Origin of the sequence: Pseudomonas sp. PDM26 (genome assembly GCF_019219185.1) — a bacterium.
GTDB lineage: Bacteria > Pseudomonadota > Gammaproteobacteria > Pseudomonadales > Pseudomonadaceae > Aquipseudomonas.
Genome location: NZ_JAHUWC010000005.1, coordinates 114,377 through 170,623, shown reverse-complemented (window position 1 = coordinate 170,623; position 56,247 = coordinate 114,377). Strand labels below are relative to the sequence as shown.

Here is a 56,247-nt window from a genome sequence, read left to right as displayed (position 1 = left end):
GCGGCGAAATCGACACCGTAGTGACCGCCACCCACCACCTGCCGCGCGTTGGCGGCAGCGATGTAGTAGCTGTGCACGAAGTAGAACCGCGCCATGTCCGGAATGTCGTGCCACAGCGGGTGACTGACCTTCTGCTTCACTTCGTTCCAGCCCATGTGCGGGACTTTCAGGTGTTCGCCGTCTTCGACCAGATCCTTGCCGAAGAACTTCACCTGGCCCGGGAACAGGCCGATGCAGTCGACGCCGTCGTTCTCTTCGCTGGTGTCGAGCAAGGCTTGCATGCCCACGCAGATGCCGAGGAACGGACGGTCCTGGCTGACTTCACGCACCAGCGAATCGAAGCCGAGGCGACGGATCTCCGCCATGCAATCGCGAATCGCGCCGACGCCAGGGAAAACCACCCGGTCGGCTTCGCGAATCACGTTCGCATCGCTGGTGATCAGCACCTTGCCGGCACCGACGTGCTCAAGGGCCTTGGCCACCGAATGCAGGTTGCCCATGCCGTAATCGATAACCGCGACTGTCTGCATTACAGGACGCCCTTGGTCGATGGCATTTGCCCGGCCATGCGGTCATCGAGCTCCACGGCCATGCGCAGGGCGCGGCCGAAAGCCTTGAACACGGTTTCGATCTGGTGGTGGGTGTTGGTGCCACGCAGGTTATCGATGTGCAGGCTGACCAATGCATGGTTGACGAAGCCCTGGAAGAATTCCTGGAACAGGTCAACGTCGAAGCCGCCCACGGTGGCGCGGGTGTACGGCACGTGCATCTGCAGGCCTGGGCGACCGGAGAAGTCGATCACCACGCGCGACAGCGCTTCATCGAGCGGCACGTAGGCGTGGCCGTAGCGACGGATGCCTTTCTTGTCGCCGATGGCTTTGGCAAACGCCTGGCCGAGGGTGATACCGACGTCTTCCACCGTGTGGTGATCATCGATATGCAGGTCGCCCTTGCTGACAATATCCAGGTCGATCAGCCCGTGACGGGCGATCTGGTCCAGCATGTGCTCAAGAAAAGGAACACCGATATCGAATCGGGCCTTTCCGGTGCCATCGAGGTTGATCGAGGCTTTGATCTGGGTTTCCAGAGTGTCGCGCTCGACAGACGCCTTACGTTCGGCCATCACCAGCTCCGCAAAATCATTGGGCGAAAAAGGCAGTCATTATAGGGGCGCGGGCGCCAAACAGAAACACGTGAGGTGATATCCCTGACGGAGTGAATTCTGGGGTGCCGACGATAGACATGTCCATACAAGCCATTTCAGCCCCCCCAAAACAACTGTAGGAGCAGCCGGTCGACGCTCGACTGCTCGCGATGAGGCCCTCACATTCAACATCATTGTCGACTGTCGGACCGCTATCGCGAGCAGGCTCGCTCCTACAAGGGTGATGCGTTTACTTAGTGAAACAGCACCGCGGTTTTTTGCAAGGTCACCCACACACCCCACGCCAGCGGAATGCCCACCACCAGCCACGCCGCAATCGCCAGCGGCTTCGTACCCGGAGCGGCTTTCCACTCCAGCACGGTGCTGCTGTCGGCACCTTTGTCATGGCCCAGCGCCTGTTCGGCAGCCAGTTCGGCGTCGGTCATGAAGTACTTGTCCGCCACCGGACGCACCAGCAGGTTGCACAGGAAACCCAGCACCAGCAGGCCGGCGAGGATGTACAGGGTGATGTCGTACGCCGCTGCGCGCTCGACGCCGATGCTCAGCTGATACTCACGCAGATAGTTCACCAGCACTGGACCGAGCACGCCGGCAGCCGCCCACGCCGTCAGCAGGCGACCATGGATCGCACCGACCATTTGCGTACCGAACAGGTCCGCCAGATACGCCGGAACAGTCGCGAAACCACCGCCATACATCGACAGGATGATGCAGAACGCCGCCACGAACAGCGCGACATTGCCCAGGTGGCCGAGGTTCGGAATCAGTGCGTACAGGGCAAATCCCAGGGCGAAGAACACGAAGTAGGTGTTTTTGCGGCCCAGGTAATCCGAGAACGAAGCCCAGAAGAAACGCCCGCCGATGTTGAACAGACTCAGCAAACCGGTGAAACCGGCAGCAATGGCGGCAATCGAAGCCAGTTGTGAAGCATCGAGTTGACCGAATGCCAGGTCATTGCCCAGCAACTTGCCACCGAACACTTCCTGCAACAGCGGCGACGCCATGCCGAGGATGCCGATACCGGCCGATACGTTCAGGCACAGCACCAGCCACACCAGACGGAACTGCGGCGTCTTCCAGGCCACATTCACGTGAACATGACGATGAGTGATCATTGCGTTCGAGGCTTTTTTCGCCGGGGCGGTCCAGCCTTCAGGCTTCCAGCCGGTTGGCGGGACGCGGTAGGACAATGCGCCACCGATCATGAACACGAAGTAGATGGCGGCCATCACCAGGAAGCTCTGCCACACGCCGACGCTGGTTGGCGAAGCGAAATGCCCCATCAACGCCGCCGCCAGTGGAGCACCGACCATTGCGCCGCCGCCGAAGCCCATGATCGCCATGCCGGTCGCCATGCCGCGCTTGTCCGGGAACCACTTGATCAGGGTCGACACCGGCGAAATGTAGCCCAGGCCCAGGCCGATACCGCCAATGACCCCGGAGCCGATCCACATCAGCCAGATCTGGTGGGTATACACCCCCAGCGCCGAGATCAGCAGACCACCACACCAGCACAGCGCCGATACAACACCGGCCTTGCGCGGCCCGGCATGTTCCAGCCAGCCACCCCAGATGGCGGCCGAGCAACCCAGGAAGATGAAGAACAGGGTGTAGATCCAGCCGAGCATCGAGATCGGCCAGTCACACTGGGACGAAAAGACTTGCGCGATAAAACTCATGTCTGGCGCGCAGGCCACTGGAGCGGTGATGCCCAGTGCCTTGGACAGCGGCAACCAGAACACCGAAAAGCCGTAGGCCATGCCGATGCACAAGTGGATGGCCAACGCGGCCGGTGGTACCAGCCAGCGGTTGAAACCGGGCTTGGCGATGATCCGTTCCTTGGACAGGAACGCTGACTGGTCGGCGCTGAAGCCGTCCGCCGTGATGCTCGTGGTCATTGTGTATCCCCCAATTATCAGTAGGGTTCGCCAGCCACGGTTCACTCCCGGCCTTGATACACGCAGGCATGACCGTTTTTTGGTGGAGCACCTTGTTGTGCGACAACAGGTCGCAGAAGGACGGACGAACGGGCAAAGGTTACCATCTGCAAGTGACAGAAAAACCAAACTGACATCACCTTTTGTACGTCATCCGATCTCCATCGCCTCATAACCTCACGGGAGTCACCATGCCGATCATTGTCGAGCCGCTGAACCAAGCCACTGCCCAGGATCGGCAGGATCTGCACAAGATCTACCACGACGCCCCGGACTGGCTGTTCGCGCCGTTTTCCGGGGAAGCGCAGTTGATCGAAGACTGTTTGCGCGACGGCACACTGATTGCCGGACGCTTCAATGATCGCCTGCTGGGCGCGGCCCGCTTGCAAAGGCACCAAGACGCCTGGCACTTGTCCCAAATATGTGTGCGAAAAATTACCCGTCGCCGTGGGGTTGCCGAGCGACTGGTCGCCGAAGCCCGGAAAATGGCCGAGCAATCGGGCATGACGCTGCGCTTGCTGGCGCCTGCCGGGCATCTGGAGGCGCAAGCACTGGCGGCCAAGTTGAAACTGCCGCTGGATGTACTGCCGACGTGATCGCTGACCGGCCGTCTGTTCGGGGGCGCTATACTCCTCGGCTAAATTTTGAATTCGACTAATTACAAGGACTCGCCCATGAAAGCGTTCGGCAAAATCCTGGGTCTGGTACTTCTCGGGCTGTTGCTGATCATTGTGGCGCTGGGCTTTGCCCTGACCCACCTCTTCGATCCCAACGACTACAAAGACGAGATCCGCCAGATAGCCCGCGACAAGGCCCACATCGAGCTGACGCTCAATGGCGATATCGGCTGGAGCCTGTTCCCGTGGCTGGGCCTGGAGTTGCACGACGCCAGCGTCGCGACCATGGTCAAACCGACCGAACCGTACGCCGACTTGCAGATGCTCGGCCTGTCGGTGCGCGTACTGCCGCTGCTGCGCCGCGAAGTGCAGATGAGCGACGTGCGCGTCGAAGGCCTGAACCTGCGCCTGAACCGCGACAAGGACGGTCACGGCAATTGGCAAGACATCGGCAAGCTGCCGGCACCGACCAACACCGACGCGACCAGCACCCCGCCGGCCGCTGGCGAACCTGCGCCCGAAGCCAACGTCGCGGCGGAAAAACCGCCGCAACCGATTCGCCTGGACATCGACAGCCTGACCGTGAACAACGCACGGGTTGAATACACCGACGAACGAACCGGCAAGAGCTTCAGCGCCGAAAGCATTCAGTTGAGCACCGGTGCGGTTCATGACTCCGTCAACATTCCGCTCAAGCTCACGGCTTTCCTGTCAGCCAACCAGCCGGCATTGCGAGTGCGTACCGAGCTCAACGGTGAGGTGCGCATCGCACGTGCACTGCAGCGCTATCAGCTCGAAGACATGAGGTTGTCCGGCGAAGTGACCGGCGACCCATTGCAAGGCAAGACCATGACGTTCGCCGCCCAGGGCCAGCTGGTGCTGGACAAGGCCGCCAACATTGCCGAATGGACCGGTATCAAGATCTCCGCCAACCAACTGCGGGCACTGGGTGAACTGAAGGTCAACGACCTCGACAAGACCCCACAGGTCAGCGGCGGCATCTCGATTGCCCAGTTCGACCTGGCGAAATTCGTCGACAGCGTCGGTCAGAAGCTCCCGGCCATGGCCGAAGGCAGCCTGAGCAAAGTCGAGCTGGTCAGCCGATTGGCAGCGACACCGACCAGCCTGTCGCTTGACGATCTCAACCTGAAAGTCGACGACAGCACCTTCAGCGGCCGTATCGCCGTCGAAGACTTCGCAAAGCAATCGTTGCGCGCAGCACTCAAGGCCGACACTTTCAACGTCGACCGTTACCTGCCGCCGAAATCCGCCGAGGCCAATAGCGCGACACAAGTGCGTCAGGCCGAAGTCGCCAGCACCGAAGCCGATGCCATGGCCGGCGCCGGCAGTACTCCGTTGCCACCTGCGCCGACCAAGGACGCTTGGAGCAGCGAGCGCCTGTTGCCAGTGGAACGCTTGAGCAAGCTCGATGTGGACGCCGATCTGAGTTTCGGCCAGTTGACCCTGCAAAAACTGCCGATCCATAACGCTGCGCTCAAGGCCACCGGCCAGGGCGGCCTGCTGACACTGGCCAACCTGCGCGGCGACCTGTACGAGGGCAGCTTCGAAACCACCGGCACGCTCGATGTACGCCAGCCAGTGCCGGCGCTGAACCTGCAGACGAAGATCAGCCGGGTACCGGCAGAAAAAATCCTCGAAAGCCAGGGCAAGAATCCGCCGGTCAAAGGCCTGGTCACGCTCAACAGCAGCCTGACCGGTAGCGGCAACAGCCAGAAAGCGTTGATCGAAACCCTCAACGGCAACGCCAGTTTCGTCATCAACAATGGCGTGCTGCTCAACGCCAACCTTGAGCAACAGCTGTGCAAAGGCATCGCCATGCTCAACCGCAAAACCCTCAACGGTGAGTCGCGCGGCAAGGACACACCGTTCCAGGAGCTCAAGGGCAACCTGACCTTGCGTAACGGCGTGGCCAGCAACCCGGACCTGAAAGTGCGCATCCCGGGCATGACCGTCAACGGTGACGGTGACATCGATCTGCGAGTGCTGGGCATGGACTACCGCGTCGGCATCATCGTCGAAGGCGATACCAGCGCCATGCCGGACCCGGCCTGTCAGGTCGGCGACAAGTTTGTCGGCATCGAGTGGCCACTGCGCTGTCGCGGCCCGCTGGAGCTGGGCGCCAAGGCTTGCCGCCTGGATAACGACCGCATGAGCCAGGTCGCGGGCAAACTGGCAGGCGACAGGATCAGCGAAAAAATCGACGAAAAATGGGGCGACAAGGTCGACCCGAAACTGAAAGACGCGCTCAAGGAGCTGTTCAAGCGATGAGAGCCGAGCAGTTTTCAACGGCGGTGCTGGACTGGTTCGACCGCCACGGACGTCACGATTTACCCTGGCAGCAGGACATCAACCCGTATCGGGTATGGGTCTCGGAAATCATGTTGCAGCAGACCCAGGTCAGCACCGTACTGAACTACTTCGACCGTTTCATGGCTTCGTTGCCAACGGTCGAAGCCCTGGCGGCGGCACCGGAAGACGAAGTGCTGCACCTGTGGACAGGCCTGGGTTACTACACCCGCGCGCGCAATTTGCAGAAGACCGCGAAGATAGTCGTCGAGCAGTACGGCGGCGAATTCCCCCGGGACGTGGAAAAGCTCACTGATCTGCCGGGAATCGGCCTGTCCACCGCCGGTGCCATTGCCAGCATCAGCATGGGCCTGCGCGCGCCGATCCTCGACGGCAACGTCAAACGGGTGCTGGCGCGCTTTACCGCACAAGAGGGCTACCCCGGCGAGCCGAAGGTTGCCAAACAGCTCTGGGCCAACGCTGAGCGCTTTACACCGCACGACCGGGTTAACGCCTACACCCAGGCGATGATGGACCTGGGTGCCACGCTCTGCACCCGCAGCAAACCGAGCTGCCTGCTGTGCCCGCTGGAAAAGGGCTGCGAGGCGCACATGCTCGGCCTGGAAACCCGCTACCCGATCCCCAAGCCGCGCAAAGCCATCCCGCAGAAACGCACGCTGATGCCGATGCTCGCCAACGGCGAGGGCGCGATCCTGCTTTACCGTCGCCCGTCCACGGGCCTGTGGGGCGGTTTGTGGAGCCTGCCGGAACTCGACGACCTCGACGACCTGCCGCATCTGGCATCGCAGCACTCGCTGGAATTGGGCACCCAACAGGCATTGCCGAGCCTGGTGCACACCTTCAGCCATTTTCAGTTATCCATCGAACCCTGGCTGGTTCAGGTCCAGGAGTCCGGCCATCACGTGGCCGAGGCTGACTGGCTCTGGTATAACCTCGCCACCCCGCCGCGCCTGGGCCTTGCCGCCCCGGTCAAAACCTTGCTCGAACGCGCGGCCGCCGTATTGAACGCAGGAGAGTCGTCATGACCCGCACCATCATGTGCCGCAAGTACAAAGAAGAATTACCAGGCCTGGAACGCGCTCCCTTCCCGGGCGCCAAAGGCCAGGACATTTTTGACCACGTCTCGGCCAAGGCCTGGGCCGACTGGCAAAAACACCAGACCCTGCTGATCAACGAAAAACGCCTGAACATGATGAACGCCGAAGATCGCAAATATCTTCAGGGCGAGATGGACAAGTACTTCTCCGGCGAGGATTACGCCAAGGCCGAAGGCTACGTGCCGCCGTCGGAATAACCCCGATTTATCGGGGGTCGGAACGTAAGCGACGGTAATAATTAAAATTTTTTTGAAAACTTGCTTGACGCCCCCCTGAAAAACCCGTTTAATGCGCCCCGTTGCCCAGATAGCTCAGTCGGTAGAGCAGGGGATTGAAAATCCCCGTGTCGGCGGTTCGATTCCGTCTCTGGGCACCAAATACCGAAAACCCTGAATCGCAAGATTCAGGGTTTTTTTATGCCTGCGATTTGTCCAACCCTATCGCCACAGAAAATTCCTACATCCGCTACGCCTGGTCCTACCAATCGTCCCCCCCTCTTCTTACGTCACTTTGGGACACGCCTGATCGAGCGCCCTCCCTTACAAGGTGAAACTTATGCAGCAGCAAATCTGCCTGCATTCAACGTTTCAAAGTAAGGAAGCATTTCTTGAATACGCTTTTGAAGTTTCTCGCCCTGTCGACAATCATCGCCACAGCAAGCGGCTGTGTCAGCTACAACAACAGCCAGCCTTCTTCGCCGATCGACAGCACCGTCAAAGCCGACCTGAAAGCGGACATCGCTGTCGGCGACACCATCTCCGGCCAGTCTTCGGTCAACGTCCTGTTCGGCGTCCTCAAGTTTGGTGGCGACTCCCAGTTTGCGGACGGCGTCAGCTACGGTGGTCAGAGTGGCGGCCTGGGCAGTCTGGGCCTGGATCCCGTCAGCGCAGTCAAATCGGCAGCAGCCTATAAAGCGGTCAAGTCTTCCGGCGCCGACCTGATCGTCGCCCCTCGCTACGAAGTGAACGAAGAAAACTACTTCATCTTCAAAAAAGTTTCCGTCACGGTAAAAGGTAACAAAGGCAACATCCGTAGCATCCGCTAACTCCTCCCCCCAGGTGATTGTTCAGCAAACCATCCACCGCGCTTTGGCAAACCGAAAAACCTAGCGCAGTGCGCTCCGCAAGCAACCATTGAAAAACGGCTGCTTGCGGACTTGAGGACTGACTGAATTACCCCTTCTACATACCGGCTTACGGCCAAATCTCCAGCCTCGTCGATACCACCGGACAGTCGGGCAACCCCGTCTGGCATTGATGATCGCCCCCTCTTGGCAGACTCTCAGGTCTGTCGGAACGCTCCGTATACTTTCACGGAAATGGATGACATACGCTGATCATGGAATTCAGCAGAACCCAATCGTTACATCCTTTGGATTCCCTGCTGGAGGGAGGGGCCCTGGATTGATTTGGCCTGAGTACGAAACGTACTACGCCATTTGTTCCTCAGCCCTCAGCCGGATTCAGACCCGTCCTGCCGCAGAAGCTGGTATTTCCTGCCTGTTTCTCAGTAACTCCCGGCATCTTCGAAGGGTGCTCATTTGTCATTCTCTTTCGCTGTTCAACCTGCTGCGGAAGACCTCATGACGGCCCTCACACCCAACGACACTCACGACCCACATCTGGCATCACTGCTTGGCAACCTTGGCAAATTGATCCATCAGGCACGTCAGAAGGTGCTTCGGGCGGTCGATACCGTTCAAGTGCAGACCTGTTGGCAGATTGGTCGACACATCATTGAGTTCGAACAGAACGGCGCGCGACGGGCGAGGTATGGCAAAGAGTTACTGTCGACCTTGGCCAAAGCGCTAACTGCTGAATTCGGAAAGGGATTTGATGCTTCCAACCTTCGGTATATGCGCCTGTTCTATCAAGCCTTTCCAATTCGTGACGCACTGCGTCACGAATTGAGCTGGACCCACTACCGCCGCCTGCTTCGGGTCGACAACGACAGCGCTCGTCTCTGGTACATGAACGAATCGGCCACCCAAAACTGGTCAAGCCGCGCCCTGGAACGCCAGATCAATACCTTGTATTACGAACGCCTGCTGGCGAGCCGCGATCGCGGCAGCGTCAAGCAGGAGGCCGCCACCCACATTCAAAACATGAAGGCCAGCCCTCGGGATTTCATCCGTGATCCGGTAGTACTGGAGTTTCTTGGCTTACCCAATGCCGGCAAGCTTCAGGAAAGCGAGATCGAACAAGCGCTGATCGAACAATTGCAGGGCTTCCTGCTGGAGCTGGGAAAGGGCTTTGCGTTCATTGCCCGCCAGCAACGCATCAGTACCGACAGCAAAGACTTCTACATCGATCTGGTGTTCTACAACTACCTGCTCAAGTGCTTCGTCATCTTCGATATCAAGCGCGGTGAACTGACCCATCAGGATGTGGGGCAGATGGACATGTACGTGCGCATGTACGACGACTTGAAACGCGGCGTGGAAGACGGCCCCACTGTCGGCATCATTCTCTGTGCGCAAAAGGATGAATCCGTGGTGCGTTACTCAGTACTTGAAGGAAACGAGCAACTGTTCGCCAGCAAGTACAAGCCTGTCCTGCCGAGTGAGGAGGAACTGCGTAACGAGCTGGATCGGGAACGGGCGGCACTTGAAGAGCGACTGCTCGATCAACAACTGCGTTGAGGCGAATGGATTGTTCATCAACGGTATCAGGACTATCGTTGGCAGCTACCCGCAAAGGACTGACGCCGATGAATTTGCAGGAAACGCCTTCACTCGTCCCAACTCAAATCGAGTTGCCATTGCAACGCATCGCGTCCGGTGAACCGTTCAAGGAAACCGCTGCAGACGGCTTTGTCCTCGGCGGCTTCACCTGGCGCCACGCTACCCGGGACACCACTCGTCCAGTTGTCATTATCAACGCCGCCACGTCCGTCCGTTGCCGCCACTACTCGCGCTTCGCCGACTACCTGTTCGCCCACGGCTTCGATGTCATCACCTATGACTACCGTGGCATCGGCGAGTCGCGGCCGGCATCGCTCAAGGGGTTTCAAGCCTCGTGGACCGATTGGGGAGCGCTGGATTTCGAGGCGATGCTCAAGCGCGCACAGCGCGAGTTCCCAAGGCAGCCTATCGATGTGGTCGGCCACAGCTTTGGCGGCTGTGCAGCGGGCCTGGGGGCGTCCGGGCACCTGATCCGGCGCCTGGTGACGGTCGGGGCGCAATTCGCCTACTGGCGCGACTATGCGCCCGCCCATCGCTGGCGCATGTTCGGCAAGTGGCATGTGCTGATGCCATTGGTAACGATGATCTACGGCTACTTTCCGGGCAAACGCCTCGGATGGCTGGAAGACACACCCGCCGGCGTGGTCCGAGACTGGAGCCTCTCCACCGCCCGTTTCGAGAAGCGCTCCAGCAGCCGCGCGATCAGCAAAACCACCGGACAGCTACCCTTTGCCGGCGTCACCGCGCAAACCCGGGCCATCAGCATCAGCGACGATCCCTACGGCACGATCCCGGCCATCGAACGCCTGCTCAGCTACTTCACCGGCAGCACAAACTCCCACTTGCGTATCCACCCCGAAGACATCGGCGAAGAAGAAGTCGGACATTTCGCCTTTTTTCGCAGCGCATACCAAGCCACACTATGGCCCATTGCATTGACCTGGCTGAAAAACGGCGAACTGGCCCCCGATACCCTCGGGCGGCGAGTGCCACGCAGCTAGGCCTTTTGCCCTTTCAACGAATACGGAACGATGCCCATGGCCTCCGCCAACAAGCAGCAAAAACGCGCCACCCGCGCCAAGGCCAAAGCCAAGCAGAACCGCACCCAGCGGGCTGCCGCGCCGGTGGAACTGGACCCGAACGACGATCGCATCGACTTCGAATCGGTGGACCTGACCGACATGTTCAAGGAGATGATCGACGCACAAAAGATCAGCCAGCAGGCCATGTGCGCGGCCTTTCTGGAACATCCGCTTATCGCACTGGTACTGGAGCAGGAAGGTGAGGAAACAGCGACAGACTTCATCCTCGCTGCTCTGATCGAATATCGCCAATGGTCCGCTGAAACCGACGAGGCTGGCGCCCTGGCGTGGATCGAATCACCGGCCTTCCAGGCTGACTACGTGGCGGCGTCCGACGCCATTGCCGCGCAAACCCAACAGAAACCGAACTGAGTTCCCATGGCCTCCCTGAACAAGCAACAGAAACGCGCCAAGCGCGCAAAAGCCAAAGCCAAGCAGATCAATATCCACGGCCGCAAACCCGCCGCGCTGGACGATGACCTTGGCCACCTCGCCGAGCCGATTCCGGAATACACCCTGTCGATGTTCAGCAAAATGCGTGACGCCGAAGCGGTCAGCCGCGGCGAAATGCTCTCGGTTTTGCTGACGAACCTCGCCTTTATCATCATCGACCATCCAGAACTGCTGGACATGGAACACGCCGACGACGAAGGCATGGCTGCCACCCACCTGGCCGCCGACATGCTGATCGACTATCGCATGTGGGCCGACGGCATGGACCGCGACGCCGCCCAAGCCTGGCTGAGCGAGCCGCAATTCATCGCTGATTTCGGCGCTGCACTGGATGTCTACCGCGAGTCGCTGGAAGCACCGGAAGAAAAAGCCGAGTAAAGATTACGATTCAAACAAAAACGGCCGCTTGTCATCTATGACAGCGGCCGTTTTGCATTACGCGGTATGGATCAGTTCAGCACTACCGCGCCACGTTTTTCCAGCTTGCGGCGGCGAGCCACCAGCAAGCCGGTCGCCACCACCAGAGCACTGAGCAAGCCGGTCGCGAGAATTTCCACACGGTGGGCGTCCTGGAACAGCATGATGGTCAGGGCCGCAACGATGAAGACGATCACCGCGTAGGTCAGGCCCGGGAACAGCCACATGCTGAAGGCGATTTTCTCCCCGCGCGCTATACGCTGCTTACGCATGCGCAGTTGCGAAATCGCGATCACCAGGTACACCAGCAATGCGATGGCGCCGGAGCTGGCCAGCAGGAACTCGAACACTGCAGCCGGGGCCACGTAGTTGGCGAATGTTGCCAGGAACGCTGCGCCAGTGGACAACATCACGGCCCAGTAAGGCGTGCCACTTTTGTTGGTGCGGGTGGACATCGCCGGCGCATCGCCGCGTTTGCCCAGGGAAAACATCATGCGCGACGACGTGTAGAGCGCCGAGTTCAGGCAGCTGGTCACAGCAACCAATACCACAATGTCGACGATGATCTTGGCGTTCGGGATGCCCATGCGCTCAAGCACGGTCTGGTAGGAACCGAGGCTGGCCAGAATCGGGTCGTTCCATGGCACCAGGGCCACAACGATGAAGATCGATACGAGGTAGAACAAGCCGATCCGCCAGATCACCGAGTTGGTGGCCTTGGAGATTTGCTTGCCTGGATCTTTCGATTCCGCAGCCGCAATGGTCACGATCTCCGTGCCCATGAAGGAGAACATGGTGGTCAGGATCGCACCCAGCACTGCGCCCATGCCGTTTGGCAGGAAGCCCTGGGTGTCGAACAGGTGCGAAACGCCGCTGACCTGGCTGCCCGGCAGGAGGCCGAAGATCGCCATGAGGCCCAGAACAATGAAACCGATGATGGCCAACACTTTGATCAGGGCAAACCAGAACTCGAATTCACCGTAGTTCTTCACGCTGAACAGGTTGGTCACGGTCAGCAGCATCGTGATGACCAGGGCGAAGGCCCAGATGTCCACACCAGGGAACCAGGCATGCAGGATGGTCGCGGCGGCGTTGGCCTCCAGCGGAATCACCAGCACCCAGAACCACCAGTACAACCAGCCGATGGTGAAACCGGCCCAGTGACCGATCGCACGGTCGGCGTAAGTCGAAAACGAACCAGTGTCCGGCGAGGCAACGGCCATTTCGCCGAGCATGCGCATCACCAACACCACCAACATGCCAGCGGCAGCGTAAGCCAACAGAACAGCCGGACCTGCAGCGGCGATGGCGTGACCCGAGCCAACGAACAAGCCGGCGCCGATAACCCCGGCAATCGACAGCATGGTCACGTGGCGCGGTTTGAGCCCCTGTTCGAGGCCATTAGAGCTTTGGGTACTGCTCATTAAAACTACCTTTGTAAGGAGAAGCGAATGCGTGCATCCCGTTCGGCGAACCTTCTCGTAAAAAGAAGCCAACAGGGCGTTCTGTATTCTGCACGCAATAATTGCGCCAAAATATTTCAAATCCTTCTAACCCGGTGATTCCAACCAGACCGGACGATCATCGCAACCCATTGAATTTAATGGCACTTCGCCAGAACGTTACCCTGCGACCCACATTGTGTGGCGAATCAGTGCACCGGAAACACACCTGAAAATGGCCGTGTGCACATTAAAAGTGCGCAAGCAGTGCATTTGGCCGGATAGCGCTTCCAACACCCTGTCAAAGCTGGCAACATCGCGCCTTTTTTTGCAGCAGCCACCGCGCTTTTTATCGACAGGCAAGGTTCAAACGGCTGTTCGGTTGTTGATGGGGCGACAGTCTGCTGCGCCGATGCGACAACCTGCCACACGCCAGCCGTTTACCGTCCGTAGCGCTGTTGGCTGCCATTGAAACGCTATGCTAGGTTGGCCGCCTCGTCAGGAAGGCCACCAACAGCAGGAGCGCAACATATATGAGGAACGCACATGGCTGAGGCCACGCCCGCGCTTGAAATCCGCAACTTGCACAAACGCTACGGTTCGCTGGAGGTGCTCAAAGGCATCTCGCTGACCGCCCGCGACGGCGATGTGATCTCGATCCTGGGTTCCTCCGGCTCTGGCAAGTCCACGTTCCTGCGGTGCATCAACCTGCTGGAAAACCCGCACCAGGGCCAGATCCTGGTCGCCGGCGAAGAACTCAAGCTCAAGGCCGCGAAGAACGGCGAACTGGTGGCCGCCGACGGCAAGCAGATCAACCGCCTGCGCAGCGAAATCGGTTTTGTGTTTCAAAACTTTAACCTGTGGCCGCACATGAGCGTGCTCGACAACATCATCGAAGCCCCGCGCCGAGTGCTCGGCCAGAGCAAGGCCGAAGCCATCGAAGTGGCCGAAGCCCTGCTGGCCAAGGTTGGCATCGCCGACAAGCGCCATGCCTATCCCGCGCAACTGTCCGGTGGTCAGCAACAACGGGCGGCCATCGCCCGTACCCTGGCCATGCAGCCCAAGGTCATCCTGTTCGACGAGCCCACCTCGGCGCTTGACCCGGAAATGGTCCAGGAAGTACTTAATGTCATCCGCGCGCTGGCCGAAGAAGGCCGCACCATGCTGCTCGTGACCCACGAAATGGGCTTCGCACGTCAAGTCTCCAGTGAAGTGGTGTTCCTCCACCAGGGCCTGGTAGAAGAGCAAGGATCGCCACAGCAGGTGTTTGAAAACCCGCTTTCGGCGCGCTGCAAACAATTCATGTCCAGCAACCGCTAACGGAGCTACCCACATGCAGAACTACAAAAAGGTCTTCCTGGCTGCCGCCGCCACCCTGGCGTTCAGCGCCGGTGCCATGGCCGAAACCCTGAAGATGGGCATCGAAGCGGCTTACCCGCCGTTCAACAATAAAGATGCCAGTGGCAATGTCGTCGGCTTCGATAAAGAGATCGGCGACGCCCTGTGTGCCAAGATGAAAGTCGAGTGCACCGTCGTGACCTCCGACTGGGACGGCATCATCCCGGCCCTGAACGCCAAGAAGTTCGACTTCCTGATCTCCTCGATGTCGATCACCGACGAGCGCAAGCAGGCGGTGGACTTCACCGATCCGTACTACTCCAACAAGCTGCAGTTCGTCGCCAAGAAAGACATCGACTTCAAAACCGACAAGGACTCCTTGAAAGGCAAGGTGATCGGCGCCCAGCGTTCGACCCTGGCAGGCACCTTCATGGAAGACAACATGCCGGGCGTTGAAGTCAAACTCTACGACACCCAGGAAAACGCCTATCTCGACCTGACTTCCGGCCGCCTGGACGCCATCCTGGCCGACAAGTACGTCAACTACGAGTGGCTGAAAAGCGATGCGGGCCGTAGCTACGAGTTCAAGGGCGATCCAGTGGAAGAAAGCGACAAGATCGGTATTGCCGTGCGCAAGAAAGACCCGATCCGCGAGAAGCTGAACGCCGCCCTGAAAGAAATCGTCGCTGACGGCACCTACAAGAAGATCAACGACAAGTACTTCCCGTTCAGCATCTATTGATACTGACCTGCCTGACCGGCGCCCGATGGCGCCGGTTCTCGGCCTTGCCTGCCGCGATTTGAAAAGAAATCCATGATTATCGACCTCTACGGATTCGGCCCGGCGCTCGCCGCTGGCGCGCTGATGACTGTGAAACTGGCACTCTCGGCCCTGTGCCTGGGGCTGGTACTCGGTCTGCTCGGCGCCTTGGCCAAGACTTCCCCGTACAAGCCGCTGCAATGGCTTGGGGGCACTTATTCGACCCTGGTTCGCGGCATCCCTGAATTGCTCTGGGTGCTGTTGATCTACTTCGGCACGGTCAACCTGATGCGAGCCATGGGCGAGTTCTTCGGCAACCCCGACCTCGAACTCAACGCCTTCGCTGCCGGCGTGATTGCACTGGGCCTGTGCTTCGGCGCCTACGCCACGGAAGTGTTTCGCGGCGCGATCCTCGCCATCCCCAAAGGCCATCGCGAAGCCGGCGTGGCCCTGGGCCTGTCGAAGTGGCGCATCTTCACCAGGTTGATCATGCCGCAAATGTGGCGCATCGCCCTGCCGGGCCTTGGCAACCTGTTCATGATCCTGATGAAAGACACCGCGCTGGTGTCGGTGATCGGCCTGGAAGAAATCATGCGTCATGCGCAAATCGGCGTGACCGTCTCCAAACAGCCGTTCACCTTCTTTATGGTGGCCGCGTTCATGTACCTGGGCCTGACGGTTCTGGCGATGACCGGCATGCACTTCCTGGAAAAACGCGCCGCTCGCGGCTTCGCGAGGAGCACCCAATGAACTGGGAAGTCATCATCAAGTGGCTGCCGAGACTGGCCCAGGGCGCGACCCTGACCCTGGAACTGGTGGCCATCGCCGTGATCGCCGGTTTGCTGCTGGCCATTCCACTGGGCATCGCCCGCTCGTCGCGCTTGTGGTGGGTGCGGGCATTTCCCTACGGCTACATCTTCTTTTTCCGTGGCACGCCGTTGCTGGTTCAACTGTTCCTGGTCTACTACGGCCTGGCGCAGTTCGACGCAGTTCGAAACAGCTCGATGTGGCCGTACCTGCGCGATCCGTTCTGGTGCGCCACAGCGACCATGACCCTGCACACAGCGGCCTACATCGCCGAGATCCTGCGCGGCGCCATTCAGGCCATTCCACCGGGCGAGATCGAAGCGGCGCGGGCGCTGGGCATGTCCAAGCCCAAAGCACTGCTCTACATCATCCTGCCGCGTGCCGCGCGCATCGGCCTGCCGGCCTACAGCAACGAAGTGATCCTGATGCTCAAGGCCAGCGCCCTGGCCAGCACCGTGACCTTGCTGGAACTGACTGGCATGGCCCGCACCATCATTGCCCGGACCTACCTGCCGGTGGAGATCTTCTTCGCCGCCGGCATGTTCTACCTGGTGATGGCCTATGTGCTGGTGCGCGGCTTCAAGCTGCTGGAGCGCTGGCTGCGCGTCGATGCCTGCCAAGGGCGTTGATACCGGCGTGTTGACGGGCGAGGCCCTGCTCGCCCGTTTCACCGCGCTCGATGCTTTTCTGACAGCGCATCAGGGTCTGTGGAAACCTCGCCCGTTCACTCATCTACAGCTACCCTGGGAAGCGTCCTGCCCGGAGCTGGCCGCATGGTTACGTGAGCGAACGCTGAAAGACGCGGAAAACGCTCACAATCAACCTGCCCTTCTGGATGCACCGGAACCCTTTGCTTGCCTGGCAACGACGTCCGTTGCCTTGAGTGCGGTGGATGAATTGCCTGCGCGCACACTCGAAGCGGCCGGCCATCGGTTGAACGTCGATGTGCCGGGGCGCAAATGGCAACAGATCGAAGCCTTCGCCAGTCGATTGCAGTTTTCCGAGGCCCCGCGGCATTGGCTGGACTGGTGCTCGGGCAAGGGACATCTGGGGCGCCGCCTGCTGCAAGCGGGGCAACAACTGACATGCCTGGAATACGACCCGGCACTGGTCACCAGCGGCCAGGCACTCAGCCAACGTCATCACCTGCACGCACTGCATATCGAACAGGATGTGCTCGCGGCAGACGCAGCTTCTTTACTGAGTGCGTATCACACGCCCGTCGCGCTTCACGCCTGCGGTGATTTGCATGTGCGACTGATTCAACTCGCCAGCGCAACAGGCTGCAAACAAATCGCCATTGCGCCGTGCTGCTACAACCGGATCAGTCTTGCCCAATACTCGCCGATTTCCTCAGCCGCCAAAGGCTCCGGCTTACAGCTTTCCCTCGACGACCTCGCGTTGCCCATGAGCGAAACCGTTACCGCCGGCGCCCGTGTGCGACGTCAACGCGACACCTCCATGGCCCGGCGCCTGGGCTTCGACTTGCTGCAACGGCAACTGCGCGGCATGGACGAGTACCTGCCAACCCCTTCTCTGCCCAGCGCCTGGCTGGACAAACCCTTCGCCGATTACTGCCATCACCTGGCGGCACTTAAAGAGTTATCCACAATCGGCCCGCAAGATTGGTCAGCCCTCGAGGCCGCCGGATGGCAGCGTCTGGCCGAAGTGCGCAACCTTGAACTACTACGCGGACTTTTCCGACGTCCGCTGGAACTTTGGCTGGTCCTTGACCGGGCACTTTTCCTCGCCGAACAGGGTTACAGCGTCCGCGTCGGCACCTTCTGCGACACTCCGCTCACGCCGCGTAATTTCCTGCTCCTGGCCGAACGCGCTTAAACCCACCCTCCCTGTGGATAACTCTGTTGATGGAATTATCGTGGATCCAATATCCATGCCTGTTTCAGGGCTTAAACCTGACTGTTCATTTTTCGTACACCCGGATAAAAAATCGAAAAAACAGGCATTTGCGGATAAATGAGAACGGGTCCACAAATTCGACCTAAACCCAGTGCGCTGCCGATGGCATTGTGCATAAGCATTTAATGAAAACGACATAAATGCCTAATCCCGGACCGCTGACAGGGGAAATTGCACCGCTGCACTTCTCTTGATATACACAAACGCCAGGGCGCCAGCATGCGCGGCCACGAACAAGAACATTCTTCCGACAGGATGCGCCAGTGACTTTCATTTCCTACGCACAGAATTTCGAAGACATACGCCTGTGGCGCGCCCTCAAGACTGTCGAGAACGGCTTCTACATCGACGTGGGGGCGAACCATCCCACCCACGACTCGGTCACCAAGGCGTTCTACGACCACGGCTGGACCGGCATCAACGTCGAACCGATGCCCAACTACTACGAAGCCCTGTGCCAGCAACGCCCCAAAGACACCAACCTGCAGTGCGCGGCCGGGGAAAGTGCTGACGACCTGACCTTCTACGGCATCGCCGGCACCGGTCTCTCGACCCTCGACCCGGCCATGGCCAAAATGCACAAAGACGCCGGCATGGACGTGCGCAGCCAAACGATCAAGTCCCGCACCCTGACCTCCATCTGCGAAGAACACGCCCGGGGCCGCGCCATTCACTTCCTCAAAATCGACGTCGAAGGCCACGAAGAAACCGTCCTGCGCGGCATGGACTTCACCCAATGGCGACCATGGGTCATCCTCATCGAAACCCCGTGGGAGCGCGACCAGACCTGGGAAAGCCTCGTCACCGACGCCGGCTACCAATCCATCCTGTTCGACGGCATCAACACCTACTACCTCGCCGAAGAACACCTGAACCTCAAACCCGCCTTCGACATCCCGCCGTGCAACCTGGACGAATTCCAGTTCTGCAAAGGCCACAACTTCAGCCACCCCATCGGCGACGCCGAACACCAACTCGCCGCCGCCCTGCAACGCGCCGAACAGGCCGAAGCACAGCTGCGCGCGATGCAAAACAGTCGAGCCTGGAAAGCCATTCAGAAACTCAAGAAAACCCTGCTGCGCGCCTGACCTGAAGCCCGAACAAAAATAGTCAGAATTCAGGGGTTTACAGAAGCCAACCAATCGCTATAATCGTCGCCCTGACACGCCGGTATAGCTCAGATGGTAGAGCAACTGACTTGTAATCAGTAGGTCCCGGGTTCGATTCCTGGTGCCGGCACCATACAAACGAAGGCTCGCAGAAATGCGGGCCTTTGTTGTTTCTGACATCCAGAAATCCAGCTGCTACCAACAGCCCCTATAAATACCGTCTTAACCCTCATCTGCACCAAAATCTGGCTGCACGCCTACCCGTTACAATTTCACTTCAGCATGACATTGACGATCTGCTCCAGCGACTTAAAATGCCCCCTAATACACCCGCCAAGCCTAGGTTGACCCAGTCAGCAAGCTCAAATCGTGCGGGTTTTCTTTGCCTGGAGAAAACTACATGGGGGGCCTTCGACAAGCCGGCCCTCAGCGTAGAACAGCCCGACCTATCCATAGATGACCAGACTAGCTAAAGATGAGATTGCCGGTACTCAAATCGATTCGTTACCAGCAAGAGCTGACAGGGTCTGGATCCTTTTCGGGGTTGATCCAGCGACGCAGAACCTCATCAGCCGTACTTGCTCCGCGACCTGCAAGATTGACTCGAAACGGGTAACGAACTTTAGTTTTTCTCAATGAGAGCCACCTCAAGGCGGGCATCGTGCCGAACTTTTTCGGAATGCTCACGAATAATGCCCGGAATCAAAAAGAGGTCCACAAGCAGCCAAATGCCTGTGACGATAAGAGGGATCAGAGTAAAAAACCCGACGATCGTGATAATCAATTGTGCGACCGCAGTTCCGGTCTTGCCGAGATAGAACCGGTGGCCACCGAAGCCTCCCAGGAAAAACCACAGCAGATAAGCCACGCCTGTTGATTTTTGAGCGTTGGCGACCTTTTGCTCAATTGACATCTCGGCTTGCAGGGAAGACATTCAGATTTCCTTTCCCGTCAGGGAGTCCATGTGCTGGGATGACACTAAGGTCAATTGAAGCGCAAGGATGGCATCTTGCAATCAATCATCTGAAATTGAGTGAACGGGTGGTGGCGTTTTTCAAGGTCGTCGGAGAAAGACAAAACATGGAGCAATAGAGTAGGCGTACACCCAGCACGGGCTGCAAAACCGCCTTGGTTGGAAGGATCTGGATTAAAAAAGCTAAACGCCACTGGCGAGTCTGTGGAAACGACAGATTCCCAGCGGTGGATAATTTCATCCACAGCCGCAGAACTCTCGAAAATTCGAGCCTTGGCCCGAATTATCCACAGGCGTAGAAAAGATTGGGCAAAGCGCTGTCGTTGACAGCAACCCAGGTAGACAGAACCTTCAAGGCTACGCCACACCGTGGTGGTTCTCCCAAAGTGCGATTAGCGTCCGGCGGCTCGCATGGTCACAGCGATGTGATGGATACACCTTCAATGAATCGCTTCATGATCGTCCCCCAATACAATCTCGACGATCAGAAGATTAGTCAATCCTCGGCGTTTTCACACAGTCTGAATCCGAAGCCAACGATCAGTCGCACCTATAAAGCTACGAGCGATTCATGTTTTTTCTGGGCAACCACTTTCACGGTGGCATTTTTTTTATCAGGACCTACAGGTCGTTCTAAGTAATGCTTGATAATAAACTGTTTTTCTAAAAGCCTTTTCACTTCTCCGGAAAGACTCAGCTCTCGCCAGTTTTCGCCATTGCCAGCAATGCTTTCATAAATAAAAAAACCGTCCGGCCGGATCACATCAATCAAATTAGCAATTAAATTTTCATGGTATAAATGAACAACTATAACAGCTGAGAATACATTATTTAAAAACGGCAGTAATTGCCGGCAATCCAGGATCACCGGGTGTATGTTTTTGCAATTTAAATACCATAAGTCGCTGAAACTTTTACAAGAAAAATCAGCGGCTATTACATTCGCAAAATGCCTTGATAACAAGATGGAATTACGACCATAGCCGCACCCCAAATCAAGAACAAGAGACCCTTCAGGTAAATTCAGCCCTGATATCTCTCTCGCCAAAAAATTTGATGGCTCATTGGATATTGGCTTTTTATGTCGACTGTATTTTTCTATAATTAAATTCACTCCGCAGCGCAACAAATTACAGAATAATCTTGATGCCGACCTTTAACATAGATCAACAAAAAGGTATTAGGCTCTTACTGTAACCATGCTTGATCCCTGACGAAAAAAAACCTCCGCAGTCCGACTTGCGAGTGCACACCTCGCACTCGGTGGCGTATTCATTTTTCCAGTCACTGATTGACTTTCGGTAATATGGATAAATGTCTGAGTTCACTAGACAGAGTTGATGGTTGTAGACCGAGATATGCATGCCATACTTGGCCAGAATGCCAACCGATTTGCTGAGCGTGTCTTTGTACTCGAATGGGTCGATCCACAGCTCATCAAGATTGGCCCTGGTAAAACCCATCATCTCAAGGCCCATCAGCGCCACATGATCAACAAACAAAAGATTGCGTGCAATGAACTCACATAGTTCAGGAAGGCGTTGTATCGATAGCTTGTGAATGACGACTCGGATCTCAACCTTCTGGCCCAAGCGCTTCAAATTGAGAATGCCCTGAATGGTTTCATCGAACGCGCCTTGGGCCTGGACAATGTAGTCATGCAGAGTTGGATCGTCTGAATAGACAGGGATTCCGATCATCGCGTCGGGCAATTCAATCTGCGCATACCGTTCAGCGAACGCTGGGTCCTTGAAACTGCGCCCGTTCGAGAGAATGTGAATCGCCGTTCTTGGCAGATAACTTTTTGTCAGGCTGATAATATTAAGGAAACGCTCCCGGTTGGTCGTCGGCTCGCCCCCGGTAAACACCAGCTCGCGGGTATTTTTTGGAATCAGCGGAATCAGGCTCTCGATTTCGTCGAGTATCCATGAGTCATCAGCGGCTTTCGGCGGTTGGGAACACATGAGGCAGTAATGATTACACTGCTCTGTGACCAGGATACTGTTGTGGGGCGACGATACACGAAACAAAACTCGGATGCTCTAACGATCCGCTGAAAGCCGGATAACGTCGCCATCACCGATATAGCTGTAGTCATCCGGCAGAATTGAAAAATCAGAGTTCAAAGGGAGCGCATCAACCAGATACCGATGTTTCTCAACCAGCAGATAGTGCGCGTATCCTTGGGGGATCTGGTTATCGGAAACTAGGTAGGCCATTTCTCGTCGCAAAACTTCAGGCAAATTCCGACTGGTTGATACTTTGGCCAAGGCGATGGTCTTATCAACATCAACCGCATGTATTCGGATAATCTTTCCGCCGAGCTTCAGCATCGGTTGGCCCACCCCATAAAAATCCGTTTCGTTTGCTCATCGCGTCCCATCAGTTCTATGAGGTGCTTGAAGATCGACATATTCCGTTTGCAGAAAGCAGACTCAGGCTTTCTTGCCACCACATCCTTGTGTATTGCGTGATGGTAGACAGGCTCAGCGCCACAGTAAGGTTCGAATGCACAGTCAGAACACATGGGGGCACTTAAAGTGAAGGAGTTTTCCAGTGCATCCAGAAGCTGATCCGAGAGGATGATCTCCTCATATGAATGCTCAAGAATGCTCCCCAACCGGAACGTATGATCACCCATTTCGGCAAGCATACGGCTTTCATCTGAGGCGTAGACCGATCCGTCGTAGTTGAACACAATGGCTGCGATACCAGCACCGGCAGGGTTCATTAAATCAACAAACCCGGGGTCCCCTGATGTCAGCATTTTTGTCAGCACGATCGCGGAATACTGCTCAACAAATCGTATGCCCGACTTGTTTAGCTCAATGATGTACTCAAGACCTTCCTTGTAAAATTCCAGCCAGCGCTCCGTGTCATACGACATGAATTTCTTGGTCTTGATAGCAAAGCCGTAAGGGGAAAGCGTGCGCAGGAAGATGCCATCAAAGCCCAGGCGCAAGTATTCATCAATGATCTCACGTGCTCGTGGCAGGCTCTTATCTGTGGTTGTCATCAGGGCTGACACTTGGTCATAGCCGAGGGCCGCACGGGCTTTCTTCAAGCCTTCCTCGAAACGCTGGTGACTATCTCGACCTGGGCGTGGGCGATTTGCATTATGCAGATCCATTGGCCCATCGAGAGAAGATGAAAGCACGATGTTGTGCTGCTTACAGAAATCGAGCATGTCATCCGTCAGTAACGATAAAGTAGTCGCAATGACGAACCGCAGGTCACGTCCTTCCTTGAGGTTACGTTTTTTTGCTTCAAGAACGACGTACTTCACCATCTCGAAGTTCAGCAGCGGCTCGCCCCCCTGAAATTCAATTTTGATGGCCGAATTCGGAGATCTGAAAACGAAATCTAACGACTTGTCTGCCATCTCCGTGGTCATGTCGAATTCGCCTTTGTTCTCCGACTGTCTCGATACCTGGCAATATGGGCAGCTATGGTCGCAGCGAAGGGTCACAACAAAGATATGCAGACTGGTGAACTGGGCCAGCCTGGACAAGCGCGTGCGAATCTTGAGTGCCAGAAGCTGAAGTGGCGCCTGCTCGTTGGTGAAGCGAATGAACTGTTTGGACCGCAGCGTAGCGATCAGTTCTGATGAAAGCGCAAGCGACTTGCTTATGATCGGCTCAAGCATCGGTGCCGGTATGACGTGAAACTCGCCTACCATGTTGGTGATGACGTACTCATCGTCATTCAGGCGGTCAAACTTGAAGGGCAGCAACTCATAGGTGTGTTGCTGCGCGTAGAACTCCAGCTTCTGGAATTTACTCACTAGTCAGCCCGGTTTTTGAAAAAGCCAGCCCAAGAATCAGGTTCTTGATCGGCTGCGTCTCAGCATTCAGCCGGTGGCGCAGTTGGTAGTCGAGTACGTCCTTCTTGAACTCTTGAACGGCAGTCAGAAAGGAAATCTCGTCAACACCAATGTTCGAGGATAAGGCACAGAAAAATTGCCCCCCTGTTGATTTGATATCAACCGTCAGCGAATTAATTGAGCGATAAGCGGCTTTTTGCAGAACCTGCGCGTCAAAAAGCCGCTCGTCAAAGACGAGCGTATCCGAGAGTGCCATTAGGAGCCCGAGGTATGGGAGGCATGAGAAACGTGAGAGGCGTGAGAGCTGTGCGAGCTGTGGTAAGCCATCATCTGACCTTGATCCCCGCGTTTGAGAACAAAGGCAAATTGATCATTGCCACTGCGTACCAAAAGGTTTTCGCCTTGGGCATTGGAATGGAACGTGTTCGTGGCGTCGGTATTGGGCTCGACAACCTCATGGGTAGCTATCGCTGAAGCTTGTTCTGTGACTATGGCTGCGGCCAGAGTAGCCAGAGGAAGCAGAAAAGGACGCTTTTTCATTATGATGATATCCCTATCGCTGAAGGGGTTATTTTTGAGTTTCGGCGCGTTTCTCTATGATGTCAATGTGCAATCGATTAATGCAGCCTTTTTCCGATATCAGGCATCCTCGAAGGCTAGCAGCGTATGGCTTCTTCCGCTGGATTTATGCCTTAAGCACCTCCTTGAGTTCTTCAGCAAGCTTCCCGACAGATAATGCAGAGCCATAAATTCCAGGCGACATTGGGCGAGAAATACTTTCTGCCGTGGAAACCGAAGCCGACTTTTTCAACACAATCGGCCATCTGCTGCCTGTCGCCACGGGTAGGTTCTGGAAGACTCCTGCCTATTTTCTACGGAGGGGATGATCGACAACGTTCGATCTCAGGAGGTTTACCATTCCGTATGCGACTCTGAATGCTTTACTTGCAGACCGACAACGTGCTGACATCTAAAAAATCCCGAGTTCGATTCCACCGAACGCCATAACTAGCTGATTTATTTATAGTTACCAGTTGGGGCACGCCGAATTTTCCAGCGAAATCCAGACGCCCGGAAAACCTGGCCTCGCCGAGACATACCGTTCGTCTGGTGCCGCACCATACAAAACAAAGCCCCTACAGAAATGCAGGGGCTTCGTTGTTTCCGAGGTTTAAAACAGCGCTTTCAGTGTCCCGCGCTCTGACCACCGTCCACGTGCAGGATTTCGCCGGTAACGAACTTGGCGCCGTCCAGATACACCACTGCTTGTGCAATATCATCGATCTCGCCCATGTGCCCGACCGGGTGCAGATTGCCCAGTGCTGCGTGGGTTTCTTCGCCGTGCATCGGGGTCTTGATGATGCCCGGGCTGACGGCGTTCACCCGAATCCCGCGCTTGGCGTATTCGATGGCCAGGGATTTGGTTGCCGCGTTGAGGCCGCCCTTGGTCAGCGATGCCAGTACCGATGGCACGCCGTCGATGGCGTGGTCCACCAGGCTGGTGGTGATGTTGACGACGTGGCCACTGCCCTGCTTTTCCATCTCGGCGATGGCGAGTTGGGTGATGTAGAAGAAGCCATTGACGTTTACCGACAACACATTGGCGTAGTCTTCTGCGGTGTACGCGGTGAACGGTTTGGCGATGAAGATCCCGGCGTTGTTGACCAGGGTGTCGATGCGACCGAAACGGGAAATCGCTTCACGGATGACGCGTTGGGCGGTTTCCGGCTCGCCGATGTCACCGGCCACGGTGTGAATGTCCGGATCGGTGGACGGCTTGATCGAGCGCGATGTGGCGACGATCCGGTAACCGAGTTCACGAAAGGCTTTGACCATACCATCGCCAAGACCTTGGGATGCGCCGGTGATTACGATGACTTTTTTCGAACTGCTCATGATGAATACCTCTGACAATTAAAAGTGGGGTAGAAATCTGTAATCAGGCTTCGGCCGGGGCGTTCGCCATTTGTCGCAACATCTGTTCGTAGTACTCGACCGATTGCGAACCGGACACCAGGTGTCGACCGTTCAGCACCATGGCAGGGACCGAATTGATGCCGTGCTGCCGGTAGTACGCTTCAAGCTCTCGCACTTCATCGGCGAACGCGCCAGACGCCAGCACCTCTTGTGCATTTGCCCCATCCAGCCCCGCTTCAGTCGCCAGACGCACCAGCGCCTGGTGATCACTCGGGTTCTGGCCTTCGCTGAAATAGCCCCGTAGCAGCACCTTCTTCAACTCAACTTGCCGCCCTTCCTGCAACGCCCACAGCAACAAACGGTGCGCATCGAAGGTGTTGTAGAAGTGCGTGCGCTTCTCCAGATCGAACTTGAAGCCGATGGCCTCGCCGCGAGCGATTTGCATGGCCTTGCCGGCGGCGATGTCGTCGGCCGTTCTCCCGTACTTGCGCATCAAGTGCTCGACCGCTTGCTCACCTTCGGCCGGCATGTCCGGGTTCAACTCGAACGGCTTGTAGGTCAGCTCCACCGAGACCTCCCCGGCCAGGTTCTCGATCGCCTGCTCCAGTGCCGTCGCCCCCAATGCGCACCAGGGGCACACCACATCGGAGATGAAATCGATGGTGACGGAGGACGTCATGACTTCTCCTCTGCCTCGGCCAGTTGCTTGCGGTACTGGGTGGTGGTGATGCCGGCGTAACCCCAATTATCGGTGTCGACTTCCTCGATCACGATGTGGGTCAGGTCAGGGCGTTTATTGAGGACGCGCTCCAGTGTTTCAGTGATCTCGGCAATCACCTGAGCTTTCTGCTCAGTGGTAACGCCATCACGGGTGATGCGTACGGTTACGAAAGGCATGAGGGAAACTCCAGTGACCTTCCCGTCGGGATGATGGGAGAGGCGTTGGAGATGAATGTATGGGGTTGGCGGGAGGGGATAAAGGTGGGGGCGGGAACTTCATTCGTTACGTGGTGTAATTAGTGCTGTAGAACGCCCGGCTTGCCCGAAGGCGTCCCGCATACAGCCGCCATGGCAATGCACTGCGAGGGCATGAAGGTCCGCGGTGAGAATGACGGCACAACTTGCTCCAGGCGGCGTTCCGACGATGGAGCCGAGAGCGTTGCGTTTAACCCGTAAATACGCGTTATCGTTGACGACCATCGCGAGCGAGCTCGCTCCTACAGGGGATTGTGGTGGTGCTTCAGCCGCTGAGTTTCGGCAAGCGTTGCCGGGCGATGTCGAGCAGGTCGTTGCCGTCCTGGGTCAGCAGGTACAGGGCGCTGACGATCTTGGGGATGTCGCTCGCTTCGGCCTGATTGAAACACGTGCAATAAAGGGTTTCGAGCAGGTCGCTGGCGGCGCGGATGCGTTGTCGGGCGGCGTCGAGGATCTCGAAGGGGTCGGCCTCGGTATCGATGACCAGCACCGGGGTTTCGCTGTAGCTGGATTTAAGCGACTGATAGCGTTCGGTAGATGTCTTTAGCGAGGGCATTGATGTCTCAGTCCTGTAAGAGATCGGAGGTCACTCCGGCAGGCCGCCACAGTATTTTCAGCCGCGCTAAAACTATGAAGAGTGTGGCGAAGCAGAGCAATACAGCCGCAATGGACAGGTTCTGTAGGGCGTTTACTGCCTGGGGAGGAATGCTCCTACGCTCCCCCCGGGTTTTATCGAAGAATGCTTCTACAGGAAATGATTCCTACAAAGCTGCGCAGAAAAATATGTAGGGTGCTCGATGGGCCGGACTCAATCGACTGCCGGTGCGGGAGGACGTCGTGACGCCGCATCAAGGTCGAGCAGTCCTCGGCCGTAGGCTTCACTGTTGGCGTAGAGACCGGTCCGGTTGGCGGTTTCAAGCAAGTGGTTGCGCACTTGCTGTGCACTCATTTCGGGGTACAGGCTCTGGACTGCCGCCAACGCGCCACTGACCAATGCGGCGGCGGGAGACGTACCGGCAGTCTGGACGTATTTGCCGTCCTTGCCAGTGGTCAGCAATCCCTGGTCTGCGCCTGAGTCCCCACCAGGAACGGCGATGCACCAGGCCGCTGCGACACCACAATAATTAGATTTGCCATTGATGGCACTGCCATCGTTTTTCAATGCAACGACGGCGATCCAGCCCTTTTCCAACTCAGGGATGGCAAGGGGTAAACCCGGCTCTGCAAGAGGCTCTCGTTTGAGTTCATTACCGGTTGGAAACACAAATACCGCGCCTTGCTGAACCAGTTTTCGTGCGCTCGTCAGCGACTCGGGCATGATCTGTTTGTAACGTGCTTCGGTGATTTCCGTTGCTGGAATGGCATTGGCCCACGAGTTGTTGAATATGCGCGCACCGAGATCGAACCCGGCTTGCCAGGAGCGGGAAATTTCACTGTCGAAGAAGAAGGGTTCGTTGTCGTCACCGAAACGGTAGGGGATCAGTTGAGCGTTGAACGCAACGCCGTGCATACCCCGGTCGTCTTTGTTGGCGGCCAGAATGCCGGCCATTTGAGTGCCGTGGCCAACGCGATCATGGGTGCCGGGACGATTCTCGACATAGTCAAAACCGGGGTCGCGGACCCTGCCTTGAAATTCTGGCAGTTCGGCGTTCAGGCCCGAGTCAATCAATGCGACGGGGACACCTTGGCCGGTGCCGCCACGTGCGTACAGGTGTGATGCCTGGATGACTGCCAACCCCTTTTGGGCCTGATACTCGGCTGTTTCGAATGTGTCTGGTTTGATTGAGGGCTTTTCGGGCGTGGTCAGACATCCACTGAGCAGCAGCGGCACTGGCAGCAACAGAGCAAATGGAAAAACAATTCGTTGAAACATGGTCGGTCCTTCGGCAGGGGCCGCGCACATCAGGCCTCCTGTTGTCATGAAGACTTCGCGCAGCGTTACGGGTGTTGGGGGTGAACCATACCTGTGGGGGGAGACGGGGCGTCAGGTGGCAAAGTGCTCTGTGTGTTTCAATCTGTGGCGCCAGCAGGGCTGCGTTGAGGCTGTATCATCCCGTATCGTTTATGCCCCAACCTTTTCTCGATTCGCTGCGATCGCCGACTAGTCTTTTGGCTCTGCAGTGGTCAACGGAGTGACAGCTTATGCACAACACCCTGGAACAGGTTTTCGGTTATCCACAATTTCGACCCGGTCAGGAGGCGGCCGTCAGTGCCGTGCTGGCCGGGCGTTCGGCGGCGGCGATTTTCCCCACCGGTTCCGGCAAATCCCTTTGCTACCAATTGCCGGCGCTGTTGCTGCCGCACCTGACGCTGGTGGTCTCGCCGTTGCTGGCGTTGATGCAGGATCAACTGGCGTTCCTGCAACGCCACGGCATCTCGGCGGGCAGTATCGATTCGGCCCAGAGCCGCGACGACGCCAGCGACGTCATGGGTCGGGCTAAATCCGGCGAGCTGAAGATTTTGATGATCTCCGTGGAGCGCCTGAAGAACGAGCGCTTCCGGCATTTTCTGCAGCAGGTGCCGATCTCGCTACTGGTGGTGGACGAGGCGCATTGCATTTCCGAATGGGGTCATAACTTTCGCCCGGACTACCTCAAGCTTCCCGACTATCAACGCCAGTTCAACATCCCGCAGGTGCTGCTGCTGACCGCAACGGCAACGCCCAGGGTCATCGCCGACATGCAGGCGAAATTCGCCATCGCCACCGCCGATGTGGTGACCACCGGTTTCTATCGCCCGAACCTGAATTTGCTGGTGGAGCCGGTTCGCGGAGCGGACAAGCGCAGGCGCCTGGTCGAATGGATGAGCCAGCGTCCGGACCAGCCGGGCATTGTCTATGTGACCTTGCAAAAAACCGCCGAGCACATCGCCGAACACCTGAACCGCAACGGCATTCAGGCCGAGGCTTATCACGCCGGGTTGCCCCATGAGCAACGGGAAGCGATCCAGCGTCGCTTCATGGGCGGGCAGTCCAATTGCATCGTCGCCACCATCGCCTTTGGCATGGGCATCGACAAGAGTGACATCCGCAACGTGGTGCATTTCGACCTGCCAAAATCCATCGAAAACTACAGCCAGGAAATCGGCCGCGCCGGGCGTGACGGACAACCGTCGGACTGCCTGGTGTTGGCCAACCGCGACAGCCTCAACGTGCTGGAGAATTTCGTCTACGGCGACACGCCCGAGCTGGATGGCATCCGTTGCGTGCTTGACGAGATGCATGCCGCAGCACCTGAAGGCCAGTGGGAGTTTCTGCTGGGACCGTTGGCCGATCAGAGCAATATTCGCCAGTTGCCGCTCAAGACCTTGCTGGTGCAACTCGAGTTGCGCGGGTTGATCGCCCCGCGCTACGCGTACTACGCCGAGTACCGCTTCAAGTATTTGCTGGAGCCCGAGGCGCTATTGGCGCGTTTCGAAGGCGAGCGCAGGGATTTTGTCGCTGCGATCATCCAGACTTCCAGCCGCGCCCGGACCTGGGCCACGGTGAATTTCGAGGCGTTGTACGAGCAGCACCAGGCCGAGCGCAGTCGGGTGGTCAAGGCGCTGGATTACTTCCAGGAGAAGGGCTGGGTGGAGCTCGAAAGCAAGCAGATGACCGAGGTCTACAGCGTGCTGCAAAGCGGGTTCGACAACATCGCATTGAGCGAGGAGCTGCACGGCTATTTCACTCGGCATGAGCACACCGAAGTCGCGCGGATTCACGCGATGCTGGATCTGTTCGCTACCGACCGATGCCTGGGTTATCGCCTGGCCGAGTATTTCGGTGACGACAATGCACCGCAGCAATGTGGACATTGTTCGGTGTGTCACGGGCAAGTGGCGCGGTTGCCCGCACCACCGGAGTTGCCGGCGCTTGTGGATAAAAATTTCGAGGCGCTGTGTGGCGATTTTATCCACAGGCACAAGCAGCACACGGGCAACGTGCCCTCGGCTGAACGCGTGACACGGTTTCTGTGCGGGATCAGTGTGCCACTGTTCACCAAGCTCAAGGCGCGGTCGATTCCCGGGTTTGCGGCGCTGGAAGATTATCCGTATGCCGGGGTGCGGGAGTGGGCCGAGCAACATCTGGCAGGCTGAAACACGGTCAATGTGGGAGCGACGGTGCGGCGATCCGACCTGCTCGCGATGAGGCCGGTACATTCGACAGTGATGGTGACTGACATACCGCCTTCGCGGGCAAGCCCGCTCCCACAGGGATTTGCGGTGTACTCAAAGGCCTACATCCATCCGCTGAATGTTGCTCATCACAGGAATAAATTTCAAAAAATCGCGGTGTCTGACTATGGTGATGTCTGTCTTCGGATCGCCAACAAGAGAACAAAACATGAGCCAGACACCGTTGAATATTCAGCGCGCCGCCGTCATCGGCGCGGGCACCATGGGCCGTGGCATTGTCATGTGCCTGGCCAACGCCGGAGTGGCCGTGCAGTGGCTCGACAATAACCCGCAGATGCTGGAGCAAGCGCTGCTCACCGTGGCGGACACCTATGCCCACAATGTGCGCCAGGGCCGCATTGACCAGAGCGAAGCCGACGCCCGTGTGGCTCGCGTTACGGCGGCAGAGGGTTATGCGGCCATCCGCGATGTCGACCTGGTCATCGAAGCGGTGTACGAAAACCTTGAGCTCAAGCAGAAAATTTTCCGCGAGCTCGATGGCCTGCTCAAACCCGAAGCGATTCTGGCGAGCAATACTTCAGCGCTGGACATCGACGCCATTGCTGCGGTTACGGGTCGCCCGCAGCAGGTCCTGGGCCTGCACTTTTTCAGTCCGGCGCACATCATGAAGCTGCTGGAAATCGTCCGTGGCGCGCAGACTGCACCGGCAGTGCTCGACGCAGCACTGGCGCTCGGCCAGCGCATGGGCAAGGTCAGTGTGGTGGCGGGCAATTGCGACGGCTTCATTGGCAACCGCATGCTCAATACCTACGTGCTCGAAGCGCGAAAAATGCTGCTGGAAGGCGCTTATCCCTACCAGGTGGACGCAGCGCTGCAAGGGTTCGGTTTCGCCATGGGGCCGTTCCGCATGTTCGACGTGGTGGGTGTCGACCTGCAGTGGCGCGCCCGGCAACTGTCCGGTGTCGGGCAGGACGCTCCAGAGGTTCAGGTGGATAACCGACTGTGCGAAATGGGGCGCTTTGGCCAGAAGAGTGGCAATGGCTATTACCACTATGAGCCGGGCAGTCGTCAGGCCGAACACGATCCACAGGTGGATGCGCTGGTGCTGGAAGTCAGCGAAGGGTTGGGGTTCCATCGCCGCGAAATCGGCCCGGAAGAAATTCTGGAGCGCTGCTTGCTGGCACTGGTCAATGAAGGCGCGAAGATCCTTCAGGAGGGCATTGCCGGGTCGGCTCACGACATCGATCTGGTCTATCTCAATGGTTACGGATTCCCGGCGGACAAGGGCGGGCCGATGGCCTGGGCGGATCAGCAGGGACTGGCGGACATTCACCGGCGCTTGATCGACCTTGAGACGCGTCAGGGCGATCACTGGCAACCGGCGCGGGTGATTGGTGAGCTGGCGGCGGCTGGCAAGGGTTTCGCTGACAAGTCATGAATGCGGCGCCTGCTCGCGATGAATGCAACGCGGTTTTCGCCTTAGACTGGCGAACCCACTCAGGAATCAACGCTGATGCCCCAACGCACCGACTACCCGCACTTCCAGCCCATCACCACCCGCTGGCACGACAACGACGCCTACGGTCACGTCAACAACGTTACCTATTACAGCTACTTCAATACGGCGGTGAACACCTACCTGATCGAAGTCGGCGGCCTGGATATCCATGCCGGTGAGGTGGTGGGCTTCGTGGTGAGCTCGGCCTGTGATTACTTTGCTTCCATTGCCTTCCCGGACCGCATCGAGATCGGTCTGCGGGTGGGCAAGCTGGGCAACAGTTCGGTGCAATACGAACTGGCCGTGTTCAAGCAAGGGGAAGATGAAGCCTGTGCGGCGGGGCGCTTCGTGCATGTGTTTGTCGATCGCGCATCGAATCAACCCGTGGCGATTCCGGCAGGGTTGCGCGGGGCACTGGAGTGTCTGGTGGTTCAGTAAGGCTAAAAAAAACCGCAGCCCTTGGGCTGCGATTCTTGATGTATTCACCAGCGAGGCGCTCGAGGCCTTAGTCGCGGTAATACCTGTGGTGGTGCTTGCGATGGCCATAGGCATGGCCGCGGCCCGGATGGTCGTCACGGTAGTAACGACGATCGTCATGGTCGCGATACGAACGACCACCGCCGTCTTCATCATCGTAATCTTTGCCCATGTGGTTACCCAGTGCGCCACCGGCACCGCCGCCTGCTGCGGCGCCGATCAGACTGCCGGTGGTGCCGCCCATGCTGCGGCCGACCACGTTACCGCCTGCTGCACCCAACGCACCGCCAAGGGCTGCTTCGCCACGGCTGTGTTTGTTTGCGCCGACGGCGCTACCACCCGCGCCACCCAGGGCTGCGCCGATGGTGGAACCTGTACTGCCGCCTAACGACTGACCGACGACCGAGCCTAGAACCCCGCCCAATGCGCCGCCTACACCGGCTTCGGTGGTGCCGCCAGCAGACGCGATACCGCTGACCAGGCCAAGGGACAACAAGAGAATGGAGGAGAACTTCATGGAGGAACCTCAAGGGGATGACGGCGCGATCCTGAGGCTCTGGAATGGGCGTGACAATCGAAATCCGACGAATAACACGACCTGTATACAATATTGCAAGTTACTGTTTTTCGGGCGGAACTTAACGTTTTTTTGCCGGTCTTTTACTACTTGGCAAAGGCCGTTTTCGTGAGAGAACGGCCTTTTTTGTGGGCGATTGAAATGTTTTTGAGTGAGTCATTAAAGTCAAAAAGATCGCAGCCTGCGGCAGCTCCTACAGAGATCGGTGTAGGAGCTGCCGCAGGCTGCGATCTTTTGATACTGCGCTACGCAGACCTGGCCAAGATCAGTCCAGTCTCACTCGCCGCTTTCAACTGGATCGCCACAAACTTCGATGTTGGCGTATGGCTGCCATCGCCGGTGCTTTCCAGCGGTACCAACGGGTTCACTTCCGGATAGTAAGCCGCCGCCTGCCCGGCCGGGATATCAAACGCCAGCAGCGTGAAGCCTTTTACCCGACGTTCAACACCATCGTCCCAGAGTGAAACGATGTCCGCCTTCTGCCCCGGCTTGAAGCCCAGGCGGATGATGTCGGCTTCGTTGACGAACAACACATCGCGCTGTCCCTTCACGCCGCGATAACGGTCGTTGAGACCATAGATCGTGGTGTTGTACTGATCGTGGGAACGCATCGATTGCATGATCAGATCCGGCAGCACCCCGGTGGCGCGGGTGCGTTCGTGCACCAGGTCTTTGGGCAGCGCGTTCGAGCGGAAATTGGCCCGGCCCGATGCAGTGTTCCATTTGCGCGCACCGGCACTGCTGCCCAGGTAGAAACCGCCCGGATTCCTGACCTTCTCGTTGAAGTCCTTGAAGCCTGGAACGGTCTCGGCAATCAGGTCACGGATGCGACGGTAATCGGCCACCAGCCAATTCCAGTCCACCGGATGGCTGCCCAGGGTCGCGGCAGCGATGCCGGCCAGGATCGCCGGCTCCGAGCGCATCTGGTTCGACAGCGGCTGCAATTGACCATTGGAGGCGTGGACCATGCTGAACGAATCTTCCACCGTCACCGCTTGCGGGCCTTCGGTCTGGATATCGATGTCGGTGCGGCCCAGGCACGGCAGGATCAGCGCGTCCTTGCCGTGGATCAAATGGCTGCGGTTGAGCTTGGTGCTGATCTGCACGGTCAGGTCGCAGTTCTGCAGGGCCTGGAACGTGCGTGGGCTGTCCGGCGTGGCTTGGGCGAAATTGCCGCCCAGACCGATAAAGACTTTCGCCCGGCCTTCAGCCATCGCATGAATCGCCTCGACCACGTTGTGGCCGTTGTGGCGCGGCACCTTGAACTGGAAGCGACGCTCCAAGGCATCGAGGAAGGCCACTGGTGGACACTCGTTGATGCCCATGGTGCGGTCGCCCTGCACGTTGCTGTGACCACGCACCGGACATAGACCGGCACCGGGCCGGCCGACGTTGCCGCGCAGCAGCATCAGGTTGGCGATTTCCTGGATGGTCGCCACCGAATGCCGGTGCTGGGTGATGCCCATGGCCCAGCACATGATGACGTTCTTGCCCTTGGCGTACATGCGCGCCGCTTGTTCGATCTCTATCAGCGTCAGGCCCGACTGCTCGACGATCTGCTCCCACGGCGTTTCGTCGATGGTCGCCAGGTACTCCAGCACATTGGCGCAGTGTGCATTGAGGAAGTCGTGGTCGAACACTGCCGGGGCGCCGGTTTTCTGCGCATCGCGCTCCCACAGCAGGAGGAATTTCGCCATGCCGCGCATGATCGCCATGTCGCCGCCCAGGGCCGGGCGGAAGAATGCGGTGTTGGTTGGCTTGTCGCCGTTGGTGAGCATTTCGATCGCGTGCTGCGGATGCTGGAAGCGTTCCAGGCCACGCTCCTTGAGCGGGTTGATGCACACCACCTGAGCGCCGCGCTTCACCGCTTCGCGCAACGGCTCGAGCATCCGTGGGTGATTGGTGCCGGGGTTCTGGCCCCAGACGAAAATCGCGTCGGCGTGTTCGAAGTCGTCGAAGGTCACGGTGCCTTTGCCGACACCGACGCTTTGCGACATCGCGACACCGCTGGCCTCGTGACACATGTTCGAGCAGTCAGGGAAGTTGTTGGTGCCATAGGCGCGCACGAACAGCTGATAGAGAAAGGCCGCTTCATTGCTGGCCCGACCCGAGGTGTAGAACTCGGCCTGATCCGGGCTCGACAAGCCGTTCAGGTGTTTGGCGATCAGCGCGAACGCGTCGTCCCAGCTGATCGGCTTGTAGCGGTCGGTTTCGACGTCGTAGCTCATAGGTTCGGTCAGCCGGCCCTGATATTCGAGCCAGTAGTCGCTTTGCTCCAGCAGCGCGGTGACGCTGTGTTTGGCGAAGAACCTTGCATCGACCCGGCGTTTGGTCGCCTCCCAGTTCACTGCTTTGGCGCCGTTCTCGCAGAACATCACCATGCCGCCTTCCTTGGAATCACCCCAGGCGCAACCAGGGCAGTCGAAGCCGCCGTTCTTGTTGGTCTTGAGCATCATGCGCAGGTTTTTCAGCGCGTTGTCGCTGGTCAGCCAGGCCTGGGCGACGCTGATCAGTGCGCCCCAACCACCGGCCGGGCCTTTGTAGGGCTTGTAGCGAGGGACAGGTGTCTGGTCGGCTTGACGGTGTTGACTCACGCTTGTTTCTCCAACGTTGGGCTGTAGACCCGCGGCGCATTCTTCTGTGGCAGATGGATGAGGTTGAGGTTGTGGCGACGGGCCCATTGCACGGCAAGGCCCGTGGGCGACGACAGGCTGACCAGGGTCTGGATGCCGGCGCGCAAGACTTTCTGGATCAATTCGAGGCTGCAGCGGCTGGTGACAATCGCCAGCCCGCCAGCGGTCGGGATCTTCTGGCGGATCAATCCGCCGATCAGTTTGTCGAGGGCGTTATGCCGGCCGATGTCTTCGCGGCCCAGCAGCAACTCGCCCTGATCATTCATGAACACCGCGGCATGTACCGCACCACTGTGCTGGCCAAGGGGCTGGAACGCGCCGATGCGCTGGCGCAGGCCGTCGAGCCATTCGGCAGGCGGCAAGGGTGCGCCAGGCAACACCTGGAGCTCGGGCAGTGCCTGCTCCACGGCTTCCACGCCGCACAGCCCGCAACCGCTGGTGCCAGCCAGTTGCCGACGCTGCTGCTTGAGGTTCCAGAAGGCGCGGTTGGCGATGGTCACTTGCGCGTATTGCGCCGAGCCAGAGCCGGTCAGTTGCAGGTCATAAATATCAGTGGCGTCCTCGATGATGCCGCTGCCCAGGCTGAAACCGACAATGAAGTCTTCGAGGTCCGTGGGTGTCACCAGCATGACAGCCTGGCTGATGCCGTTGTAGGCAATCGCCAGCGCGACTTCCTCGGCCAGCGCGGTGCTGGTCGATTCCGTGTCTTCAAGGTTGCTGTAACTGTACGTCTGGCTGGCGGCGGGCGCGGGCGTTTCGAGGGCAGGCGCCGCGCAGGCTGGGCGCTTGGTATTCATGGCATCACCGACGGTTTGATCAGCTTTAAGACTAGGCGTGACAACTTGTCACGTCTAATCGTTAGTACTGATGTGCCGATAGATACTGTCGATCAAGCACTGGGCAACGATTGTCGATAAATCGCGAAACAGGCCTCCGCCAAGGCCGAGCGTGGCGCGCTGCGACGCATGATCAGCCCCAGCCGGCCCACGGTCTGGGCGTTTTCGATCGGTTGCAGGCGCAGATGATCGGTCAGCTCTTCCAGACCTCCGTCCAACGGCATCACGGCGCAGCACAAGCCGCCGTGCACAGTTTGTAAAAGTTGATGCACGGCATCCGTTTGCAACAGCGGCTGCGGGGTGAGGCCGCGGCTGTGGAAGTTGTGGTCGATGGATTGGCGAAAGTGCATGCCGCTGGAGAGCATGCCCAGTGGCAGTTCGATCAATGATTCCCAGCTCAGCGGCGCCTCGCCAAAGCTGAAAAAGCGTTGGTCGTAGAGCAGACCCATGCGGGTTTCGCTGAAGGCCAGGGAGTCGAAATGTTCGGTGTCCAGGCGCTCCAGGTAAGAAACACCGAGGTCCAGGCGATTGTTCGCCAGTTGTTCGAGTATTTGCTCCGAACTCAGCGCTGAAAGCTCGAAGCGCAGGTTCGGATGCTCGGCATGCAGGCGCTGCAACAGCGGCAGCGGATCGAAACTCGACAGCGGCACCACGCCCAGACGCAACGTACCGACCAGATTGCCGCGACAGGCGGCCGCCTCGGCGTACAAGCCGTCGTACGCCGCCAGCACCGTACGCGCCCAGGCCAGCACTCGCTCGCCCGGCGCCGTAAAACCTTCGAAGCGCTGACCGCGATTGACCAGCGGCAGGTCGAGTTCTTCTTCGAGGCTGCGCAGGCGCATCGACAGTGTCGGTTGAGTAATGTGACAGCGCGCGGCGGCCTGACCGAAATGGCGGGTTTCGTCGAGCGCGATGAGGAATTTCAGCTGCTTGATGTCCATCTTCGCTCCTGGGCGCGGGAAGGGGCCGATTCTATCGCAAGCGGGGTCATTGGTCGGGCTGGATTCCCGAGTAATGCGAGGCCCGTAGGAGCTGCCGAAGGCTGCGATCTTTTGATCCTGGCGGTATGAAGCAAACGAAGATAAAGATCGCAGCCTGCGGCAGCTCCTACGGTCAATCAAAGCCCCGCAATCAAATCCCGATAATCCCCGACTGCCGCAAACTCCGCCGTATCCTTCGGCCCCTTGCGGCTGTCCGGCTCACGCACGGCCAACAAATGCGCCACGCCAAAGTCCCGTGCACTGCGCAAAATCGGCAAGGTGTCGTCGATGAACAGGCTGCGCGCCGGATCGAAATCGATATCGGCTTGCAGCGCATCCCAGAACTGCGGGTTTTCCTTGGGGAAGCCGTAGTCATGGGAGCTGATCAAGCGCTCGAAGTACGGCGCCAGCTCGACTTTTTCCAGCTTCAACGACAGCGCATCCCGATGGGCATTGGTGATCAGCACCACGCGCTTGCCGGCCCGTTTGATCGCCGCCAGAAAGGTGTCGGCATCCGGGCGCAGGGCAATCAGATGCGCGGTTTCCAGTTTCAGGTCGCGCACCGACAGCTTCAGTTCGGCGCTCCAGAAATCCAGGCAGTACCACTGCAACTGGCCGGCATTGCGCTCGAACAACGGCTGCAATTCCATCTCGGCCATGGCCCGGCTGACCCCGTGCAGTTCGGCGTAACGCTGGGGCAGGTGCTCCATCCAGAAGTGGTTGTCGAAATGCAGGTCCAGCAGCGTGCCGTCCATGTCCAGCAGAACGGTATCGATGTCGGACCAGGGTAATGAATACATGGCAACGTCTCGGGCAGTAGAAAGATTTCTGGCGTAAACAATCGGGAAAGCCGCGTTATAGTAGCGCGTTCACGCCAAGGAGCTTTGCATGCGCCAGAAACCCACCATACTCGCCCGCGAAATTGTCGCCACCAGTCGATTATTCTGCGTCGAAGAGCTGAAGTTGCGCTTTTCCAACGGCGTGGAGCGCACCTACGAACGCCTGGTCGGCAAGGGTGCCGGGTACGGCGCGGTGATGATCGTGGCGATGCTCGATGCCGAGCATGCGGTACTGGTCGAGGAGTATTGCGGTGGCACCGATGAATATGAAATGTCGTTGCCCAAGGGTTTGATCGAACCGGGTGAGGACGTGCTGGCAGCGGCCGAGCGTGAGCTCAAGGAAGAGGCCGGTTTCGGTGCGCGGCAACTGGAGCACCTGACCGAGCTGTCGCTGTCCCCCGGTTACATGAGCCAGAAGATTCAGGTGGTGCTGGCCACCGACCTCTACGAAGAGCATCTGGAAGGCGACGAGCCCGAGCCAATGCGGGTGGACAAGATCAATCTGCGTGAACTCTCGGCGCTGGCGCAAAACCCGCAATTTACCGAAGGCCGAGCCTTGGCGGCGTTGTACCTGGCCCGAGACCTGTTGACTCAGCGCGGAGCGTTCCAGCCATGAACTTCCCGCATCCATTGATGGCACCGGTCATCGAGCTGGCCTTGCAGGCCGGTGAGGCGATCCTGCCGTTCTGGCGCACGGGCACGACCGTCACGGCGAAGGCTGACGATTCGCCGGTGACCGCTGCTGACCTGGCCGCACACCATCTGATTCTGGCCGGGCTGACGAAACTGGACCCGAACATTGCGGTGCTCTCCGAAGAGGACGCCAACATCCCCCAAAGCGTGCGGGCCGGATGGCAGCGCTGGTGGCTGGTTGATCCGCTGGATGGCACCAAGGAGTTCATCAGCGGCAGCGAAGAGTTCACCGTCAACATTGCCCTGATCGAAAACGGTCGAGTGGTGTTCGGCGTGGTGTCGATGCCGACCAACGGGCGTTTTTACGTCGGTGGCGCCGGCCTCGGTGCCTGGCGCGGCGATAAAGGCGGCACGCCGGTGGCGATCAAGGTGCGTGATGCATTAGCGCCAGGCGAGTCATTCACCGTGGTGGCCAGCCGTCGACATTCGAGCCCGGAGCAAGAGCGATTGCTGGCCGGGTTGAGCGCCAGCCTTGGCGAGCTGCAACTGGCCAATATCGGCAGTTCGCTGAAGTTTTGCCTGCTGGCTGAAGGCGCGGCGGATTGCTATCCGCGCCTGGCACCGACTTCGCAGTGGGACACGGCGGCAGCGCAAGGTGTGCTGGAAGGCGCGGGCGGTGAGGTGCTGGAGTTGAGCGGTGAGCCGTTCAGCTATCCGGCGCGGGAGTCGCTGTTGAATGAGTTCTTTCTGGCGCTGCCGGCGAAAGCGGCCTGGCGGGAGAAGCTGCTGGAATTGGCACGGTCCTGAGCTTCACACCTTTTTGTGGCGAGGGGGCTTGCCCCCGTTGGGCAGCGAAGCTGCCCCAAAAACATGCAACCTCATTGTGTCTGACATGCTGCGGACGCTGGACTTGGGAGTGCTGCGCACTCCAGCGGGGGCAAGCCCCCTCGCCACAGGTTGTACAACACCCTCACATTCAGCGGTGCAGCACGTACTGCCCGATAAACCTCACCGCATCCTCATCACGGCCTTCATTGACGACCCGCGTATGCAGCGTCAATCGAGCTCGGCTGTATCGCTGGAAGGTGGTCAGGAATTTCTTCCAGATCACCGGATCCGGCGCCTGGCAAATGGCGTTGGCATCGCCCGTCACTGGCAGCGGATAGCTGATCTGCCCTTCCTGAATCACAATATGCCCGTCGGTAATGCCTTCTTCCTTGAGGCGCAAATGCAGCCAGCCCCAACCGGCCAGCACCGCGCCGCAATACAGGCTGCCGCCGAACATGGTGCTCTTGTGGTTGACGTTGGCTTCCAGCGGCAAGTGCAGGCGCAGTTGCTGGTCATGCCAGTCGAGCACTCTGAGGCCCATGTCCCGGGTGAGGGGAATGTCGTGATGGAGGACTGATTCCAGTTGTCGACTGTCGCGGCTCATTCAGGGGGCCTCTTGCTTGAAGTGGATGATTGGACGGTAGCTCAGTCGAGGTCGTCAGGGTGGGCCGAGGAGCCACTGTCGGCGAAACTCAGACCGTGCTTGCGCAGTTTGTCGTGCAGGGTCTTGCGCGGAATGCCGAGGGCTTCGGCGACGCTGCGCACGGAGCTGTGCGAGCGCGCCAGTTCGGCGGCGATCAGGGTTTTTTCGAAGTTCTCCACTTGCTCGCTCAAACCGCCGCTGACGACTTCGACCCTGTTGCCGGCGCTGCCATCCGGCATGCTGTTGTCGAGGGCCAGTTCCAGCCCGAGGGCAAAACGCTCGGCAGCATTTTGCAGCTCGCGCACGTTGCCGGGCCAGGTGTGGCGCAGGAGCAAGGCACGTTGTCCCGGTTGCAGTTCATGGGGCGGCAAGCCGTGGCGGGCACTGGCTTCATCGGCGAAATGCTGGAACAGCATCAACGCATCTTCGCCCCGTTCGCGCAATGGTGGAATCCGCAATGGCGCGACATTCAGGCGGTAATACAAGTCGGCACGGAAACGTCCTTGATCCGCCGCCTGGCGCAGGTCTTCCTTGGTGGCGGCGATGATGCGGATGTCCAGCGGGATCAGTTGATTGCCGCCCAAGCGTTCGACAACCCGCTCTTGCAGCAAGCGCAGCAATTTGACCTGCACGTCCAGGCTCATGCTTTCGATTTCATCGAGGAACAACGTGCCGCCATTGGCGAATTCGAACTTGCCGATGCGGCGTTTCTGCGCACCGGTGAAGGCACCGGGCTCGTGGCCGAACAGCTCGCTTTCGACCACTGATTCGGCCAAGGCACCGGCGTTGATCGCCACGAACGGACCGTTGCGACGGCCTGATAAATCGTGCAGTGCCCTGGCCACGACTTCTTTGCCAGCGCCGGTTTCGCCGAGGATCAGTACATCGGCCTTGGTCGCCGCCAGGGCACCGATCTGCTCGCGCAGGCGCAGCATCGAAGGTGAGTGGCCAACCAGGCGGGCGCTCAGCTCATTGCGGTCGCTCAAGGCCAACCGCAGGCTGCGGTTGTCCAGCACCAGCCGGCGTAGAGCCAATGCGCGGCGCACACTGTCGAGCAGGGCGTCGCTGGCGAAGGGTTTTTCCAGAAAGTCATAGGCCCCGGCGCGCATGGCCTGCACCGCCAGCGGCACATCGCCGTGGCCGGTGATCAGCAGCACCGGTAGCTCAGGGTCCTGGGCATGCAGTTCGGTCAACAGTTCGAGACCGTCCATGCCGGGCATGCGGATGTCGCTGACCACCACCCCTGGCCAGTCGCGCTCCAGTTGCCCGGCCAGGCCCTTGGCTTCGGCCAGCGGCAGGATTTTCAGGCCCGCCAGATCCAGCGTCTGGCTCAGGGCCTGGCGCAAGTGGGGATCGTCGTCGATCAACACGACCTGAATGCGGTTGTCGATGGTCATGCACTTCGGTCCTCGGACGGTTGCAGGCTCACGCCCGGTGCGCCTGCGCGTAGCTTCAGGGTAATCAGGGCGCCGCCCTCCTTGTGATTGGCGAACGACAGTTCACCGCCGAAGGCGCGCATCAGGGTTTCGCAAATCGCCAGCCCCAGACCGAGGCCCTGGGTTCGGGTCTTGGTGGTGTAGAACGGCTCGCTGGCGCGCCCAAGGGCTTCCATGCAAAAGCCGGGGCCGTTGTCGCGAATGTACAGGTTGACGCCATCGGCCGTGGATTGGGCACTTAGCCAGAGTTTACGTGGCGGGCCTTTTTCCGTCAGGGCATCCAGGGCGTTGGCCAGCAGATTGCCAAGCACCTGGCGCAGGCGGGTTTCCCCGGCCTCGACCCACAGGGTGGCGGCGGGCAAGTCACGGATCAGTTCGACTTCCATGCTGCGTCGACGCTTGGCCAACAAGGCCAGGGCATCGTCCAGCGCCGGTTGCAGGGCGACGCTTTCCGGGGCATGCCGGTCGCGTCGGGCAAAGGCGCGCAAGTGGGCGATGATCGAGGCCATGCGGCCGGTCAATTCGCTGATCAGCTTGAGGTTGCCGCGGGCATCGTCGGTGCGCTGGTGATCGAGCAGCACCTCGGCGTTTTCCGCGTAGCTGCGAATCGCCGCCAGCGGCTGATTGAGTTCGTGGCTGATGCTCGCCGACATGGTGCCCAGTGCCGACAATTTGCCGGCCTGCACCAGATCATCCTGGGCGCGTACCAGCTCCTGCTGAGCCTGTTCGCGCTCCAGCACTTCCTGTTTCAGACGCCGGTTCAGGCCTTCGAGATCGCTGGTGCGCTCGGCGACCCGACCTTCCAGCTCGCGCCGCGCCTTGGCTTCGAAAGCAATGCGTTCGAGGTAATGGCGACGGCGCTGCATCATCAGGCCAAGCAGCAACATCAACACCAGCAACGTTGCACCACCGATGGCCACCACCGTGCGCACCGGGCGGTCGATCAAGGTGCGTGGGGCGAGGATGCTAACGTCCCAGCCGGTTTCGGCGATCTGCTGGGTCTGGGTCAGCCAGGCATTGGGATTGAGTTTCAGCGGTTTTGGCTCGCGGGTTGGATAGGGTTGAATCGCGGTGATGGCTTTGCCTTCTTCCTCGTTCAACGGGCGGGTCGAGCGGAATCGCCACTCCGGTCGCGAGGTGAGAATGACCACGCCGTTGTGGTCGGTCAGCAGCAGTTGCTCCGGGGTTTTGCCCCAGAGGCTTTCGGTGTGGTCGAGGTCGACCTTGACCACCAGCACGCCGACGATTTTTTCGCCATCACGCACGCCAGCCGCGAAGAAGTAACCGCGCTTGGCGGAGGTGGTGCCCAGGCCGAAAAAGCGCCCGAGCCGCCCGGCCATGGCTTCGCTGAAATACGGACGGAAGGAAAAATTGCGCCCGACGAAACTGTCGTGCTTGTCCCAGTTAGAGGCGGCCAGGGTCTTGCCGTTGGCGTCCATCAGGTACATGACTTCGGCGCCGGTCTGGGTGGCGATATTTTTCAGCAGGCGGTTGGCGTTGCCCTGGGTGACGCCATCGTCCGGCGCACCGAGCACGGCGCGCAAGGCCGGCAGGTCGCCGAGGATCTGTGGCAACACTTCATAGCGATGCAGGGTACCCAGCAGGTTGGCGACGTAGAGATCGAGGGTCTGACGATTCTGACTGGCCAGCTCGCTACGGTAGTAACGCTCGGCGAGATGTTCCAGCGGCCACAGCAACGGCGCCAGGCACAGTGCCAGCAGGGCCAGGCTGCGCCAACGGGGTCTGGGAGGGAGAGTCGGTTTCATGAGCAGCATGCGCCTGTGGGTACAGGCGCATTATGCCTAGGCTTGCCCGCCTTGGGTCAGCTGCATCTTGATCGGTGAGCTTCAGCCGGTCTTTCAGGCAAAGACGTCAGCGTCCTTGAAAAATACCCCGGCCTGATCTTTCGCCGACAACTGCGGCGTGCCCTGCAGTTGCCAGTCGATGGCCAGGTCCGGGTCGTCCCAGCGAATGCTGCGCTCGGCGGAGGGCGTGTAGTAGTCGGTGGTTTTGTAAAGGAACTCGGCAAATTCGCTCAAGACCACGAACCCGTGGGCGAAACCTTCCGGGACCCAGAGCTGGCGATGATTGGCAGCAGACAGGCGCACAGCAACCCACTTACCGAAGTGCGGTGAGCTGCGACGGATGTCTACGGCCACGTCCAGCACTTCACCGACCGTGACGCGAACCAGTTTTCCCTGGGTATTTTCCAGTTGGTAATGCAGACCGCGCAGCACGCCCTTCTGCGAACGGGAGTGATTGTCTTGAACGAATTCAGTGTCCAGTCCGGTGGCCTCTTTGAAGGCCCGGGCGTTGAAACTCTCATAGAAGAAACCACGTTCGTCGCCAAAGACCTTGGGTTCAAGGATCAGAACACCGGGCAGGTCGGTGGTCACTACATTCATGGTGGCTCTCCAGCAGTGTGCGTTGAATGGCCGCCATTCTTGCGCAAAGCGCCGACCGGGGCGAGTGCTCAAGTAAAAATCTACCGGCCTGTTCCAGCCCCTGCAAATGACCTTTACCGGTTCCAGGGGGTTGCGTATCGCCCGAACCAGTGGCGATATAGGCGCCTAATAAAATTTCAGGGGTCGTTGTATGCCGCTCGCCACGCTGATTCATCGCGCCAGTTTGCCCAGCCCGCAGGTGTCTGCGGAGCAAGCGCTAGAGCTGCTGGAGGAACATTACGGGTTCAGCGGCAGGTTGCAGGCCCTTGGCAGCCAGCAAGACCTGAACTACCGCGTCGATAGCGAGCGGGGACGTTTCGTCCTGAAAATCTGCCGTGGCGACTACTCGGTACTGGAGCTTCAGGCACAGCATGCCGGGCTCAGGCACTTGGGCGAGCACCCCGACGTGCATGTGCCGCGTGTTATCCCGGCGAAAAACGGTGCAGACCTGCTGTCGCTGGACGTGGGTGGCCAGGCCGTGCACGTTCGTCTGCTCGACTACATCGAAGGCCAGCCGCTGACGAGCCTCGGCCGCTTCAATCCGACGGTGGTGTCAGGCTTCGGTCGTCTGTGCGGTGAAATGGACCTGGCCCTGGCGGATTTCGACCATCCGGGTCTGGTGCGAACCCTGCAATGGGACGCCCGCCATGCTCACGCCCTGATCGCGCATTTGCTGCCGGTGATCAAGGATGAGGCCCAACGCAAACTGATCGTCGAAGCGTCCGCGCAAGCCGAGCGGCATTTGCAGCCACTGCAAGACAGACTGCCGGTGCAGGCCATTCACATGGACATCACCGATGACAACGTAGTGTGGCAGCGCGATGCGCAGCGCCATTGGCAGCTGCAAGGCGTGATCGATTTCGGTGACCTGGTGCGCACCTGGCGCATTACCGATCTGTCGGTGACCTGCGCCGCGCTGCTGCATCATGGTGAGGGCGATCCGTTCTGCATTTTGCCGGCGGTACAGGCGTATCACGCGGTCAATCCATTGCAACACGAAGAACTGCTGGCGCTGTGGCCGCTGATCGTCGCCCGCGCAGCGGTGTTGGTGCTCAGCGGCGAACAGCAGGTCAGCATCGATCCGGGCAATGCCTACAGCCGCGACAACCTGGTCCATGAATGGGAAATCTTCCGTGTGGCCACGTCGGTGCCGTTGGCGTTGATGGAAGCGGCGATCCTCACGGCCGTCGGCCAGAACCTGCCCAGCATCGGTAGCGAAGGCTTCGCGCCGCTGTTGCCGAGCCTGGTGGGGCGTGAGTTCGCGCTGATCGACCTGGGCGTGCTCAGCCCGCATTTCGAGGCCGGGAACTGGGAGCAGGAAGGCGTCGATCAGCGCCTGCTGGATGAAGCCGCTGCGGCACATGGCCTGGCGGCCAGTCGCTATGGACAATACCGCTTGTCCCACACCCGCCCGGACAGTGCCGCTGAACCGGACACTTGCCCGTTGCACGTCGAGTTGCGTGTGCCCCAGGGTACGGCGGTCGAAGCGCCGTTTGCCGGGGTGGTGCATCACCCATCGGCGGGCGTGCTGCAACTGGACGGCCCGCAATTGAGCGTGCGGCTTTGGGGTGTCACGCCCTCGCTGCATAGCGGCGCGGCACTGGTCAAAGGCCAGGTACTGGGCTCGGTCAGCGGACCATTGATCGTGCAGTTGTGCCGTGGCGCGTCGATCAATGCGCCGTTGTTCTGTGCACCTTCGCGCGCGGCGGCGTGGCAAACGTTGTGCCCATCACCGGCAGCGTTGCTGGGGCTGGCCTGTGACGCCGAAGCCGAGCTCGACGGCCCAACATTGCTGGCCCGGCGCGACGCCAGTTTCGCCCGTACGCAAAAACATTATTACGTCGACCCGCCGCGCATCGAGCGCGGCTGGCGCAACCATCTGATCGACATGCAGGGCCGCTCCTACCTCGACATGCTCAACAACGTGGCGGTGCTGGGCCACGGTCACCCGCGCATGGCGGCGGTTGCCAGTCGCCAGTGGTCGTTGCTCAACACCAACTCGCGCTTCAACTACGCGGCCGTGGCCGAGTTCTCCGAACGTTTGCTGAAGCTGTCCCCTGACGGCATGGACCGCGTGTTCCTGGTCAACAGCGGTAGCGAGGCCAACGACCTGGCAATTCGACTGGCGTGGGCCTACAGCGGCGGGCGCGACATGCTCAGCGTGCTGGAGGCCTATCACGGCTGGACGGTGGGGGCCGACTCGGTGTCGACCTCGATCGCCGACAACCCCAAGGCCTTGAGCAGTCGCCCGGACTGGGTGCACCCGGTGACCGCGCCAAACACCTATCGCGGCGAATTCCGTGGCCCCGACAGCGCGCCGGATTATGTGCGCAGCGTCGAACACAACCTGGTGAAAATCGCCGAGCAGAATCGCCAACTGGCCGGTTTCATTTGCGAGCCAGTGTATGGCAATGCCGGCGGCATCTCGCTGCCACCGGGCTACCTGAAACAGGTTTATGCAATGGTGCGCGCCCAGGGCGGCGTGTGCATCGCCGACGAAGTGCAGGTCGGCTACGGGCGCATGGGCGATTTCTTCTGGGGCTTCGAAGAGCAGGGTGTGGTGCCGGACATCATCACCATGGCCAAGGGCATGGGTAACGGCCAGCCACTGGGTGCGGTCATCACCCGCCGGGAAATCGCCGAGGCGCTGGAGGCCGAGGGTTACTTCTTCTCGTCCGCCGGCGGCAGCCCGGTCAGTTGCCAGGTCGGCATGGCCGTGCTGGATGTGATGGAAGAAGAAAAACTCTGGGAGAACGCCCAGGTCGTGGGCAGGCACTTCAAGAAGCGCCTCGAAGCGTTGATCGATATTCATCCGTTAGTGGGCGCGGTGCATGGTTCCGGTTTCTACCTGGGCGTCGAACTGATCCGCAACCGCGAAACCCTGGAGCCGGCCACCGAAGAAACCACCGCATTGTGCGATCGCTTGCGTGAGCTGGGGATCTTCATGCAGCCGACCGGCGACTACCTGAACATCCTCAAGATCAAGCCGCCGATGGTCACTTCGCGCCAGAGCGTGGATTTCTTCGTGGACATGCTGTCGAAGGTGCTCGCAGAAGGGCTGTAAACACATCCCCCTGTAATTGCGGGCCAATGTGGGAGCGGTATTAGTTCGATTGATATCGGCTTTTTATCGATTATTTTTGTAACGATGGATTGATGGCGCTTTAAAAGCCGATATTTATCGGATATAAAGTGGCCAGTCCACGGCGTGTACCAATGCGCTTCCATTTCTGTCAGGCATCAATGCCACTCCGGAGTCCTGAGCCATGACCACGTTGAACAGCACCCCTCGCGCTGACGGCTTCTACATGCCAGCCGAATGGGCACCCCAAACCCAGACCTGGATGATCTGGCCCGAGCGCCCGGACAACTGGCGCCTGGGTGGCAAACCGGCACAATCCGCGCACGTGGCTGTGGCCAAAGCCATCGCCCGTTTCGAACCGGTGACCGTGGCGGTTTCCGCCGGCCAGTACGAAAACGCCCGTGCCCGTCTGGACGTGCCGAATATTCGTGTGGTGGAAATGTCCAGTGACGACGCCTGGGTCCGCGACTCCGGGCCGACCTTCGTCATCAATGACAGTGGCGAAGTCCGTGGCGTGAACTGGGACTTCAACGCCTGGGGCGGCTTTGACGGCGGCTTGTATTCGCCGTGGAACCGCGACTCGCAGGTTGGTGGCAAGATCCTCGAGATCGAGCGCAGCCCGCGCTACCGCACCGAAGGCTTCGTGCTGGAAGGCGGCTCGATTCACGTCGACGGCGAAGGCACCCTGATCACCACCGAAGAATGCCTGCTCAACCGCAATCGCAACCCGCACATGAATCGCGCTGAAATCGAAGCGGTCCTGAGTGCGAACCTGGCTGTGGATAAAATCATCTGGCTACCGGATGGCTTGTTCAACGACGAAACCGACGGCCATGTGGATAACTTCTGCTGCTACGTGCGTCCGGGTGAAGTGCTGTTGGCCTGGACCGATGATCCACAGGACCCTAACTACCCGCGCTGCCAGGCGGCGATGAACGTGCTGCAAAGCAGCACCGATGCCAAGGGTCGCCCGTTCACGGTGCACAAAATGCCGATCCCGGGTCCGCTGTTTGCGACCGAGCAAGAGTGCGCCGGTGTCGATCCGGTCGACGGTACGCAGGAGCGTAACCCGACTGTTCGCCTGGCCGGCTCCTACGTGAACTTCCTGATCGTCAACGGCGGCATCATCGCGCCGAGCTTTGACGACCCGCAGGATGGCCCGGCGAAAGAAATCTTGCAGAACCTGTTCCCACAGCATGAAGTGGTGATGGTGCCTGGTCGCGAACTGTTACTGGGTGGCGGCAATATTCACTGCCTTACCCAGCAGCAACCCGCGCCGCACAAGGAGTGAGTGAGGTCGTAACAGCTTGAGTTGATTGCGAAATTCCTCAGGCTGTCGATCAGCCACCAGTGTTGCACGGAGCCCGCGGCCCTACAGGCCTGCGGGCTTTTTTGTATCCGCCTGGCCACACTTCAGAGACCTTGGCACAGCTCTTGTATCTCTGCTGTTGTAACTCGGGGTGGGGAGGACTTCGATGTTCTGTCATAAACCTTGGATAATTTAGCCGCTCACAAACCGGGAGAGAGCGCTGAAATGAACGCCGAAGTGAACGTAGTGAGCGACAAGGCGTTGCATCCCCTGGCAGTAAATAGCGAATCGCTCCAGATCCTGGCGCACTGGTTCAAGTCCAATGGAATGCGTCAGATCAGTGAAACTGATCCGCGCCGGACGATGATCGAGCGTTACCCTGCTGGTTTATTCAGCGAGGCGGAACTGGATGCGTTGTGGGATGTAATGGAAGGATAAGAAGAACAACGGATTGATCAAAAAAAGCGCTGCCGGGATGGCAGCGCTTTTTTTTGCGCAGATTTTGTAGACAACCCCGGTCCCTGTAGGAGCGAGCTTGCTCGCGAAGGCGCCCGGCCAGTCAATAAAAATGTCGACTGCCCCACCGCTATCGCGAGCAGGCTGCTCCCTCAGGGTTTTGTTGCGCAACCATTCGACCGATTCAGGCAACAGTCTGAAAGCCAATCCGGCGTTTTTCCTGGGCCGCTGCGGCACTAATCTGCCGACATCGAATTTTCCTGAATGTCTGTTGGAGCTTTTCCATGATCCTGCATTACATCTACGACCCCTTGTGCGGTTGGTGCTACGGCGCCAAACCGCTGGTGCAGGCCGCCCAGGCTGTGCTGCCCGTGATTGCCCACGGCGGCGGCATGATGACGGGTACCAATCGGCAAAAGGTTTCGCCACAACTGCGCAATTACGTGATGCCCCACGATCGGCGTATCGCCGAATACAGCGGGCAGCCGTTCGGTGAAGCCTATTTCGAAGGTTTGCTGCGTGATCACAGCGCTGTGTTCGACTCGGCGCCACCCATCGCTGCGGTGTTGGCTGCCGAGCAAATGGCCGGTCGCGGGCTGGAGTTGCTGGGGCACTTGCAAAGTGCTCACTACGTGGAGGGGCGCCGCATCGCCGATGAGTCGGTGCTGTTTGAACTTGCCCACGGCATGGGGCTGGACCGTGAAGCCTTCGAAAGGGCCTTAAGGGCGGCCGACACCGAAGGCCATATCAGGAACAGCCGGGCTCTTTTGGCCAAGGTCGGCGGGCAGGGTTTTCCGACCCTGGCGCTTGAGCACAATGACCAGTTCACCCTGATCGATATCGGGCCATGGCTGGGTGAACCCCAGGCATTTGCGCAGTGGCTAAGCCAGTCGCTGCCCGATCAGGGATCATCCATTCCCATAGCAGCCTGTGGCCTCGATGGCTGCGTCGATTGAATATTCCTGCCGCGTAAAGCAATTTCTTAGACGGTTTTCGCCTGTTTTTAGAAGATTCATGAAATTGACACATCGTTGAGGGCGCGGCTACGATTCGGCCCAACGCCTGTGGCCGACCGCCACGACTCAACAACAATAAAAGGCCCGCCGCGAGAAATCGTGGGCGGGCCTTTTTGTTTTCACATTGAAATAAGAGCGCGATAGCGCCGTTTCGGCCGTTCGACACAGCGCGTATCAACCGTATTAAGGAAAAAAACAAAATGTTGAACAAGCGAATCAGCCTGATCGCTCTGGGGATGTTGAGCGCTACACAAGCCATGGCGAACGACCAGGCCGAATCCAAGGGTTTTGTTGAAGACAGCAGCCTCAAAGTGCTGCTGCGCAATGCTTACATGAACCGTGACTTCAAAGACGGCAACCCGGATAAATCCGAGTGGGGCCAGGCGGCCATCGGCACGTTCTCGTCCGGCTTCACCCAAGGCACCGTGGGTGTGGGTGTGGACGCCTTCGGGCTGTACGCACTGAACCTGGAACGCAGCGAAGACCGTAGCGGCGCGCAAGGCATCGACTTCTTCAAAAAGGGCGACAGCGGCCAACCGGCTGATGACCTGTCCAAGGGCGGCGCAGCGATCAAGTTCCGCCTGTCCAGCACCACTCTGACCTACGGCGACCAGATGCCGACCCTGCCGGTGCTGAGCTACGACAACTCGCGCCTGCTGCCGGAAAGCTACACCGGCACCTTGATCACCTCCAAAGAGATCAAAGGCCTGCAACTGGACGCCGGGCGCTTCACCGCCGAATCGCGTAAAAGCGCTGAAGGCCGCGACAGCGGTGGCTTGAAGTCGATCAACGTATTGGGCGGTAGCTACCAGTTCACCGAGCAATTCAAGGCTGCACTGTACGCTTCCGACGTCGAAGACGTGCTGAAGAAACAATACGTGAACGCCAACTACGTGTTCCCGATCGACAAGGATCAGTCCCTGACCCTGGACTTCAACGGCTACCGCACCAAGCTGGACGACTCCTACGTTCGCGAAAACGGTATCACCGGCGACGACAACAAGATCTGGAGCCTGGCGGCCACCTTCATCACCGGCCCGCACTCGTTCACCCTCGCGCATCAGCGCAGCACCGGCGACAGCAACCTGGGCTATGCCTACGGCGGCTACCAGAAAGACCAGGGACGCATCGGCGACGGTGGCAACACCATCTTCCTGGCGAACTCCTACTGGTCCGACTTCAACGCCGAAGACGAACGCAGCTGGCAGGTGGGCTACGGCCTGGACTTCAGCACCTTCGGTGTACCGGGCCTGAGCTACAACGTGGCCTACGTGCGCGGCGACAACATCACCACGTCCACCAGCGAAGGCGGCACCGAGCGCGAGATCTTCAACCAGATCAAATACGTCGTCCAAAGCGGCCCGGCCAAAGACCTCAGCGTGAAACTGCGCAGCTCGGTCCTGCGCGTGTCGCAGAAGTCGAGCGAGTACAACGTCAGCGGCAACGAAGTGCGTGTGTTCGTGGATTACCCAATCGATATCTTTTGATGATCGGTTGTGGTGTCGAGGCCTGATGCAAGGCTGAGAATGAGAAGCCCCGGTTGGTTCGGGGCTTTTTTGTGGCTCATTGTCCCGCCCTGAAATAGGTTTACACCTGTTTCAGGACGGGACAGCACACTAAAGTGGAATTATTCTGGCTGTTTAAACAAAGAACAGCTGGAATAATGGCAGTTAGCATGTCTTCCTAAAAGAAATCAGCGTCACGAGAATGGTGTCTTTTTCAATGTCCCAATCGCCGCTCACTTTTTCCTTTAAGTGCTATTATTCTGGCAGTTATAGCACCTTAATGAAGGAATATTGGCATATGGCCAAGAAGACAGCTCCACTCTTGCCCGCCGCTTCCAGACTACTTTCCGAGTTCGGCGAGCGACTGAAACTCGCTCGCCTACGCCGCAAACTCACAGCTAAACAAGTCGCTGAGAGGTCGGGCATGTCACTGACAACCTTGCGCTCTCTGGAATCAGGTGGCTCAGGGGTGACCATCGGCGCCTACCTGTCTGTCATGCAAGTTCTGGGTCTGGAAAAAGACTTGAACAAACTCGCGGCAACCGATGAGGTGGGGCGGCAACTGCAGGACGCACAACTCAAACCCAAGGCAACCTCAGCCAAAGACTCGAACCCACGAGTACGCCGAATAAGCGCAGTAAAAAAAGCCTCCCCAATACCTGAAAAAGATACTGGAGTGTTTGAAAGTACCACCCACACAGAAGAGCTATCCGCTGACTTCCCCTTCAACACCCACTCACTTTCCAGTCTGTTGACCAAGAAAAAAGCCAAGCCCGGGACAGGTGAAAAATGACGCAAATTGCGGTGTATGCCGATTGGGAATCCTTGAATGGGCCCAGACGTCTCGGTTTCTTGCATGCCCGAAAGACCCGCTCCACGGACGTCTTCGAGTTTGAATACGACGCCGCTGCGTTAGCTGATCCCGAGTTGAACTTCACACCCCTGGACCCTCGAATCGGGCTCTATGAGGGTCGTCAGTTCCCGGGGCAACATCAAAGCCGATTTGGCGTGTTCGCTGATTCAAGCCCGGATCGGTGGGGTCAACTGTTGATGAAGCGGCGACTGGAGCGCGATATCCGCGACGGCTTGGCTGCCAAAGGCAGCAAGCTCCACGAGTCGGATTTCCTGTTAGGCGTACATGACCTCTATCGGGTCGGTGCAATCCGCTACAAGCTCAATGACCAAGGCAACTTTCTCGATGATCGCGATGGCGTGGCCGCCCCACCCTTCATTGAGTTGCGGGCGTTGGAACAAGCAAGCCGAGCTCTGGAAAACGATCCGGACAACACCTCACTCGATGGCCGCGAGTGGCTGAGAATGCTGATCGCACCTGGCGGCTCACTGGGTGGCGCCCGCCCCAAGGCCAGCGTTGCAGACGAACAGGGTCACTTGTGGATTGCCAAGTTCCCCAGTACCCGCGACGACTATGACATTGGTGCTTGGGAACTGGTGGTGAATGCCTTGGCCAATCATTGTGGCCTGCGAGTCGCGACCGGCATCGCCCGACGCTATGCCAGTGATCATCACTGTTTCATGGTAAAGCGCTTCGACCGCACCGAACGGGGTGGCCGATTGCATTTTGCCTCAGCCATGACCATGACTGACCGAGTTGATGGTGACGATGCGTCAGTCGGTGCGAGCTACCTTGAGTTGGCCGAAGTGCTCATGGAACACGGCTCTGAAACCAAAGCAGACCTGCGAGAGTTGTGGTCTCGAATTGTGTTCAACATCCTGGTCTCCAACACCGACGACCACCTGCGCAACCATGGTTTTATCCTTGATCCGGGTCGGGGATGGCGATTGTCTGCCGCCTATGACATGAACCCGGTGGCCTACGCCGACGGCTTGAAGCTCAACATCACCGATACCGACAATGCACTGGATCTGGGGCTGGCCAGGGAAGTGGCGGAGTATTTTCGAGTCAGTCGCACGGATGCAGAAAACATCATCGAAAGCTTCAAGGAAGTTGTCAGCCAATGGCCAACGCTAGCGGGGGCTTTGGGGCTATCGAAACGCGAACAGGATAATATGGCGTCTGCATTTCGATTAGCGGAATCTACGCAATGAACCTCTCCCCCAACTTCCCCGACGACCACTTGATGCAGCGACTCATGCAACTGCTGCATGAAGAACTCGGCCTGCCCGAACGCAAAACCATCAGCCTCGGCACCTCGATCAACTTCGACCTGGGTTGCAACGGCACCGATGCCCAGCACTTGATCGAATGTCTGGAAGACCACTTCGGCATCGATTTTGTGGATTTCGACAGCTATCGCTATTTCCAGCCCGCCGGCTACGATGTGTTTCTCAAGCGTAAAGCCAAGGGTCGCGGCGACAAGGCACCCTTGACCATCGGCATGCTCTACCGGGCCATTCAGGCTCTGCGCTGGGACACGCAGGAGTTGGAAGGCCTGTAACGACGCGCACGAAAAAGCCGCCCCGAAGGGCGGCTTTTTTATTGCATCAAACCAACGCTTACAGCTTTGGACCAGCAGCCTTGATCGCGTCGCTCACTTCGAACTTCTTGAAGTTCTCGATGAACAGGCCGGCCAGTGCTTTGGCGGCTTCGTCGTAGGCGGCTACGTCGGCCCAAGTGTTGCGCGGGTTCAGCAGGCCAGTCTCAACGCCCGGTACGGCCACTGGCACGTCGAGGTTGATGGTGTCCAGGTGCTCGGTCTCGGTACCGATCAGCGCGCCGCTCTGGATCGCTGCGATCACGGCGCGGGTGGTCGGGATGTTGAAGCGCTTGCCGACGCCGTAGCCACCGCCGGTCCAGCCGGTGTTGACCAGGTAGACCTTGGAGCCGAAGCCGCGGATGCGCTTGATCAGCAGCTCAGCGTATTCGCCGGCCGGACGCGGGAAGAACGGTGCGCCGAAGCAGGTGGAGAAAGTCGACTTGATGCCGCTGCCCGAACCCATTTCGGTCGAACCGACCAGCGCGGTATAACCGGACAGGAAGTGGTAGGCCGCTTGTTCTTCGTTGAGGATCGACACTGGCGGCAGCACGCCGGTCAGGTCGCAGGTCAGGAAGATCACGGCGTTCGGCTCACCGCCGAGATTCTTCTCGGAACGCTTGGCAACGTGTTCCAGCGGGTAGGCGGCACGGCTGTTCTGGGTCAGGCTGACATCGGCGTAGTCGGCGTGCTTGGCGTCGTCGATGACGACGTTTTCCAGGACCGCGCCGTGCTTGATGGCTTTCCAGATAACCGGCTCGTTCTTCTCGGACAGGTCGATGCACTTGGCATAGCAACCGCCTTCGATGTTGAACACCACGCCTTCGCCCCAACCGTGCTCGTCGTCACCGATCAGGTAACGGCTTTCGTCGGCCGACAGGGTGGTTTTACCAGTGCCGGACAGACCGAAGAACAGGGTCACGTCGCCCTCTTCGCCGATGTTGGCGGCGCAGTGCATTGGCAGTACGTCGGCGGCCGGCAGCAGGAAGTTCTGCACCGAGAACATGGCTTTCTTCATTTCACCGGCGTAACGCATGCCGGCGATCAGCACTTTCTTCTGTGCGAAGTTGAGGATCACGCAGCCGTCGGAGTTGGTGCCGTCACGCTCTGGCACGCACTCGAAGTTGGCAACGTTGAGCACCTGCCACTCGTCACGACCCGCCGGGTTGTACTGAGCCGGGTTGATGAACAGGCAACGGCCGAACAGGTTCTGCCAGGCAGTCTGGGTGGTCATCTTCACGGCCAGGTAGTGCTCGGAAGCCGCACCTACGTGCACGTGGGAAACGAAATGCTCTTGCGCGTTGTTGAACGCCTCAACGCGAGCCCACAGGGCGTCGAACTTGTCGGCCGGGAACTTGCGGTTGATCGGGCCCCAGGCGATGGCAGCCTGGGTGCTTGGCTCTTCAACGATGAAACGATCGACTGGCGAACGGCCGGTACGGTGACCGGTACGAACTACCAGTGCGCCGGTATCGGCAAGCTCGCCTTCACCGCGGTTGAGGGCTTCTTTAACCAGATCATCAACACTCAGATCGGTGTACACGGCGTTATTGGCTTGCGTCATGAGGTTCCCCGTCGGCCAGTGGCCGAGTGCTCCAAACGTTTTTGTAGTAGAAAGTCGTGCACTACTACCGCGAAAAAAG

Annotated in this window: 53 protein-coding genes, 2 tRNA genes and 1 pseudogene (1 of these 56 running past the window's edge); 30 read left to right on the top strand and 26 right to left on the bottom strand. The window is 58.8% G+C overall.

Going from position 1 to position 56,247, the window contains the following annotated elements; translation table 11 throughout:
- From hisH to KW849_RS12195, 3 genes are all read right to left on the bottom strand, one after another.
- On the bottom strand, positions 1–530 hold the 5' portion of the coding sequence (gene hisH, locus KW849_RS12205; RefSeq protein WP_218429638.1) for an imidazole glycerol phosphate synthase subunit HisH. The gene continues 109 nt to the left of window position 1, outside the view; 530 of the gene's 639 nt are visible here — the first part of the coding sequence; the start codon lies at positions 528–530; its stop codon lies off the left edge, out of view.
- Positions 530–1,123 (bottom strand): imidazoleglycerol-phosphate dehydratase HisB, encoded by a 594-nt coding sequence (gene hisB, locus KW849_RS12200; protein WP_003218037.1) that lies wholly within the window; start codon positions 1,121–1,123, stop codon positions 530–532. Before hisB ends, hisH begins: the two co-directional genes overlap by 1 nt.
- Before the next feature lie 275 nt (positions 1,124–1,398).
- Entirely contained in the window at positions 1,399–3,063 is a 1,665-nt protein-coding gene (locus KW849_RS12195) for an OFA family MFS transporter (RefSeq protein WP_218429637.1), read from the bottom strand.
- Between the two features lie 230 nt (positions 3,064–3,293).
- On the opposite strand from KW849_RS12195, the gene KW849_RS12190 reads away from it, so the two are divergent.
- The 10 genes from KW849_RS12190 (at position 3,294) to KW849_RS12145 (ending at position 11,740) form a co-directional block, all read left to right on the top strand.
- Complete coding sequence (locus KW849_RS12190; RefSeq protein ID WP_108216179.1) at positions 3,294–3,698, top strand: acetyl-CoA sensor PanZ family protein; 405 nt, start codon at positions 3,294–3,296, stop codon at positions 3,696–3,698.
- Positions 3,699–3,776: 78 nt separating this feature from the next.
- Entirely contained in the window at positions 3,777–6,008 is a 2,232-nt protein-coding gene (locus tag KW849_RS12185; protein WP_218429636.1) for an AsmA family protein, read from the top strand.
- A complete protein-coding gene (mutY, locus tag KW849_RS12180) occupies positions 6,005–7,072 on the top strand; it encodes an A/G-specific adenine glycosylase (RefSeq protein WP_218429635.1) in 1,068 nt (355 codons plus the stop codon). The genes KW849_RS12185 and mutY overlap by 4 nt, the downstream gene beginning before the upstream one ends.
- A complete protein-coding gene (locus KW849_RS12175; RefSeq protein ID WP_007972770.1) occupies positions 7,069–7,341 on the top strand; it encodes an oxidative damage protection protein in 273 nt (90 codons plus the stop codon). Before mutY ends, KW849_RS12175 begins: the two co-directional genes overlap by 4 nt.
- A gap of 103 nt (positions 7,342–7,444) precedes the next feature.
- Positions 7,445–7,520, top strand: a tRNA-Phe gene (locus tag KW849_RS12170).
- Positions 7,521–7,751: 231 nt separating this feature from the next.
- Positions 7,752–8,189 carry a hypothetical protein gene (locus KW849_RS12165; RefSeq protein ID WP_218429634.1) on the top strand — a complete coding sequence of 146 codons (438 nt, stop codon included), beginning with the start codon at positions 7,752–7,754 and terminating at the stop codon, positions 8,187–8,189.
- 537 nt (positions 8,190–8,726) lie between these two features.
- The gene (locus KW849_RS12160; protein ID WP_218429633.1) at positions 8,727–9,785 is read left to right on the top strand and encodes a YhcG family protein; all 1,059 of its coding nucleotides are present in this window, start codon (positions 8,727–8,729) and stop codon (positions 9,783–9,785) included.
- Positions 9,786–9,853: 68 nt separating this feature from the next.
- Positions 9,854–10,828, top strand: coding sequence for an alpha/beta fold hydrolase (locus KW849_RS12155; protein WP_218429632.1), 975 nt, complete (start codon positions 9,854–9,856; stop codon positions 10,826–10,828).
- A gap of 36 nt (positions 10,829–10,864) precedes the next feature.
- A complete protein-coding gene (locus KW849_RS12150) occupies positions 10,865–11,281 on the top strand; it encodes a hypothetical protein (RefSeq protein ID WP_056725823.1) in 417 nt (138 codons plus the stop codon).
- A 6-nt stretch (positions 11,282–11,287) separates the two neighbouring features.
- Positions 11,288–11,740 (top strand): hypothetical protein, encoded by a 453-nt coding sequence (locus KW849_RS12145; protein WP_218429631.1) that lies wholly within the window; start codon positions 11,288–11,290, stop codon positions 11,738–11,740.
- Positions 11,741–11,811: 71 nt separating this feature from the next.
- Here the strand turns inward: KW849_RS12145 and gabP are convergent, their stop codons facing one another.
- Complete coding sequence (gene gabP, locus KW849_RS12140) at positions 11,812–13,203, bottom strand: GABA permease (RefSeq protein ID WP_218429630.1); 1,392 nt, start codon at positions 13,201–13,203, stop codon at positions 11,812–11,814.
- A 564-nt stretch (positions 13,204–13,767) separates the two neighbouring features.
- Between gabP and KW849_RS12135 the strand changes: the two genes are divergently transcribed.
- From KW849_RS12135 to KW849_RS12105, 7 genes are all read left to right on the top strand, one after another.
- Complete coding sequence (locus KW849_RS12135; RefSeq protein WP_007972784.1) at positions 13,768–14,541, top strand: ABC transporter ATP-binding protein; 774 nt, start codon at positions 13,768–13,770, stop codon at positions 14,539–14,541.
- A 13-nt stretch (positions 14,542–14,554) separates the two neighbouring features.
- Positions 14,555–15,301 carry an ABC transporter substrate-binding protein gene (locus KW849_RS12130; protein WP_218429629.1) on the top strand — a complete coding sequence of 249 codons (747 nt, stop codon included), beginning with the start codon at positions 14,555–14,557 and terminating at the stop codon, positions 15,299–15,301.
- Positions 15,302–15,373: 72 nt separating this feature from the next.
- On the top strand, positions 15,374–16,069 hold the full coding sequence (locus KW849_RS12125; protein ID WP_218429628.1) for an ABC transporter permease: 696 nt from the start codon (positions 15,374–15,376) through the stop codon (positions 16,067–16,069).
- Positions 16,066–16,755 carry an ABC transporter permease gene (locus KW849_RS12120; RefSeq protein WP_108216169.1) on the top strand — a complete coding sequence of 230 codons (690 nt, stop codon included), beginning with the start codon at positions 16,066–16,068 and terminating at the stop codon, positions 16,753–16,755. Before KW849_RS12125 ends, KW849_RS12120 begins: the two co-directional genes overlap by 4 nt.
- Complete coding sequence (locus KW849_RS12115) at positions 16,736–17,965, top strand: methyltransferase (RefSeq protein WP_218429627.1); 1,230 nt, start codon at positions 16,736–16,738, stop codon at positions 17,963–17,965. The genes KW849_RS12120 and KW849_RS12115 overlap by 20 nt, the downstream gene beginning before the upstream one ends.
- A 344-nt stretch (positions 17,966–18,309) precedes the next feature.
- Positions 18,310–19,134: an FkbM family methyltransferase gene (locus tag KW849_RS12110; RefSeq protein WP_218429626.1), complete on the top strand. Its 825-nt coding sequence runs from the start codon at positions 18,310–18,312 to the stop codon at positions 19,132–19,134.
- Positions 19,135–19,212: 78 nt separating this feature from the next.
- Positions 19,213–19,288: transfer RNA gene (locus tag KW849_RS12105), tRNA-Thr, on the top strand.
- Positions 19,289–19,777: 489 nt separating this feature from the next.
- On the opposite strand, the gene KW849_RS12100 is transcribed toward KW849_RS12105, so the two are convergent.
- The 12 genes and pseudogenes from KW849_RS12100 to KW849_RS12045 all read right to left on the bottom strand — a co-directional run bounded on the left by KW849_RS12100 (position 19,778) and on the right by KW849_RS12045 (position 28,716).
- Entirely contained in the window at positions 19,778–20,089 is a 312-nt protein-coding gene (locus KW849_RS12100; protein WP_218429625.1) for a TM2 domain-containing protein, read from the bottom strand.
- A 50-nt stretch (positions 20,090–20,139) separates the two neighbouring features.
- Entirely contained in the window at positions 20,140–20,373 is a 234-nt protein-coding gene (locus KW849_RS12095) for a hypothetical protein (RefSeq protein WP_218429624.1), read from the bottom strand.
- A 305-nt stretch (positions 20,374–20,678) separates the two neighbouring features.
- The gene (locus tag KW849_RS12090) at positions 20,679–21,242 is read right to left on the bottom strand and encodes a class I SAM-dependent methyltransferase (protein WP_218429623.1); all 564 of its coding nucleotides are present in this window, start codon (positions 21,240–21,242) and stop codon (positions 20,679–20,681) included.
- 52 nt (positions 21,243–21,294) lie between these two features.
- Positions 21,295–22,461: pseudogene (hxsC, locus tag KW849_RS12085) on the bottom strand (His-Xaa-Ser system radical SAM maturase HxsC).
- Positions 22,455–23,912 carry a His-Xaa-Ser system radical SAM maturase HxsB gene (gene hxsB, locus KW849_RS12080; protein ID WP_218429622.1) on the bottom strand — a complete coding sequence of 486 codons (1,458 nt, stop codon included), beginning with the start codon at positions 23,910–23,912 and terminating at the stop codon, positions 22,455–22,457. Before hxsB ends, hxsC begins: the two are co-directional and overlap by 7 nt.
- Positions 23,905–24,207: a His-Xaa-Ser system protein HxsD gene (hxsD, locus tag KW849_RS12075; protein ID WP_218429621.1), complete on the bottom strand. Its 303-nt coding sequence runs from the start codon at positions 24,205–24,207 to the stop codon at positions 23,905–23,907. Before hxsD ends, hxsB begins: the two co-directional genes overlap by 8 nt.
- Complete coding sequence (hxsA2, locus tag KW849_RS12070) at positions 24,207–24,491, bottom strand: His-Xaa-Ser repeat protein HxsA2 (protein WP_218429620.1); 285 nt, start codon at positions 24,489–24,491, stop codon at positions 24,207–24,209. The genes hxsD and hxsA2 overlap by 1 nt, the downstream gene beginning before the upstream one ends.
- Before the next feature lie 645 nt (positions 24,492–25,136).
- The gene (locus KW849_RS12065; RefSeq protein ID WP_218429619.1) at positions 25,137–25,847 is read right to left on the bottom strand and encodes an SDR family NAD(P)-dependent oxidoreductase; all 711 of its coding nucleotides are present in this window, start codon (positions 25,845–25,847) and stop codon (positions 25,137–25,139) included.
- Positions 25,848–25,890: 43 nt separating this feature from the next.
- The gene (locus tag KW849_RS12060; protein ID WP_218429618.1) at positions 25,891–26,547 is read right to left on the bottom strand and encodes a DsbA family oxidoreductase; all 657 of its coding nucleotides are present in this window, start codon (positions 26,545–26,547) and stop codon (positions 25,891–25,893) included.
- Positions 26,544–26,765 (bottom strand): 4-oxalocrotonate tautomerase family protein, encoded by a 222-nt coding sequence (locus tag KW849_RS12055; protein ID WP_218429617.1) that lies wholly within the window; start codon positions 26,763–26,765, stop codon positions 26,544–26,546. The genes KW849_RS12060 and KW849_RS12055 overlap by 4 nt, the downstream gene beginning before the upstream one ends.
- Positions 26,766–27,108: 343 nt before the next feature.
- The gene (locus KW849_RS12050; RefSeq protein ID WP_218429616.1) at positions 27,109–27,399 is read right to left on the bottom strand and encodes a hypothetical protein; all 291 of its coding nucleotides are present in this window, start codon (positions 27,397–27,399) and stop codon (positions 27,109–27,111) included.
- Between the two features lie 252 nt (positions 27,400–27,651).
- Positions 27,652–28,716, bottom strand: coding sequence for a S8 family peptidase (locus KW849_RS12045; protein WP_218429615.1), 1,065 nt, complete (start codon positions 28,714–28,716; stop codon positions 27,652–27,654).
- Between the two features lie 269 nt (positions 28,717–28,985).
- Here KW849_RS12045 and KW849_RS12040 point away from each other — a divergent pair, with 269 nt between their 5' ends.
- The 3 genes from KW849_RS12040 to KW849_RS12030 all read left to right on the top strand — a co-directional run bounded on the left by KW849_RS12040 (position 28,986) and on the right by KW849_RS12030 (position 32,895).
- Positions 28,986–30,920 carry an ATP-dependent DNA helicase RecQ gene (locus KW849_RS12040; protein ID WP_218429614.1) on the top strand — a complete coding sequence of 645 codons (1,935 nt, stop codon included), beginning with the start codon at positions 28,986–28,988 and terminating at the stop codon, positions 30,918–30,920.
- A 247-nt stretch (positions 30,921–31,167) separates the two neighbouring features.
- Entirely contained in the window at positions 31,168–32,397 is a 1,230-nt protein-coding gene (locus tag KW849_RS12035; protein ID WP_218429613.1) for a 3-hydroxyacyl-CoA dehydrogenase, read from the top strand.
- A gap of 75 nt (positions 32,398–32,472) precedes the next feature.
- Positions 32,473–32,895: a thioesterase family protein gene (locus KW849_RS12030; protein ID WP_218429612.1), complete on the top strand. Its 423-nt coding sequence runs from the start codon at positions 32,473–32,475 to the stop codon at positions 32,893–32,895.
- A gap of 67 nt (positions 32,896–32,962) precedes the next feature.
- Here the strand turns inward: KW849_RS12030 and KW849_RS12025 are convergent, their stop codons facing one another.
- The 5 genes from KW849_RS12025 to yrfG all read right to left on the bottom strand — a co-directional run bounded on the left by KW849_RS12025 (position 32,963) and on the right by yrfG (position 38,760).
- Complete coding sequence (locus tag KW849_RS12025; RefSeq protein ID WP_218429611.1) at positions 32,963–33,451, bottom strand: glycine zipper domain-containing protein; 489 nt, start codon at positions 33,449–33,451, stop codon at positions 32,963–32,965.
- Between the two features lie 305 nt (positions 33,452–33,756).
- Entirely contained in the window at positions 33,757–36,105 is a 2,349-nt protein-coding gene (locus KW849_RS12020; protein WP_218429610.1) for an FdhF/YdeP family oxidoreductase, read from the bottom strand.
- Complete coding sequence (fdhD, locus tag KW849_RS12015) at positions 36,102–36,941, bottom strand: formate dehydrogenase accessory sulfurtransferase FdhD (protein ID WP_218429609.1); 840 nt, start codon at positions 36,939–36,941, stop codon at positions 36,102–36,104. The genes KW849_RS12020 and fdhD overlap by 4 nt, the downstream gene beginning before the upstream one ends.
- 92 nt (positions 36,942–37,033) lie before the next feature.
- Complete coding sequence (locus KW849_RS12010; protein WP_218429608.1) at positions 37,034–37,921, bottom strand: LysR family transcriptional regulator; 888 nt, start codon at positions 37,919–37,921, stop codon at positions 37,034–37,036.
- A gap of 176 nt (positions 37,922–38,097) precedes the next feature.
- Entirely contained in the window at positions 38,098–38,760 is a 663-nt protein-coding gene (gene yrfG / locus KW849_RS12005; protein ID WP_218429607.1) for a GMP/IMP nucleotidase, read from the bottom strand.
- Positions 38,761–38,848: 88 nt separating this feature from the next.
- Here yrfG and nudE point away from each other — a divergent pair, with 88 nt between their 5' ends.
- Together nudE and cysQ are read left to right on the top strand one after the other, a co-directional pair.
- Positions 38,849–39,415 (top strand): ADP compounds hydrolase NudE, encoded by a 567-nt coding sequence (gene nudE, locus KW849_RS12000; protein ID WP_218429606.1) that lies wholly within the window; start codon positions 38,849–38,851, stop codon positions 39,413–39,415.
- Positions 39,412–40,239, top strand: a complete 828-nt coding sequence (cysQ, locus tag KW849_RS11995) for a 3'(2'),5'-bisphosphate nucleotidase CysQ (protein ID WP_218429605.1) — start codon at positions 39,412–39,414, stop codon at positions 40,237–40,239. The genes nudE and cysQ overlap by 4 nt, the downstream gene beginning before the upstream one ends.
- 169 nt (positions 40,240–40,408) lie before the next feature.
- Here cysQ and KW849_RS11990 read toward each other — a convergent pair whose 3' ends face one another.
- From KW849_RS11990 to rfbC, 4 genes are all read right to left on the bottom strand, one after another.
- Positions 40,409–40,864, bottom strand: a complete 456-nt coding sequence (locus tag KW849_RS11990) for a YiiD C-terminal domain-containing protein (protein ID WP_218429604.1) — start codon at positions 40,862–40,864, stop codon at positions 40,409–40,411.
- Between the two features lie 41 nt (positions 40,865–40,905).
- Positions 40,906–42,300, bottom strand: a complete 1,395-nt coding sequence (locus KW849_RS11985) for a sigma-54 dependent transcriptional regulator (protein ID WP_218429603.1) — start codon at positions 42,298–42,300, stop codon at positions 40,906–40,908.
- Entirely contained in the window at positions 42,297–44,105 is a 1,809-nt protein-coding gene (locus tag KW849_RS11980) for an ATP-binding protein (protein WP_218429602.1), read from the bottom strand. The genes KW849_RS11985 and KW849_RS11980 overlap by 4 nt, the downstream gene beginning before the upstream one ends.
- Before the next feature lie 93 nt (positions 44,106–44,198).
- Positions 44,199–44,744, bottom strand: coding sequence for a dTDP-4-dehydrorhamnose 3,5-epimerase (gene rfbC / locus KW849_RS11975; RefSeq protein WP_218429601.1), 546 nt, complete (start codon positions 44,742–44,744; stop codon positions 44,199–44,201).
- A gap of 190 nt (positions 44,745–44,934) precedes the next feature.
- On the opposite strand from rfbC, the gene KW849_RS11970 reads away from it, so the two are divergent.
- The 8 genes from KW849_RS11970 (at position 44,935) to KW849_RS11935 (ending at position 54,568) form a co-directional block, all read left to right on the top strand.
- The gene (locus tag KW849_RS11970; RefSeq protein ID WP_218429600.1) at positions 44,935–47,847 is read left to right on the top strand and encodes an aminotransferase; all 2,913 of its coding nucleotides are present in this window, start codon (positions 44,935–44,937) and stop codon (positions 47,845–47,847) included.
- Positions 47,848–48,049: 202 nt separating this feature from the next.
- The gene (aguA, locus tag KW849_RS11965) at positions 48,050–49,156 is read left to right on the top strand and encodes an agmatine deiminase (protein WP_218429599.1); all 1,107 of its coding nucleotides are present in this window, start codon (positions 48,050–48,052) and stop codon (positions 49,154–49,156) included.
- Positions 49,157–49,399: 243 nt separating this feature from the next.
- Positions 49,400–49,612 carry a hypothetical protein gene (locus KW849_RS11960; RefSeq protein WP_007972820.1) on the top strand — a complete coding sequence of 71 codons (213 nt, stop codon included), beginning with the start codon at positions 49,400–49,402 and terminating at the stop codon, positions 49,610–49,612.
- Positions 49,613–49,914: 302 nt separating this feature from the next.
- Positions 49,915–50,586: a DsbA family protein gene (locus KW849_RS11955; protein ID WP_218429598.1), complete on the top strand. Its 672-nt coding sequence runs from the start codon at positions 49,915–49,917 to the stop codon at positions 50,584–50,586.
- Positions 50,587–50,846: 260 nt separating this feature from the next.
- Positions 50,847–52,133, top strand: a complete 1,287-nt coding sequence (locus KW849_RS11950) for an OprD family porin (RefSeq protein ID WP_218429597.1) — start codon at positions 50,847–50,849, stop codon at positions 52,131–52,133.
- A 316-nt stretch (positions 52,134–52,449) separates the two neighbouring features.
- Positions 52,450–52,944 carry a helix-turn-helix domain-containing protein gene (locus tag KW849_RS11945; protein WP_218429596.1) on the top strand — a complete coding sequence of 165 codons (495 nt, stop codon included), beginning with the start codon at positions 52,450–52,452 and terminating at the stop codon, positions 52,942–52,944.
- A complete protein-coding gene (locus KW849_RS11940; protein ID WP_218429595.1) occupies positions 52,941–54,218 on the top strand; it encodes a type II toxin-antitoxin system HipA family toxin in 1,278 nt (425 codons plus the stop codon). The genes KW849_RS11945 and KW849_RS11940 overlap by 4 nt, the downstream gene beginning before the upstream one ends.
- The gene (locus KW849_RS11935; RefSeq protein WP_218429594.1) at positions 54,215–54,568 is read left to right on the top strand and encodes a DUF1493 family protein; all 354 of its coding nucleotides are present in this window, start codon (positions 54,215–54,217) and stop codon (positions 54,566–54,568) included. The genes KW849_RS11940 and KW849_RS11935 overlap by 4 nt, the downstream gene beginning before the upstream one ends.
- Positions 54,569–54,626: 58 nt before the next feature.
- Here KW849_RS11935 and KW849_RS11930 read toward each other — a convergent pair whose 3' ends face one another.
- Positions 54,627–56,168 carry a phosphoenolpyruvate carboxykinase gene (locus KW849_RS11930; RefSeq protein ID WP_108216133.1) on the bottom strand — a complete coding sequence of 514 codons (1,542 nt, stop codon included), beginning with the start codon at positions 56,166–56,168 and terminating at the stop codon, positions 54,627–54,629.
- Between the last annotated feature and the right edge of the window lie 79 nt (positions 56,169–56,247).

What these genes read in the sequence shown, in the direction of transcription:
- mutY (WP_218429635.1), top strand. Translation starts at nt 6,005, where the DNA reads ATGAGAGCCGAGCAGTTTTCAACGGCGGTGCTGGACTGGTTCGACCGC.
- KW849_RS12175 (WP_007972770.1), top strand. Translation starts at nt 7,069, where the DNA reads ATGACCCGCACCATCATGTGCCGCAAGTACAAAGAAGAATTACCAGGC.
- KW849_RS12190 (WP_108216179.1), top strand. Translation starts at nt 3,294, where the DNA reads ATGCCGATCATTGTCGAGCCGCTGAACCAAGCCACTGCCCAGGATCGG.
- KW849_RS12115 (WP_218429627.1), top strand. Translation starts at nt 16,736, where the DNA reads ATGCCTGCCAAGGGCGTTGATACCGGCGTGTTGACGGGCGAGGCCCTG.
- cysQ (WP_218429605.1), top strand. Translation starts at nt 39,412, where the DNA reads ATGAACTTCCCGCATCCATTGATGGCACCGGTCATCGAGCTGGCCTTG.
- KW849_RS12045 (WP_218429615.1), bottom strand. Translation starts at nt 28,716, where the DNA reads ATGTTTCAACGAATTGTTTTTCCATTTGCTCTGTTGCTGCCAGTGCCG.
- yrfG (WP_218429607.1), bottom strand. Translation starts at nt 38,760, where the DNA reads ATGTATTCATTACCCTGGTCCGACATCGATACCGTTCTGCTGGACATG.
- KW849_RS12040 (WP_218429614.1), top strand. Translation starts at nt 28,986, where the DNA reads ATGCACAACACCCTGGAACAGGTTTTCGGTTATCCACAATTTCGACCC.
- KW849_RS11955 (WP_218429598.1), top strand. Translation starts at nt 49,915, where the DNA reads ATGATCCTGCATTACATCTACGACCCCTTGTGCGGTTGGTGCTACGGC.
- KW849_RS12135 (WP_007972784.1), top strand. Translation starts at nt 13,768, where the DNA reads ATGGCTGAGGCCACGCCCGCGCTTGAAATCCGCAACTTGCACAAACGC.
- hxsD (WP_218429621.1), bottom strand. Translation starts at nt 24,207, where the DNA reads ATGGCACTCTCGGATACGCTCGTCTTTGACGAGCGGCTTTTTGACGCG.
- KW849_RS11935 (WP_218429594.1), top strand. Translation starts at nt 54,215, where the DNA reads ATGAACCTCTCCCCCAACTTCCCCGACGACCACTTGATGCAGCGACTC.
- KW849_RS11990 (WP_218429604.1), bottom strand. Translation starts at nt 40,864, where the DNA reads ATGAGCCGCGACAGTCGACAACTGGAATCAGTCCTCCATCACGACATT.
- hxsA2 (WP_218429620.1), bottom strand. Translation starts at nt 24,491, where the DNA reads ATGAAAAAGCGTCCTTTTCTGCTTCCTCTGGCTACTCTGGCCGCAGCC.
- KW849_RS12010 (WP_218429608.1), bottom strand. Translation starts at nt 37,921, where the DNA reads ATGGACATCAAGCAGCTGAAATTCCTCATCGCGCTCGACGAAACCCGC.
- KW849_RS11960 (WP_007972820.1), top strand. Translation starts at nt 49,400, where the DNA reads ATGAACGCCGAAGTGAACGTAGTGAGCGACAAGGCGTTGCATCCCCTG.
- KW849_RS12050 (WP_218429616.1), bottom strand. Translation starts at nt 27,399, where the DNA reads ATGCCCTCGCTAAAGACATCTACCGAACGCTATCAGTCGCTTAAATCC.
- KW849_RS12065 (WP_218429619.1), bottom strand. Translation starts at nt 25,847, where the DNA reads ATGAGCAGTTCGAAAAAAGTCATCGTAATCACCGGCGCATCCCAAGGT.
- hisB (WP_003218037.1), bottom strand. Translation starts at nt 1,123, where the DNA reads ATGGCCGAACGTAAGGCGTCTGTCGAGCGCGACACTCTGGAAACCCAG.
- KW849_RS11945 (WP_218429596.1), top strand. Translation starts at nt 52,450, where the DNA reads ATGGCCAAGAAGACAGCTCCACTCTTGCCCGCCGCTTCCAGACTACTT.
- KW849_RS12030 (WP_218429612.1), top strand. Translation starts at nt 32,473, where the DNA reads ATGCCCCAACGCACCGACTACCCGCACTTCCAGCCCATCACCACCCGC.
- KW849_RS11940 (WP_218429595.1), top strand. Translation starts at nt 52,941, where the DNA reads ATGACGCAAATTGCGGTGTATGCCGATTGGGAATCCTTGAATGGGCCC.
- KW849_RS11950 (WP_218429597.1), top strand. Translation starts at nt 50,847, where the DNA reads ATGTTGAACAAGCGAATCAGCCTGATCGCTCTGGGGATGTTGAGCGCT.
- KW849_RS11980 (WP_218429602.1), bottom strand. Translation starts at nt 44,105, where the DNA reads ATGAAACCGACTCTCCCTCCCAGACCCCGTTGGCGCAGCCTGGCCCTG.
- KW849_RS12055 (WP_218429617.1), bottom strand. Translation starts at nt 26,765, where the DNA reads ATGCCTTTCGTAACCGTACGCATCACCCGTGATGGCGTTACCACTGAG.
- KW849_RS12125 (WP_218429628.1), top strand. Translation starts at nt 15,374, where the DNA reads ATGATTATCGACCTCTACGGATTCGGCCCGGCGCTCGCCGCTGGCGCG.
- KW849_RS11970 (WP_218429600.1), top strand. Translation starts at nt 44,935, where the DNA reads ATGCCGCTCGCCACGCTGATTCATCGCGCCAGTTTGCCCAGCCCGCAG.
- KW849_RS12060 (WP_218429618.1), bottom strand. Translation starts at nt 26,547, where the DNA reads ATGACGTCCTCCGTCACCATCGATTTCATCTCCGATGTGGTGTGCCCC.
- KW849_RS12035 (WP_218429613.1), top strand. Translation starts at nt 31,168, where the DNA reads ATGAGCCAGACACCGTTGAATATTCAGCGCGCCGCCGTCATCGGCGCG.
- KW849_RS12160 (WP_218429633.1), top strand. Translation starts at nt 8,727, where the DNA reads ATGACGGCCCTCACACCCAACGACACTCACGACCCACATCTGGCATCA.
- KW849_RS11985 (WP_218429603.1), bottom strand. Translation starts at nt 42,300, where the DNA reads ATGACCATCGACAACCGCATTCAGGTCGTGTTGATCGACGACGATCCC.
- KW849_RS12185 (WP_218429636.1), top strand. Translation starts at nt 3,777, where the DNA reads ATGAAAGCGTTCGGCAAAATCCTGGGTCTGGTACTTCTCGGGCTGTTG.
- KW849_RS12150 (WP_056725823.1), top strand. Translation starts at nt 10,865, where the DNA reads ATGGCCTCCGCCAACAAGCAGCAAAAACGCGCCACCCGCGCCAAGGCC.
- gabP (WP_218429630.1), bottom strand. Translation starts at nt 13,203, where the DNA reads ATGAGCAGTACCCAAAGCTCTAATGGCCTCGAACAGGGGCTCAAACCG.
- aguA (WP_218429599.1), top strand. Translation starts at nt 48,050, where the DNA reads ATGACCACGTTGAACAGCACCCCTCGCGCTGACGGCTTCTACATGCCA.
- KW849_RS12155 (WP_218429632.1), top strand. Translation starts at nt 9,854, where the DNA reads ATGAATTTGCAGGAAACGCCTTCACTCGTCCCAACTCAAATCGAGTTG.
- rfbC (WP_218429601.1), bottom strand. Translation starts at nt 44,744, where the DNA reads ATGAATGTAGTGACCACCGACCTGCCCGGTGTTCTGATCCTTGAACCC.
- KW849_RS11930 (WP_108216133.1), bottom strand. Translation starts at nt 56,168, where the DNA reads ATGACGCAAGCCAATAACGCCGTGTACACCGATCTGAGTGTTGATGAT.
- fdhD (WP_218429609.1), bottom strand. Translation starts at nt 36,941, where the DNA reads ATGAATACCAAGCGCCCAGCCTGCGCGGCGCCTGCCCTCGAAACGCCC.
- KW849_RS12025 (WP_218429611.1), bottom strand. Translation starts at nt 33,451, where the DNA reads ATGAAGTTCTCCTCCATTCTCTTGTTGTCCCTTGGCCTGGTCAGCGGT.
- nudE (WP_218429606.1), top strand. Translation starts at nt 38,849, where the DNA reads ATGCGCCAGAAACCCACCATACTCGCCCGCGAAATTGTCGCCACCAGT.
- KW849_RS12130 (WP_218429629.1), top strand. Translation starts at nt 14,555, where the DNA reads ATGCAGAACTACAAAAAGGTCTTCCTGGCTGCCGCCGCCACCCTGGCG.
- KW849_RS12195 (WP_218429637.1), bottom strand. Translation starts at nt 3,063, where the DNA reads ATGACCACGAGCATCACGGCGGACGGCTTCAGCGCCGACCAGTCAGCG.
- KW849_RS12120 (WP_108216169.1), top strand. Translation starts at nt 16,066, where the DNA reads ATGAACTGGGAAGTCATCATCAAGTGGCTGCCGAGACTGGCCCAGGGC.
- KW849_RS12100 (WP_218429625.1), bottom strand. Translation starts at nt 20,089, where the DNA reads ATGTCTTCCCTGCAAGCCGAGATGTCAATTGAGCAAAAGGTCGCCAAC.
- KW849_RS12145 (WP_218429631.1), top strand. Translation starts at nt 11,288, where the DNA reads ATGGCCTCCCTGAACAAGCAACAGAAACGCGCCAAGCGCGCAAAAGCC.